Consider the following 57,476-nt stretch of genomic DNA (forward strand, 5'->3'; position numbering starts at 1 on the left):
CCCACTCGGTCGGCCAGCTCGCGCACCAGGCCAGCGCCTGGGCCAGGGGCGGGGCGAACGGCGCGGTGGCGAGCGCCGCGAACCCCAGGATCGTGGCCGGGGCGACCGCCAGCTCGGCCAGCAGGTTGCAGGGAACGGCGACAAGACCGACGCGGGCGGCGAGCACCACGATGACGGGCGCGCAGACCGCCTGCGCCGCGGCCGCGGCGGCGAGCACCTCGGCCAGGCGGGGCGGTACCCGGCGGCGTTGCAGGGCCGCGCTCCAGCGGGGCGAGAGGGTGAGCAGGGCGCCGGTGGCCAGTACGGACAGCAGGAAGCCGTAACTGCGGGCCAGCCAGGGGTCGTAGAGCACGAGTACCAGGACGGCGGCGGCGAGCGCGGGGACCAGGGAGCGTCGGCGTCCCGTCCCGATGGCGAGCAGGGTGATCAGGCCGCAGGCGGCGGCGCGCAGCACGCTGGGGTCGGGGCGGCAGACGATGACGAAGGCGAGGGCGATGGTGCCGCCGACGAGGGCGGTGGTGCGCAGCGAAAGGCCCAGCAGCGGTGCCAGGCCGCGGCGTTCGGCCCGTACGGCCAGGTGGGGCGGGCCGATGAGCAGGACGAGCAGGATGGTCAGGTTGCTGCCGGAGACGGCGAGCAGGTGGGTCAGGTCGGTGGTGCGGAAGGCGTCGTCGAGGTCGGGCGGGAGGCGCGCGGTGTCACCGACCACCAGGCCCGGCAGGAGGGCGCGGGCGTCGGGGCTCAGGCCGTCACTGGCCTCCCGGAGCCCGGCCCGCAGCTCACCGGCGAGACGCTGCAAGGCGTCGGGGGCGCCGACCGCCTGGGGCGCGGCCGCCGTGGTGACCCGTAGGGCGGCCGCGGCCCGGTCGGACGGCTGGAGGGGCGGTGCCGCGCGGGCCGCGACGCGGATGCGGGTCGAGGGCAGGAGGCGCTGCCACTCGGCGAGGCGCTTCGTGCGGTGCACGACGACCAGAACGGGGGTGCGGGTGGCGGTGACCGCACCGTCGGGCGCGGTGACGCGGAGCGCTTCCGCGGTGAACACGACGGCGGGAGGCGCTTGTCGGGCGCCGTGCACCCGTGGGCGGGTCAGCCGTGGATCGCCGGTCAGTTCCACCTCGGCCGTGACCGTGGCGTGCCGGCGTGCCAGCTCCGGGAGCGGGCCGCGTCGTACGTCCGCCGCGTGCAGGGCGGCGGACGCGGCACCGGCGACCGCGCCCAGCAGCACGGCGGCGAGGGCGACCGAGGCCCCGGTGGCCCGCCGTTCCGGCCGGCGGACCGCGACGACCACCGCGATCGCCGCCAGTACCACGGCCACGGCACAGACCCCCGCCACCGAGCCGCCGGACCATCCCAGGGCCAACGCGGCCGCTCCCCACGCGGCCAACGCCGGGCCCGCCAGGCGGAGATCGATGATCGGGTCCGGTTGTCGGGGGTCGGCGGCGCCATAGGGGGAGCTTGCTGTCGCGTGGACGGCGGAACGGTCTGTGGTGGCGTCGGGGGCCGTGTGGGGCGGCGGGTGAGGGGTGCCGGCATCGGTGGGGTGGGACGGTGCGGGCGGGGTGGTGGGGGCCGGGGTCATGGCTGGACCAGGGGGCGCAGGTCGGCGAAGCGGCGGTCGCCGATGCCGTTGACTTCGCGGAGCTGTTCCACGGAGGTGAAGCCGCCGTGCGCGGTGCGGTACTCGATGATGTGCCGGGCCAGGACCGGGCCGACGCCGGGCAGGCTGTCGAGCTGTTCCGCGGTGGCGGAGTTCAGGCTGACGGGAGCGGCGCCGGCGCCCGTACCGCCGGGAGACCCGGTGCTCCCGGAGGCCGCGCCGCCGGTCCCCGCCCCGGAGGCCGCTCCCGACCCGGCTCCCGCGGCCGCTCCGGGGCCCGCGCCCGCCTGCTGCCCTGCCGCGCCCGGTGCCGGCCCGGGGACGTCCACGGCGATCTGTTCACCGTCGACCAGCAGCCGGGCCCGGTTCAGCCCCCGGGTGTTGGCGCCGTCCAGCACACCGCCCGCCGCTCGCAGCACGTCGGCGACCCGGGCCCCCTGCGGCAGCCGGTGGATGCCGGGATGGTGCACCTTCCCGACCACGTCGACCACGAGCACCCGTCCCGCGGCAGTCGGTGCCACCCCCACAGGTGGCGGCGCCGCCTGCTGCGGTGCCGGGGCCGGGGTCGGCAGCGCCGTGGCCCGGGCGGCGACCGGTGCGCGTACGGGTTCGGGCTGGGACATCCAGAAGTGGTGGACCGCGAAGGCCACCGCCACCAGGAACACCACGGCCAGGGCCGCCAGCGCCCTCGGATCGATCGCGCACCTCGACTGCACCCACAGCGGCAGCCGCTCCCGCACGGCGAGGCGTAAACGGGCGGCAGGGTCGGCGCGGGCGTCTTCGGTGGCCGGTGGGCTGCCTCCCGGTTCCGCCGGGCCCGCTCGCCGGTCCGGTTCGGGCGAGCCCCGGAACAGGCCCTCGGCCCGCGTACGGACCGCCGCGGCTGCCTCCGCCTGCCGGGCGGCCCGCCCCCGCACCGCGCCACGTACGGCGTTTTGGCGGGACGGAGGGTCGGAGGTGGACGGAGAGGGAGGGCCAGAGGTGCGGCCCGGGTCGAAGTCGGGGTCGAAGCCGGAGCCGGGGGCGAAGTCGGAGCCGGAGCTGGGGTCGGGGGCGGGGTCGAAGCCGGAGCGGAGATCGGGGTCGGGGGCGAGGTCGGTGCCAGGCCCCGGGCCGGTAGCGACCCCAGAAGGGATGGTTACGGAGAGTGATTGTCGCGTCATGTCCAACGACGTTAGACGCCTCGCGCCGATCCCGCTGCGAGCCGTCAAATGCCGTGGACAACCGGCCAGTTGTGGATAACCCCGTCACCTGAAGGAGGGCATCCGCGCTAACGCGGCGAGACCACGGCCCCCAGCAGCCCCGGCCCCGTATGCGCCCCGATCACCGCGCCCACTTCGCTCACGTGCAGCTCGGCCAGCCCCGGCACCCGCTCGCGCAGCCGTTCCGCCAGCGCTTCCGCCCGTTCGGCCGCCGCGAGGTGGTGCACGGCGATGTCCACCTGCGCCTCCCCGGCCCGCTCCACGGCGATCTCCTCCAGCCGGGCGATCGCCTTCGAAGCCGTACGGACCTTCTCCAGGAGGTCGATCCGGCCCTCGGCGAGCTGGAGCAGCGGCTTGACCGCGAGGGCGGAGCCGAGCAGCGCCTGCGCCGCCCCGATCCGGCCGCCCCGCCGCAGGTAGTCGAGGGTGTCGACGTAGAAGTAGGCGGATGTCTGCTCGGCACGCTTCTCGGCCGCGGCCACCGCCTCGTCCAGGCTGCCGCCGGACTCCGCCGCCTCGGCCGCCGCCAGGGCGCAGAAGCCGAGCGCCATGGCGACCATGCCGGTGTCCACGACCCGCACCGGTACGGGGGCCTCGCCGGCCGCCAGCACCGCCGCGTCGTAGGTGCCGGAGAACTCCGAGGACAGGTGCAGCGAAACGACGCTCTCGGCGCCTGCCTCGGCGATGTTCCGGTAGGTGGCCGCGAAGGTCTCGGGGCTCGGCCGCGAAGTCGTCACGTACTTGCGCTTCTGCAGGGCCTGGGCGACCGATCTCGCCGAGATCTCGGTGCCCTCCTCCAGTGCCTCGTCACCGAGGACGACGGTGAGCGGCACCGCCGTGATCCGGTGGCGCTGCAGTGCCGCCCGCGGCAGGTAGGCCGTTGAATCGGTGACGATCGCGACATGGCGGGACATGACTGGGAGGTTATCCGGGGATCCCGGCGCCCGACAGTGCGGGCCCTTTCATGATCCCTCAGGTTTGGCCAAGGGTTTGCCAAGAGACACCGGGCCGCGTGTCACGGGGCGATCACCACCGGCCCAACAGCGTGGGGACGCCCCGGAACGAGGCCCCCGGAATCAGGTCGTCCGCTCCGTTCGCGGTGCCTTCTGCCACGCGTACGAAGGCTGCGTACGCGGATCCCGGGCCGTGATGGCGGGCGTCTCGTCCTCGGCGGCGCCCCACGGCTTCCGCCCCGCACCCGCGGCGGAAGCCCCGGCCGCCCCGGCTCCCGGCCCACCGGCCTCGGACGCCTCGATGCGCTCCTCCAGCGGCTCCTTCGACCAGTGCCGCAGCGCCCCTGCCTCCATGTCGATCTGCTCACCGAGCGCGGCCAGGTCGTCGTCGGCGAACTGCCGGGCGCGGTCCCGGGCGGCCCACCGCAGCGACTCCGCGGAGTGGGTGATGCGCTCCAGGCGCTCGCGCAGCTCGGGCAGCCGGGCCGTGACGCTGGCCTTGTCGGGCTCCCGCTCCAGCCGCTTGAGCTCGTCGTCCAGTTCGTGGCCGTGGGCGCTGAGCCGCTCGAAGAGGCCCAGCGCCTCGGTCAGCGAGGCGTCCTGCTCGGCGCCGGTGTGCAGCGCCTCCTGGGTGGCCCGCATGGACGTACGCAGCGACAGCCGCAGCTGGGCCAGCTCGCCCGCCACGCCGGGCTGGGTGAGCTGACGGGCCCGGAGGGTGGTGTCCTCGACGGTCCTGCGCGCCTGGGCCACCCCGCGGTCCACCCCGCGCTTGGCCGCCTTGACGGCCTTGACCGTGACGAAGACGCCGGCCGCGACGAACAGCAGGAAGAGGAGCCCGACGATCGCGGCGACGGCTTCCATGGTTTCTCCTCGTCATGACAACGGCACGGTTGGCGGAGGCGCCGGTGGCCCGGCTCTTCCACCGTAAACGCCGCGGGCAGGTCGGGGGTTCCCTCCGAACCCCCAACCTGCCCGTAATGGTCATCCCTTAGCCGCGCCCGAAGGGGCCCGGCCACCGCCCGGAATCAGCCACGCCCCCGGAGGAGCCCGGCGACGGGATCAGCGCCTCACGCGGGAACGATGTTCACCAGCTTCGGCGCCCGCACGATCACCTTGCGGATGCCCGCGCCGCCCAGCGCCGCCACGACCGCCGGGTCGGCCAGCGCAGCCGCCTCCAGGTCCGCGTCCGAGACGGACGGCGAGACCTCCAGGCGCGCCTTGACCTTGCCCTTGATCTGCACGACGCAGGTCACGGTCTCGTCCACCACGTAGGCCGGGTCGGCGACGGGGAAGTCCTGGTGGACCACCGAGTCGGTGTGGCCCAGCTTGCGCCACAGCTCCTCGGCGATGTGCGGGGCCAGCGGCGCAACCAGCAGCACCAGGCGCTCGGCCACCGAGCGCGCGACCGGGCCGCCCGCCTTGGTCAGGTGGTTGTTCAGCTCCGTCACCTTGGCGATGGCGGTGTTGAAACGCAGATTGGCCAGATCCTGGCCGACGCCGTCGATGGCCTTGTGCAGCGCGCGCAGCGTGTCCTCGTCCGGCTCGGCGTCGACGACGGTGGCCTCGCCGGTCGCCTCGTCCACGACGTTGCGCCACAGCCGCTGCAGCAGGCGGTACTGGCCGACCACGGCGCGGGTGTCCCATGGCCGCGAGACGTCCAGCGGGCCCATCGCCATCTCGTACAGGCGCAGGGTGTCCGCGCCGTACTCCGCGCAGATCTCGTCCGGCGTGACGGCGTTCTTCAGGGACTTGCCCATCTTGCCCAGGACGCGGCTGACCTTCTCGCCCTGGTAGTAGTACGCGCCGTCGCGCTCCTCCACCTCGGCGGCCGGTACGGCGATGCCGCGGCTGTCCCGGTAGACGAACGCCTGGATCATGCCCTGGTTGTACAGCTTGTGGAACGGCTCCGAGGAGGCGATGTGCCCCAGGTCGTGCAGCACCTTGGACCAGAACCGCGCGTACAGCAGGTGCAGGACGGCGTGCTCCTGGCCGCCCACGTACAGGTCGACGCCGCCGTGTGGCTGCCCGTCGCGCGGGCCCATCCAGTACTGCTCGACCTCCGGGTCGACCAGCGCGGAGCGGTTGCCCGGGTCGGTGTAGCGCAGCTCGTACCAGCAGGAACCCGCCCAGTTGGGCATGGTGTTGGTCTCGCGGCGGTACTTCTTCGGGCCGTCGCCCAGGTCCAGCTCGACGTTGACCCAGTCCTCGTTACGGGACAGCGGGGTCTCGGGCTGGGTGTCGGCGTCGTCCGGGTCGAAGGTGCGCGGCGAGTAGTCGTCGACCTCGGGCAGCTCCAGCGGCAGCATCGACTCGGGCAGCGCGTGCGCGACGCCGTCCTCGTCGTAGACGATCGGGAAGGGCTCGCCCCAGTAGCGCTGGCGGCTGAAGAGCCAGTCGCGCAGCCGGAAGTTGACGGTGCCCTCGCCGATGCCGGCGGCCGCCAGCCACTCGGTGATCTTGATCTTGGCGTCCGGGACGGTCAGGCCATCCAGCGCGATGTCGGCGCCCGAGGAGTTGACGATCTTGGCCTCGTACGAGTCGAAGGCGTCCTCCCAGGTGGCCGGGTCCTGGCCACGGTCGTCCGACGGCTCGACCACGCAGCGCATGGGCAGCTCGAAGGCTCGCGCGAAGGCGAAGTCGCGGCTGTCGTGCGCCGGCACCGCCATGATCGCGCCGGTGCCGTAGCCCATCAGCACGTAGTCGGCGATGAAGACCGGGACGCGCTCGCCGCTGACCGGGTTGGTCGCGTACGCGCCGGTGAAGACGCCGGTCTTGTCCTTGGCCTCGGCCTGCCGTTCGACGTCCGACTTGGCCGCGGCCTGCTTGCGGTAGGCGGCGACCGCCTCGGCCGGGGTGCCGTACCCGCCGGTCCAGACGTCGTGGGTGCCCTCGGGCCAGGCGTCCGGGACGATCGAACGGTCGCCGGAGACCAGCTCGTGCTCGGGCGCCAGCACCATGTAGGTGGCGCCGAACAGGGTGTCCTGGCGGGTGGTGAAGACGGTGATCTTCTTGTCGCCGACGGGGAAGTCGACGCGCGCGCCCTCGGAGCGGCCGATCCAGTTGCGCTGCTGCAGCTTGATGGCGTCCGGCCAGTCCAGCCCGTCCAGGTCCTCCAGCAGGCGGTCCGCGTAGGCGGTGATGCGCATGTTCCACTGGCGCAGCTTGGCCTTGAAGACCGGGTAGTTCCCGCGCTCGGACCGGCCCTCGGAGGTGACCTCCTCGTTGGCCAGCACGGTGCCCAGACCGGGGCACCAGTTGACCGGCGCGTCCGAGGCGTACGCCAGGCGGTATTCGCCCAGGATCTCGGCGCGCTCGGCGGCGCTCAGCGCGCTCCAGGGGCGCCCGTCCGGCGTCGCACGCTCTCCGGCCTCGAACTGCGCCACCAGGTCACCGATGGGGCGCGCCTTCTCCACGTCGGCGTCGTACCAGGAGTTGAAGACCTGGGTGAAGATCCACTGGGTCCACTTGTAGTAGGCCGGGTCGATCGTCTCGATCGAGCGGCGCGGGTCGTGGCCCAGGCCCAGCCGGCGCAGCTGGCGCCGCATGTTGACGATGTTGGCCTCGGTGGAGACCCGCGGGTGCGTGCCGGTCTGCACGGCGTACTGCTCGGCGGGCAGGCCGAAGGCGTCGAAGCCCAGGGTGTGCAGCACGTTGTGGCCGGTCATCCGCAGGTGGCGGGCGTATACGTCGGTCGCGATGAAGCCCAGCGGGTGGCCCACGTGCAGTCCCGCACCCGAGGGGTACGGAAACATGTCCATGACGAACTTCTTGGGCTTGGCCACCAGCTCCGGGTCGCCCGCCAGGTCGCCCTTCGGGTTCGGGGCCTCGTACGTCCCCTCCGCCTCCCAGAAGTCCTGCCAGCGCGCCTCGATGTCGGCGGCCAGCGCTGCCGTGTAACGGTGCGGCGCTGCCACCTCGGCAGCCGAAGTCGTCTCGCTCATCGTCCTCAAAGCTCCATCGGTCGTCTCTGCCTGCGGCTACTGCGAAAAGTGCGATCTGTGCGGAAACAAAAAGACCCCTCGCACAGGAGGGGACGCCGCGCCGATGCCGACCGGAAGCTCACCGGTCGGTACTGATCAGCGCGGCCCGCTAAGCAGAAGGCGTACGGCACGCATGGCGCCAGGGTACCGCAGGGGCCGCTGGGCCCGCTGCGAGCCGTCCAACTGTGCGAGGGGCGGCGCCCCGGCGGGCGGGGGCTTCCGGGGGCGGACGGGGACGGGTGGGGGCGGCCGGAAGGCGGTCCGAGCGGGCCTGCGACAGCGCCGACCGGCACGCGTCGAGGCAGCCTCGCACGAGCCCGACGGCCGACGGCAGCGGCAGCGGCAGCGGCAGCGGCAGCCTCGAACAATCCGACAGCCGACGGTGGCCACACCCCCGACCAACCCGACGACCGACAGCATCGGCTCTCGAGCAAGTCCGACGGCCGACCGTAGCAGCGCACCGCCCCGCTCCACGCCGCTTACGGAAAGCCCGCCGCCCCGATGCCGCGCCCCCCTACTTTTCCCCCATGCGCCCCCACCGCAAGAGCCGCGCCGCCCCCGGCCCGCGGCCCCCCGGCTTACCCGGCCTCCCTGTCCGGATCCCTGCCCGCCTCCCTGGTCTGTCCCGCCCGGGCCCCGGCCGGCGCCGCTCCGGCCTACGGGACGGGCCGCGCCACACAGCCCCTACGGGTCCGGCGGCATCCCTTGCCCCGCGCCGCCCCCGCCTGCGCCGCCGTCCCGTACTCGCCGCCGGAGCCGTCGCCGCCCTCACCCTCCTCCTGCTCTCCGGCACCGACCCGCTGCGCGGCTTCCTCGACTTCACGGGCGGCGTGCTGACGCTCGTCTCCCTCACGGCCGCCGTCGTCTGGGGGCTGGTCGCCGCGGGCCGTACGGTCCTGCTGCCCCGCAGCCGGCTGCTCGCCCAGGGCGTCCACCGGGCCCTGGGCACCGCCTCGCTCGGGTTCCTGGCCCTGCACATCGCGGTCAAGGTCGCCGAGGGGCACGCACACGTCCTGAACGCGCTGCTGCCGTTCACCGGGACGCCCGGCGGCGCGTCCACGCTGATCGGCTTCGGGGCGGTGGCCGGCTACCTGATGGTGCTGGCCGCCGCGACCGGCGCGCTCCGCAGCGCCTTCGCCGGCCGCGGCCGTGCCTCGGAACGCTGGCGCGCCCTGCACGCCTGCGCCTACCCGGCCTGGTGCCTGGCGCTCGTACACGGCCTCAAATCCGGGCGCGCCCCCTCGGGCTGGGTCACCACCGGGTACGTACTGTGCCTGGCGGCCGTCGCCGCCGCCCTCCTGGCGCGCGCCTTCCTCCCGCACGTCCTACGGGTCCGGCTGCGCGCCCGTACGGCCGCCACCCCACCCGCCCCACCGCTCCCTCCGTACCCGGAGACCTCGCCCCCCTCCCCGTACCCGGCCCCCGGACCACCCCCTCCGTACCCGGCCCCCGCACCGCCTCCGTACGGACGGCACGCCCTCCACCCCGAACCCGCCCAGCCCGCCTCCCACGGCAGGAGCCGACCGTGACCGGCCCGCTGCCCGACGTCCCGCCCGTCCAGGTCATCGGCCTGCCCCGGCTGACCGCGGGCTTCGACGAGGCCGAGCGCCTCGACCGCCGGGCCCACCTGCTCACCCACGGCTCACCGCCGTCCCTGTCCGCCGGCCGGCTGGCCGAGCTGGCCGGTGCCATCGCGCTGCGCGGCCGTGGCGGAGCGGGCTTTCCCCTCGTACGGAAGCTGGAGGCGGTGGCCCACCACGCGCGACGCTCCGGCACCCGGCCCGCGGTCGTCGTCAACGGCTGCGAGGGCGAGCCCGCCTGCCGCAAGGACACCGTCCTGCTGTGCCGCGCGCCGCACCTCGTCCTGGACGGCGCGCTGCTCGCCGCCGACGCCCTGGGCGCCCGCACGCTGGTGGTCGGGGTGACCAAGGACACGGCCGAGCGATCGGTACGGGACGCGCTGGCCGAACGTGGCCTGAGCGACCGACGCCGCGGGCGGTCGCTGCGCGCCCGGCTCGTCCGCGTACCGGAACGGCTCGTCTCCGGCGAGGCGTCCGCGCTGATCCGGGCCGCGGAGGGCGGACCGGCGCTGCCGCCGGGGCGGCGTGTGCGGGCCGCCGAGTCCGGGCTCGGGGGCGCGCCCACGCTCTTCGCCAACGCCGAGACGTTCGCGCAACTCGCCGTCGCAGCCCGGATGGGCGCCCACCGGTACGCCGCGGCCGGGGCACCCCGCGAGCCCGGCACCCTGCTCCTGACCGTGTCCGGCGCGGTGCCCTCCCCCACCGTCGTCGAGGCGCCGAGCGGGGTGCCGCTTCCGTACGTCCTCCAGATGTGCGCCGCCGACCCGGTCCCCGGCGGCGTCCTGGTGGGCGGCTACCACGGCGCCTGGCTGGACGCCGCGACAGCGTACGCAACGGTGGTCACCCGCGAATCGCTCGCGGCCGGCGGCGGAGCGCTGGGCGCTGGCGCGGTGTTGCCGGTGCCCGCCGGTACTTGCCCGCTCGGCGAGACCCTGCTCGTAGCGCGCTGGCTCGCGGCCGAATCGTCCGGCCAGTGCGGACCCTGCCGCCTGGGCCTGCCTTCCGTGGCCCACGCGCTGGCGGACATCCTGGCGGGCGGCGGCCAGGAGGCACTGGAAGGCGTACGGCATACCGCGCAGACCGTGAGCGGGCGCGGCGCCTGCAGGCACCCCGACGGCGCCGTACGGTTCGTGCTCTCCGCGCTGGACGCCTTCGCGGACGACCTCGCCGCGCACACGCTGGGCAGCGGATGTGGCCGGGAGACCGCCGGTGTGCTCCCCCTCCCCGCACCGGAAACGGCCGACGCGGCCGACGGCACGGGCACAGGGACCGCGGGACCGACAGCTGCCGCGGGGCGGCTGGCGGTGGACTGGACCCTGTGCGAGGGGCACGGCCTGTGCGCGCGGCTCCTCCCGGAAGCCGTGAACCTCGACCCGGACGGCTACCCGCTGATCACGGACACCGCCCTCCCGGCCCGCCTCCACCAACGCGCCCAGCGCGCGGTCAGCCGCTGCCCCGCCCTCGCCCTACGCCTGGAGAAGCCGTGACGGCGGCCCCACCCGGCAGCCACCACACCCGCCCCCTCGGCAATCCGGCCATAACCATGCCGACATCGGCCGGGGAGGGTGCCGGGACCGCCGAGAAGACGCCGGCGGCCAGCAGCAGTGCGCCGTCGCCCCGGCGGCGCACGCCGGGCAAGACGTGCTGGACCGCAACCACGACGCCCGGCACATGCCGTTCCAACTGTGCCGAGAAGCCCGCGACCGAGGTCTGCGCGGCGTGCGTGATCGCCCCGGTCGGGGTTCGGGCCGTTCGGCCAACTCCGTAACCGCACCCTGCCCTTCGGAAGAAGCTGCATCGCGCCCTCACCAGCATCTCCCGGCAGACGCTCACGCTGACGCCGCGACAGCTGAAGCGCGACGCCCTCGTGCCCCGTACTGTCCGTGCCCGCGTCCCGCCCCGCGCGGACTACACGTTGACGGAGCTCGACGCGCCACTGCCGGCTTCCGCCGTCGCGTTCGGGAAATGGGCAACCCCCCACCGGAAGGAGATCGCCGACAACCGGCGCCGCTACGAAGCGCGCGGCCCGTCCGTCACGGAAGCAGCCCTGACGCCGGCGGGGCCCAGGGACCGACTCCAACGCCGCCCGGCGCCGGAGACCCGGGAAGCGAAGATCTGGGGAGCGAGTTCCGGGACAACGAAAGATCCCGTCCGATCAATCAGATCGGACGGGATCCTGTGAACCTCTGTGAGTCACCTCACCGTCGGCCCTTCTGTGGAGCTAAGGAGAATTGAACTCCTGACCTCCTGCATGCCATGCAGGCGCTCTACCAACTGAGCTATAGCCCCTTGCTGTGGTCCGCCGCGGTTCTTTTCCTTGCGGCTCCCCGCTGCGGCATCGCCTACATTACACGGCTCTCCCCGCCTTCTGCCAAATCGGTTGTCCGAGGCCCCCTGGGGAGGGCTCGATGTACTGTCGGCGGGCCGTGTCCGATTCGTCCTGGGGAGCTGTACGCCGTGTCCGCGCTGGAGCTGGAACAGTCCGCTGCACCCGGCGGTCCCGCCCCGCTGAGGAGCTTCGTCCGCCGCCGTCCGCTGCTGGTGGCGGCGGTCGGCTGTGTGCTGTCCTTCGTCGCCTTCTGGGTCGCGCAGCGGCTGGCGCACGTGACGATGGTCGATCTGATGGTCTACCGCGCCGAGGGCTGGACGGCCCGCAACGGCGAGGACCTGTACGACATGGTCGCGACCTCCGCGAACCTGCCCAACACCTATCCGCCCTTCGCGGCGCTGCTGTTCACCCCGCTGACGCTGGTCGGCGTGCCGGAGATGCGTACGCTCGCCACCCTCGGCAACCTCCTGCTGCTGGTCGCCGTCGCGCATCTGGGGCTGCGGCTCGCCGGGCGGCCGAAGCGGGTGCCGCCGCTCGCCGCGGCGCTCGGAGTGGCCGCGCTGCTGGTCTGGTGCGAGCCGGTGTGGACGACGCTGCGCTACGGGCAGATCAACCTGCTGCTCGCCGTGCTGGTCCTGTGGGACCTGACCCGTAAGGACACCAACCGGTGGGCCGGTGTCGGCATCGGGCTGGCGGCCGGCATCAAGCTCACCCCGGCCCTCTTCGCCGTCTTCCTCGCGCTGGCCGGGCTCGTACGGGCCTGGCAGCGGCTGCGGGCGGGCGCGGGACCGCGGGGCGCGTGGAACCCCTGGCTGCGGCAGGCCGCCGTGGCCTGCCTCACCTTCCTGGGCACCGCGCTGCTGTCCGCGTTCGTCCTGCCGCACGATTCCCGGCGGTTCTGGACGGAGATCATTTTTGCCGCCGACCGGGTCGGCGAGGTGGAGATCACCGCCAACCAGTCGCTGCGCGGCGCGCTGGCCCGGCTGCTGCACACCCACGACCCGGGTCTGTGGTGGCTGGTGGCCGCGGCCGTCGTGGCCGTCTTCGGGCTGGCCGTGGCGGTCGGCGCACTGCTGCGCGGCCGCCGGGCCTGGGCGGGCGTCGCCTGTGCCGTGACCGCGCTGCTGGTCAGCCCGATCTCCTGGTCGCACCACTGGGTGTGGGGCGTACCGATGCTGATCCTGCTCGGCTCGGAGGCGATCGGCCACGGCGGCTTCGGCAGCCGGGCCGGCCGGCGCTGGTGGGCGGGGACGCTCGCGATGGGCCTCCTCTTCTGTTCGTTCGCGCTGTGGTTCGTGCCGCACCGCTACCACCACCATGAGGAACTGCACCAGAACGGCGGCCAGATGCTGCTGTCCGGGATCTATCCGATCGCCGGGCTGGTCTTCCTGGCCCTGACCGCCGTACTGGTGCGGCGGGATGGTGCGGGTGGGGGCGGTGCGCTGCCGGACGCGGGGCCCGGTACGGCTGCGTCCGACAGCGGCCGGGGGACGGTCACGCCGGGGCGCTGAGCCGGGGCGCAACCGGGCGCTGAGCCACCGTCGGGGCACAACCGGGCGCTGAGCCGCCGCCGAGGCGCTGAAGCCGCCGCCCGGCTGCACACCCGCTGCACGCCGGCCGAGCACCCGCTGCGCCACGGTCGCCCGGCGCGCCCGGCCCGTACCGCCCTGCCTCAGCGTGTGCCGTGGTCGTGTCCGCCCGGCTGGTGGTGGTGGAACTTCAGCACCTCGCGCGGCATGACGACGAACGGCCGCATCATCCCCATGTCCTCGTGCTCCAGCAGGTGGCAGTGGTACATGAACCGCCCCTTCGCTCCCTGGAAGCGGGCGAGTACGTTCACCATCTGGCCCGGCGGGACCTGTATGACGTCCTTCCAGCCCTGATCGCCCGGGGATGTCGGGGCCGTACCGCCGTATTGGAGCGGGGCGCGGGTGCCGCCGATCTCGTTGTCGTACGGACTGTCCGGGTCCGCCGGGTAGCGGTCCCGGCTCAGGACCTGGAAGTCGACGAGGTGGATGTGCATCGGGTGGATGCCGGCGCCGCCCAGATTCAAAAAGCTCCACTGCTCCCAGTCGCCGTGCCGGACCGTGTGGCCCAGCGTGTCGTCGAACATCCGGGCCGTACGGCGGTAGGTGCGGTCCTTCCCGTCCGCGCCGCGTATCTGGATGATCCCTTCGGTGGGCTCCTGCACGGGCGGGGTGGGGATCTCGCGCATCTCCCACATCTCCGGGTGGAAGTTGCCGACCGGCCCGGGCGGGGTGAGGACGACGAGCCGGTGCTCGTGCCCGGGCGCCGTGCCGTGGGTGAGCCGTTCGAAGGACGGGGAGATGACCTGCGGGAGCACGAACGGGTCGCGCACCTGTGTGGCGCCCACCCGGAACTGCATCACGTCCGGATACATGACCCCGGCCGCGGCGTTGACGAGCCGGAGCGTACGGCCGCGCAGCCGCCCGAAGTCGATGAGCAGGTCCATCCGCTCGGCGGACGCCATCGGCAGCGGGCCGTCCACCGGGACCGGCCGCGGCAGCAGGCCGCCGTCCGAGCCGATCTGCCACACCGCGCCCGTCACCGGCGCGCCGGTCGCATCGTCCACCAGCCGCAGCTGGAAGGTGCGGCTGTTGGCCGCGTTCAGCACGCGGAAGCGGTACCAGCAGGCCGCGACGTCGGCACGGGGCCAGATGACCCCGTTGACGAGGGTGTACGGGCCGGTGAAGGGCAGGGAGACGTTCTTGCCCTGCTTGTCCTGGGCCACGATCTGCGTCTTGTGCAGCAGACGGCCCGTCAGGCGGCCGTCCTCGTCGGTGTCGAGGTTGCGGTCCTGGATGACGAGCGGTATCTCCCGGTTGCCGGAGGGCAGTTGCAGCATGTCCTCCTCGTCGTCGCGGACCAGGTACATTCCGGCGAGGCCCGCGAAGACGTTCCACCGGGTGATGTCCATGGCGTGGTCGTGGTACCACCAGCACGTCGCGCGGTGGTCGTTGGGATACTCCGCGAGCTGGGTGTCGCCGGGCGAGACGGCGTTCTCCGACCAGCCGTCGTTGCCGCCGCCGGTGACCGCGCCGTGCAGGTGGGTGACCGTCCAGGGCGGGAGATCGGCGACGCCCTCCACGAGGGTGCTGTTCACCCGGCCCGGTTCGTCGGTGGGTAAGGGCGCGCCCGGTAAGGGCTTCGCCTCGGCGGCGGTGACCGGGTAGGCGCCGGTGAGGCGGTTGTTCCAGTTGACGCGCAGCCGCCGGCCGCGGCGCACCTCGATGGTCGGGCCCGGGTAATGGCCCTCGTACGCCCACACCTTCGTCGGCGGGAGTTCGGAGTGCAGCCGGACCCAGGTGGTGGTCTGGTCGATGCCGATGCCGCGCAGGGCCTCCTTGCGGCTGGGCCGCAGGACGGGCGGGATGCGCAGCTCGTCGACGAAGGGCGTCAGTCCGGCGGCGGCTGCCCGCTTGTGCGGCGCACCGGACGGCCGGTCCGCCGACGCCTCCCGGACAGGCTGGATGGTCATGTCGCTCACGATGCGACCCCCGTATCGCTTCCCCCGTGCCGCCGGCCGTCTCCGGCGGCAGCTTTCACGCGGACAACGCCCCGCCCTTCGCACGGAGTTCCGCCTTCAACGGGAAATTTCGCACTGATGCTCGCAACACCGGCTCATCCGGTAGGTACGCCGTCATCCTTGGCCAAAGCTGGGGGCCCGTCAGGAACCGTCACACGACCCACTGCTGGGCGCCGCCGGACGCCCCGCCGGCCACCGCTGCCGTACGCGCCACCGGACGCCCCGCCGCGCCCCTCAGGCGGTCGCGAAGGAATAGAAACGCTTCAGCGTGCAGTGCTCGTCGAGCAGACGCCCGTAGATCGGCTCCCCGTCGAGTTCGCGGTACGTCTCGATCGGGTCGCCTTTTATGACCAGGGCCCGCGCGCACTCCTCGCACCAGTACTGGTAGTCGGGGTTGACCGGCTCCATGTCCCGGACGATCGGCGTCCCGCTGCCGCACCAGTCGCATTTCCTGCTGTGAGCGCCCATCAGTCAGCTCCAGCTGTGGCCGCAGGCCGTACACACGAACGAGATGCCGCCGTTGTCGCCCAGCACCTGCGCCACGTGGGCCGAACCGCAGGACGGGCACTGGAGTACGGCGCCGTACGTACCGTCGGCAGGGCGGGCGGAGCGGCCGGGGAAGTCGGCACGGGGCAGGGAAGCGTCCTCGGGCGGCAGGCCGGCGCTCCGCGCGGGAGCGGCCGCGTCGAGCAGGTCGTCGACCTCCTCCATGATGCTCGTGGGCATCGCGTTCTCTCCTCCCCTGCCGGCGCCGTCCGAATTCTGCCACGGACCGCCGACCGGGTCAGTCCCGCCGCCGTACCCGTTGTGCCAGCACACCGCCGTACGACGACCGGAGCGCCGGGGGCGCCGGGCTCGAACGCGGACCGGCCGCGCGCTCCCGCACCGCGGGCTTCCGGCGAGGTCTACCCCGGTACGCGCCGGTTCGTGCGCCCGCCGGTGCACGAAATGATCCCGCCTCCCAGAGTGGGAGACGGGATCATCCGAGGTGTGGAGCTAAGGAGAATTGAACTCCTGACCTCCTGCATGCCATGCAGGCGCTCTACCAACTGAGCTATAGCCCCGGGTCTTGTTCCGCTCCTCCGGGGTTTTCCCCGGCGGCGCCGCGAACAAGAAGAACTCTAGCCTGCGACCAGCCCAAATGTGAAATCCGGTCGCTCCGGGCCTCCGGAGTGACGGTCCACCGGGCCGCAGGGTCCGGCCGCGGGGCCGCTCAGTCGTCGTCGCCGAGCACCGGCTCCGGCAGGGTGCCGGCGTTGTGCTCCATCAGGCGCCAGCCGCGGGCGCCCTCCCCCAGCACGGACCAGCAGCAGTTCGACAGGCCGCCCAGCCCCTCCCAGTGGTGGGACTCCAGGCCCAGCAGCCGCCCGATGGTCGTACGGATCGTGCCGCCGTGGCTGACGACCACCAGGGTGCCGCCGTCCGGCAGCTTGTCGGCGTTGCGCTCCACGACGGGGGCCGCACGGTCGGCGACCTCGGTCTCCAGTTCGCCGCCGCCGCGCCGTACGGGCTCGCCGCGCTTCCACGCCGCGTACTGCTCGCCGTACTGCGCCACGATCTCCTCGTGGGTCAGGCCCTGCCAGGCGCCCGCGTACGTCTCGCGCAGCCCCTCGTCGTACGTGATCTCCAGGCCGGTGACGGCCGCCAGCTCACGGGCCGTGGTCATGGCCCGGCTGAGGTCGGAGGCGATGATCGCGTCCGGTTCCAGGGCCGCGAGCAGCCGGGCGGCGCGCCGCGCCTGCGCCACGCCTTCCTCGGTCAGCCCGATGTCCGTGGAGCCCTGGAAGCGGCGCTCCAGGTTCCACGCCGTCTGGCCGTGCCGCCACAGGACTATCCGGCGGCCACGGCCGCCCTTGGTGCCGTTCAGCTCAGGTCTCCGTCCTGCTCGGCGGCGGTGGCCTCGGCGTGCGCGGCGGCCTTGCCGCGGGTGGCCTCGGCCTCCTCGGGGAGGTCCAGCTCGGGGCAGTCCTTCCAGAGGCGTTCGAGGGCGTAGAAGACGCGCTCTTCGCTGTGCTGGACGTGGACGACGATGTCCACGTAGTCGAGCAGGACCCAGCGGGCCTCGCGGTCGCCCTCGCGGCGCACCGGCTTGGCGCCCAGGTCCTTGTTCAGCCGCTCCTCGATCTCGTCGACGATCGACTTGACCTGGCGGTCGTTGGGGGCCGAGGCCAGCAGGAACGCGTCGGTGATCGAGAGCACGTCGCTGACGTCGTACGCGATGATGTCGTGCGCGAGCTTGTCGGCGGCCGCCAGCGAGGCGGCCTTGATCAGCTCGATGGAGCGGTCGGTGGCGGTCACAATCCAGCTTTCGGGATCGGTGGTCAGAGCCCGTGTCGTGACTCCGGTCGGATCAGCGCATGTCGTCTGGTGCGTGCGATCGCAAGGCGACATGCGCCCGACCGGCGTCATGACACAGGCTCTCTGGTACCCACCAAGGGTCTCACGGACCGCCGACACTCCCACCAGGCTTTACGGACAGTCCCGGGCGGCCGTCCCGTACACCGCCCGGGGGCGGTACGGGCCCCGCGGCCCCGTACCGCCCCCGGCGGTCCTCAGCCCTTGTAGTCCTGCCCCAGCACCACGCCCACGTCGGCGTTCGAGGCGACCTTGCCCTGCTTGACCGCGCCCGCCGGCAGCCCCAGCGTCTTGGCGGCCTCCTCGGCCTTCGCCTTCTGGGCGGCGTCCGCGTACGTCACCTCGGAGGCGGGCCTGGCCGCGGCGGTGCCGCCGTCGACGAACGAGTAACCGCCGTTGACCAGCGAGATCCGCGCCTTGTCGGTCGCTTCCTTCTTGCCGGTGGCGTTCTGGACGCTGATCCGCGGGGTCGAGCTGGGGTCGGCCTTCTCGACCGTGCCGCCGAGCACCTCCTTGACCACGCCGTCCGCCGCCTGCCGGCTGAGCGTGCCGTCCTGCTGCACCGGCAGCAGGGTCGTCCCGTAGGCGCCCGCCTTCGCCAGCTCGGCGCGCTGCGCGAGCGAGCTGCCCAGTTCCGCCTCGGTGAGCGGCGGGTCCAGGACCTGGAGCAGCGATTTCACGGTGGCCGTGGCGCCGTCCGCGTCGCTGGAGACCTTCTTCAGGGTGGCCTGCATCACCTGGCCGAAGCGCTCCAGCTGCTTGGTCTGCGGTTCGCCGGCCGCCTGGTAGGTGGCGTACGCCACGGCCGCCTGGCCGTTCAGCTCCTGGGCCTTGCCCTGCTTGACGAGCGGTCCGTCGCCCTTCTTGGCGCCGGGGACGGTGGCGTCGGTGTCCAGGGTGATGCCGCCGGTGGTCTCGACCAGGTTCTCCAGGTACGGGGTGTCCAGCCGCCAGCTGGCCTTGATGTCGGCGCCGAAGAGGGTGTTCAGGGCTTCCCTGGTGGGGTCGATGCCCTGGTCCTTGACCGACTTGGCCAGCGTCGTGGACCCGCCGTCCTCGGTGGAGACCACCAGGCTGTTGGGGAGCAGGACGGTGGTGCCCTTGTGGGCGCTCTCGTTGTCCACCAGGAGCGCGGTGGAGCTGTTGCCCTTGGGGTCCTTCAGGTGCACGACGAGCACGTCGCGCTTCTCGCCGGCGCCCCCGGCCTCCTTGCCCGCCTCGGCACCCGAGAGGCCGGGCAGCTTGCCCGCCCACCACAGGTAGCCGAAGCCGCCGAGGAGCAGCAGGACCAGCAGCACGATCAGCATGACCTTGCGGCTGCGGCCGCGCCGCTTGGCCTCCTCACGCCGCTCGGTACGGCTCTCGGTGAACTTGAGCCAGTCGATGACGTCCTCGGAGTCCTCGGTCGGCTCCTCGATGAACGAGAACTGCTCGGTGCGGTAGTCCGTGTCCGCGGCGCTCCCGGAGCCCGGTGCGGCGCCCTGGCCCGGCATCCGATCCGTGGGGCCCGGCGCCCCGGCGCGCGGGGTCCGCGCGGCGGTCTCCTGGGCGGGCTGCCCGTACGGCTGCTGCTCCGGCTCCTGGTAGGAGACCTGCTCGTACGAGGGCTGTGCCGACTGCTGCGGGATCCAGCCCTGCTGCTGGGTCTGCTGCGGCACAACGTGCTGCTGGGGCTGGTGAGGTTGCTGGGGCTGCCCGTACGGGTCGTACTGCTGAGGGTGCTGCGTCTGCTGGGGATACTGCGCCTGCTGAGCCGCCTGCTGATGGCCGTACGGGTCGTAGCCGTACCCCTGGTGCCCCGCGTCGGCCTGCACCGCTCCCTGCCCCGGGACCTGCGGCCCGGCGCCCGCCTGCCCGCCGTACTGCTGCCCGCCCTGCTGCTGCGATCCGTACGGGTCGTACGGATCGGGCTGGGCCGGTGCGCCGTACGGGTCGTAGCCCACCGGCTGCCCGTACTGGTCGTACGCGGCCTGCTGCGGCGCCTCCCGGTACACCGGCTGCCCGTAGGCGTCGTAGGTGTACCCCGGCTGCCCCTGCTGGTCCTGGGCATACGGGTCCTGCGGCACGTACGGGTCGTGTCGGTCGTTCACCGGTGCCCCTTTCCGTGAGCCCCGTGGGCGGTCGTCGTCGGCGGCCGTCGGCAACAGATGTCAACGGCCGTCGTGGCCGGTCAGGTCCTCGCGGTACAGCTCGCGCTTGTCGATGTAGCGCACGACACCGTCCGGCACCAGGTACCAGACCGGGTCCCCCTGGGCGACGCGCGCCCGGCAGTCGGTCGAGGAGATGGCCAGGGCCGGCACCTCGACCAGGGACACCGCCCCTTCGGGCAGCCCGGGGTCGGCGAGCAGGTGCCCGGGCCTGGTCACCCCGATGAAGTGGGCGAGCGAGAACAGCTCCGGCGCGTCGTGCCAGGTCAGGATCTGGCCGAGCGCGTCGGCGCCGGTGATGAAGAAGAGGTCCGCGTCACGGTGCAGGTCGTGCAGTTCCCGCAGCGTGTCGATGGTGTACGTCTTGCCGCCGCGGTCGATGTCGATCCGGCTGACGGAGAACTGCGGATTGGACGCGGTCGCGATGACCGTCATCAGATAGCGGTCCTCGGCCGGCGACACCGTCTTGTGGCTCTTCTGCCACGGCTGCCCCGTCGGGACGAATATGACCTCGTCGAGGTGGAACTGGCTGGCCACCTCGCTGGCGGCGACCAGGTGTCCGTGATGGATCGGGTCGAACGTCCCGCCCATCACTCCGAGCCGCCGCTTCACGGGCCCTGTCTGCTCTCCCATGCGTGCAGACCCTACTGGGCGCTGCGCGGTGCCGGGGTCCCGGTGCCCGCCCTCAGCGGTCCCGGTTGAAACGGGTGGTGATCCAGAGCAGCAGGAGCAGGGCGATCAGCGCGCCGCCGCCCGTGACGAACGGGTTCAGGCTCTCGTGCGCGCCGCCCTCCTGACCGCCTTCGGCGAGGGTGACCAGGTGCTGTGCGGTGGTGTGCAGGCTCATCGTCGGCAGAACCAATCCGGGGTGGGGTCGGACAGAGACTTCCGCCACATCGTATGCGCGAGCTCACCCGCGTCTCACGCCGACTCCGCCGGGAGGGCGTTCGTACGCCCGTCCGCGGGGCCGCCGCGGGCCCGTGGGCGGGCGGTCGGACCGGGCAGGGGCGGGGTCAGCCCCGGTCGTCGTCGCTGTTGTCCTTCCCGTAATTGCGCAGCAGGACCCATGCGAGGAGCACGGCCCCGAGGATGCCGACGATCAGGACGGTGCGCAGGATCCATCCCGGGCCGTCGTTCTTCGAGGTCTCCGCCGCGGCGGCGAGCAGCACGCTCGGGTTCGGCATGACTGAAGCGCTCCCTTTGTACGGGCATGTGGGCATCTGCGGGCCCTGGTGCGCTCGCCAGCGTACGCCTGGGCATCCAAATGGCTGTCAGTGGCGTCCTCTAGTCTGAATCACACGCAGTCGAACAGGGGGAGGCCCCAATGACGGAGAGCCCAGGCGGCAGCGAGCGCGTACCGAGCCGGGACCGCAGGCGGTTCCCGGGGATCTCGTCCCGCGCCTACGAGCACCCGGCAGACCGTTCCGCGCTCGTGGCCCTGCGCAAGCTGAGCGGGTTCGACACCGTCTTCAAGACGCTCAGCGGCCTGTTGCCGGAGCGCAGCCTGCGGCTGCTGTTCCTGTCGGACTCGGTGCGGGTCGGCGACCAGCAGTTCGCGCACCTCAACGACATGCTGCGGGACGCCTGTTACATCCTGGACCTGGAGAAGGTCCCGCCGATGTACGTGAACCAGGACCCGGTGCCGAACGCCATGTGCATCGGCCTGGACGAGCCCATCATCGTGCTGACCACGGGCCTGGTCGAGCTGCTCGACGAGGAGGAGATGCGCGCGGTCATCGGCCACGAGGTCGGCCACGCGCTGTCCGGCCACGCGGTGTACCGCACGATCCTGCTGTTCCTGACGAACCTCGCGCTGAAGATCGCCTGGATCCCGCTGGGCAACGTCGCGATCATGGCGATCGTGACGGCGCTACGCGAGTGGTTCCGCAAGTCGGAGCTGTCGGCGGACCGGGCCGGTCTGCTGGTCGGGCAGGACCTGCAGGCGTCCATGCGCGGCCTGATGAAGCTGGCCGGCGGCAACCACCTGCACGAGATGAACGTGGACGCGTTCCTGAAGCAGGCCGAGGAGTACGAGGCAGGCGGCGACCTGCGCGACTCCGTGCTGAAGGTGCTCAACATGCTGCCGCGCAGCCACCCGTTCACCACCGTGCGGGCGGCCGAGCTGAAGAAGTGGGCGGCCAGCCGCGACTACCAGCGCATCATGGACGGCCACTACCCGCGCAGGGACGAGGACAAGGACACCTCGGTCTCCGACTCCTTCCGCGAGTCCGCCGCGCATTACGCCGAGTCGGTGCGCACCAGCAAGGACCCGCTGATGGGCCTGGTGCGCGACATAGCCGGCGGCGCCGGTGACCTGGGCGGCAAGCTGCGGGACACGGTCTTCCGCGGCGGCTCCCGGCCGGGCGGCTCCGGCGGCACGGGCGGCTCCGGCGGTGCGAACGGCTCGGACGGTACGAACGGCTCGGACGGCGCTAACGGGCCGGACGGTCCGGGCCCGGCCGGTAAGTAGCCGCCAGCTTCCCGCACAGCCCGGTGTTCGAACGGCCGCGGGCGTACGGGTCGGTGGCCGCCGGCCCGGCGTCCCGGGCCCGCTCCCCCGCGAGCAGCGGACGCAGCGTGCCCGACACGTCGGCGGAGCAGGACATCGGACCCGCCTGGAGGTTGCTCTGCAGCACCTCCAGGCGGTGGTCGCCCAGGTCGTCGCGGCTGATCCGGAAGCGCAGTTCACGGCGGACGGTGAACAGCGAGGCAGCGGCGGCCTGTTGACCCGCCGCGGCCTCGGCGCCGGCCGGACGTAGCGCATAGGCGAAGGTGAAGTCGGCGCTGACCTCCAGTGTGTCCGCGCTGACCTCGGTGGCCGAAAGCGTGCCGCTGACCCGTACGCCGGGGTCGGCCAGCTCCACCTGGTCCGGGTCGAAGCGGGTCAGCCAGCCGGTGGCCGCGTGCCGCCCGTCGTCGGCCGGGTGGGCCAGACTCCGGTCGAACTGGTCGAGTTGGCCGGGATCGAGCAGCAACCCCACCGGCCGTACGGACCCGCCCGTCAGGGTGGCGGGGTCGATCGAGGAGCGCACGATGTAGTCCTTGGCCAGCGTCAGGGCGGAGACGATCTGGCCGTCGGAGAAGTGCGCGGTCCGCTCGACGGCGGGCAGGTTCACGCCCGCCGCGCCGATGCGGTACTGCGCCGCGGGGCTGCGCGCGAAGAGGTCGGCCGGTTTCCCGCCCGGCACGGCGCCGTCCGGCGCCAGCGGCACGACCATGGACCGCAGCGGCTCCGCCGCCATCGGTTCGGGAGGCCGGTAGGGGTGGCGGACGCCCATGTAGATCGCGGTGCCGAAGGCGATGACGATCAGCAGGGCGAGGAGTACGGCCTGCCGGGCGCCGCCGAGCCGCGCCCAGGCGTGCCGGGTGCGTACGGCCCGGGCGTGGTCCTCCATGCGCTCCCTCGCCGAGTACTCCTGAAGGCGTGCAGCTCGTACGAACGACTCGTCGAAGACGACGGATCGGTATTCGTCCTCTCCGCCTCCCGCGGCGCCCTCGGGGGTCCCTTCGGGAGGGTCACCAGCACCGGCCATACCACAAGGGTAGGTCTGTGGAGGCGCCGATAAACGCCCTGGTACGGGACAAGTTCGGCGGGTTCTTCCGGAGCTGTGCCTCCCGCTTGCGGCGGCCGGACCCGCTCAGCGGGCCCGTGCGGCACCCCCGGGAGCGGTCAGCCCGTACGCGGGGTGGCCGGCGCGGGCGGCGGCGTCGACTCGGCCGAGGCGGACGCCGACGGCAGGAGGCTGGAGCGGACGGGCGGCACGCCGTCCACGCCGCTGGTCGCGGGAGGGGGCGTCGGATTCTGCGTACGCCCGCCGGACGCGCCGCGGTAGACCGCGGAGAAGGCCAGCGCGACCAGGCCGATGCCCATGAGGACGGCGAGCACCCAGGCCACCGGGCGGTGCCAGCGGACACTGCCGCGGTACGGGCGCAGCGCGCCGCCGTACGGCCCGTACGGTCCGTGGGGGCCGTACGCGTCCGGGTCGGCGCCCCGCTCGCGGGCGTCGTCGCCGCCGCGGCCGTAGCGGCGGCCCGTGGTGCGGGGCCGCCCGCCCGGAGTGTCGTCGGCGTCCGGGTCGGTGCCGACGCCCGGGCGGGCGCGGGCGGCGTCGGCCTCGGCGCGCGCCTGGGCGGCGGCCAGCATCCGTTCCACCGCGGTGGGTTCGTGAAAGCGCGCGGACCGCACGAAGTCCTCGTCGAGGACCACGGAGGCGAAGTCCTCGTCCGCTTCCCCGTGGCTCGGCTGACTGTGCTCGTCGGGCTCCTCGCCGTCCGGGAACGGCTTGCCCCCCACGTCGTCCGGCACCCGTCCAGACTAGCCCGGGCCGGTCGGCCGTGGGCGGGGAGCACGGGAATTCGGCCGCGGACCGGCGCGCTCACGCGCCCGAACCGTCAGCGTGCGACGTGCTACCCGCCCGTACCGTCACCGCCTGATGCGGTCCCCGCCCCTGCCGTCAGCGCGTGTGGCCGTCGCCGGTGACGATGTACTTCGTCGAGGTCAGCTCCGGCAGCCCCATCGGGCCGCGGGCGTGCAGCTTCTGCGTCGAGATGCCGATCTCGGCGCCGAACCCGAACTGGCTGCCGTCGGTGAAGCGGGTGGACGCGTTGACCGCGACCGTCGTGGAGTCCACGAGCTGGGTGAAGCGGCGGGCCGCGGCCTGTGAGGTGGTGACGATCGCCTCGGTGTGGCCGGAGGACCAGCGGCGGATGTGCGCGACCGCCGCGTCCAGGTCCTGCACGACGGCCGCCGCGATGTCGTACGAGAGGTACTCCGCCGCCCAGTCCTCGTCCGTGGCAGGCGCCACCAGGCCGGGACCGGCCTGCTGCCACGCCGTGTCACCGTGCACGATCACACCGGCCCCGGTGAGCGCCTCCAGGGCCCGCGGCAGGAACGTATCGGCGATGCCCGCGTGCACCAGGACCGTCTCGGCGGCGTTGCAGACGCTGGGCCGCTGCGCCTTGGAGTTGATCAGGATGTCCAGCGCCATGTCGATGTCGGCGTGCTCGTCCACGTACACGTGGCAGTTGCCGGTGCCGGTCTCGATCACCGGGACCGTGGACTCCTCGACGACCGTACGGATCAGCGAGGCGCCGCCGCGCGGGATCAGCACGTCGACCAGGCCGCGCGCCCGCATCAGCTCGCGCACCGAATCGCGGCTCTCCCCCGGCACCAGCTGGACGACGTCTGCGGGCAGCCCGACGCTCGCCACCGCTTCCCGCAGTACCTCCACCAGCATGCTGTTCGAGGCGTACGCGGAGGAGGAGCCGCGCAGCAGCACCGCGTTGCCCGCCTTCAGGCACAGCGCGGCGGCGTCCACGGTCACGTTCGGCCGCGCCTCGTAGATGATCCCGACGACGCCCAGCGGGACGCGGACCTGCCGCAGGTCGAGGCCGTTGGGCAGGGTCGAGCCGCGCAGCACCTCGCCCACCGGGTCCGGCAGGGCCACCACGTCGCGGACGTCGGCGGCCATCGCCGTGACCCGCTCGGGCGTGAGGGTGAGCCGGTCCACCAGGGACTCGCCGGTGCCCGCGGCGCGGGCCTTGGCGACGTCCCCGGCATTGGCGCCGACGATCTCTTCGGTACGGGCCACCAGGGCGTCGGCGATGGCGAGCAGCGCGCCGTCGCGCGCGGTGCGCGGCTGCGGTGCCAGGACGGCCGCCGCCTCCTTGGCGCGCCGGGCGGTCTCGATGACGGGTGAGGAGTGCGCTGATTCGCTGGTCATGGCTCAAAGCGTAGCCGGGCGGCGGAGCACGGCCCGGCCGCGTCTTGCCTGGCGGGACGCGGCCGAGCCGGTCCGGTGGCCGGTACCGGGATCGGCACAGGTGTCAGTACGGGTGCACGCCCAGCCGGGAAGCGGGCGGCGGCCCGTACCCCTCGGCGACGCGCTGGTGGTACGTCTCCCGGTCGATGACCTCCAGGCCCACGATCTCCCACGGCGGCAGCCCGGCCGAGGAGCGGTGCTCGCCCCACAGCCGCAGCGCGACGGCCGCCGCGTCGTGCAGGTCGCGGGCCTCTTCCCAGTAGCGGATCTCGGCGTGGTCGTTGGCGTAGCGGCTGGTCAGCAGAAAGGGGTGGTCGTGGGCGAGCTGTTCGAGTGCCCGCCGGACCTCCTGGACGGGGGCCTCGGCCCCCGAGACGCTGAGGGTTACGTGCCACAGCCGGGACGCCTCGCGCCGCCCCGCCGCCGGCCGCTCGGACGTCGCCCGGCCCGGCCCGTCGCGGTCCCCGGACGCGGAACCGCCGGCCGTTCCGGCCGTTCCCACGCTGGTCAGTGTGCGCTCCGCCGTCCCTCGGGGCAGCGCCCCTGAGCGCCCTCGTCTCACCGGCGGCCTCCTGTTATGCGTATCGCTCCGCTCGTAGGTACGGGGGCGGAGCCGATCGGTGCTGTCGTCCTTCACCGGCACCGGACCGCCGCCGGATGCGCCACCGCGTGCGGACCGCTCGGGTCACCGCGGATCGCGCTGCTCCGGGGCCCGGTCGCGGGCGGTTCCTCGGCAGTGGTCCGGCACTGCTGTCTCGCGGCGCGCGCTCGCGCGCGGCGGACGGCACTCCCCTGACGCCGTCCCCGCAACAAAGTTGACCAGCCCGCGGGCCGCCGCGGGGGCATTTTCGAGAAGGTCTCCGTGGAAAGGCTGGTCTTTGGACCTTTCCTGCCACTTGTTTCCCTGTCGTGACGACCGTCAGTGGCGCAGTACGACCAGATCGTCACGGTGCACGACCTCACGTTCGTACGCGGGCCCCAGCTCACGGGCGAGATCGCGGGTGGAGCGGCCGATCAGCCGTGGGATCTCCCGCGCGTCGAAGTTGACCAGGCCGCGGGCGACGGCGCGGCCCGCGGTGTCCCGCAGTTCGACCGGGTCGCCCGCGCTGAACTCCCCCTCGACGGCGGCGATGCCGGCCGGCAGCAGCGAGGAGTGCCGTTCGACCACGGCCTCGACGGCGCCGTCGTCGAGCACCAGCGCGCCGCGCGGGGTGGAGGCGTGCGCGAGCCACAGCAGCCGGTCGGCGGAGCGGCGTCCGGTGCGCAGGAAGTGGGTGCCGGTGGGGCCGCCGGCCAGGGCGTCGGCGGCGTGCACGGCGGAGGTCAGGACGACCGGGATGCCGGCCGCGGCGGCGATCCGGGCCGCCTCGACCTTGGTGACCATGCCGCCGGTGCCGACGCCGGCCCGGCCCGCGCTGCCGATCGAGACGCCCTCCAGGTCGGCCGGGCCGCGTACCTCGGCTATCCGGGAGGTGCCGGGGGTGCTCGGGTCGCCGTCGTAGAGCCCGTCCACATCCGAGAGCAGCACGAGCAGGTCGGCCCGGACGAGGTGGGCGACCAGGGCGGCCAGCCGGTCGTTGTCGCCGAAGCGGATCTCGTCGGTGGCGACGGTGTCGTTCTCGTTGACGATCGGTACGGCGCCCATGGCCAGCAGCTGGTCCAGGGTCCGGAAGGCGTTGCGGTAGTGGGCGCGGCGGCTGGTGTCGTCCGAGGTCAGCAGGACCTGGCCGACGCGGCGGCCGTAGCGCGCGAAGGAGGCGGTGTAGCGGGCGACCAGCAGGCCCTGGCCGACACTGGCGGCGGCCTGCTGCCGGGCCAGGTCGCGGGGCCGCCTGTCCAGGCCCAGCGGCGCCAGGCCGGCCGCGATGGCACCGGAGGAGACCAGCACGATCTCCTTGTCCTGGTGCTTGGCCAGCACGTCCACCAGCGCGTCCACCCGGTCCGCGTCCAGGCCGCCGCTCGCCGTGGTCAGCGAGGACGAACCGACCTTGACCACGATCCTGCGGGCGTCCGTCACGTCCTGCCTTGCGCCTGCCACTGCCTACCCCTGTGCTCGCCTGTGCACCGCCGCGTACGGGACGGTCCCGTCTGCGGGAGGTTCCCGTACGGGTGTTTCCGTACCACCGCAATCTACGGCAGGGGGACCGGCGAGCGCCCGTCGGATTCCCACGGCCCGCCTCGCCGGCCGCTGTGGGAATCTCCCTTGAGGCGGCACGGCACGGCGTACGGCACGGGAAAGGCCCCCGTGGCACCGGGGGCCTTTCTCACCTGCGTACGTCCGCGGGACCGGGCGTCAGCACGGGCATCAGAACGGACGGAAGTCCTGGAACTCGCCCTCCGCCTCGTCCCGCGCCGCCTCGCGGTCGCGGCGGCGCTGCGCGGCCGGCCGCGGCGCCTCCATGCGGTGGTCCTCGCCGCGGCGGCCGAGCATCTCGGCGCCCGCCGCCATCATCGGCTCCCAGTCGAAGACGACCGCGTTGTCCTCGGGGCCGATCGCGATGCCGTCGCCGGCGTGCGCGCCGACCTTGCGCAGCTCGTCCTCGACGCCGAGGCGGTTGAGGCGGTCGGCGAGGTAGCCGACGGCCTCGTCGTTGTTGAAGTCGGTCTGGCGCACCCAGCGCTCCGGCTTCTCGCCGCGGACGCGGAAGAAGCCCTCGCCCTCCGGCGTGACCGTGAAGCCCGCGTCGTCGACGGCCTTCGGGCGGATGACGATACGGGTGGCTTCCTGTACGGGCTTGGCGGCGCGGGCCTCGGCGACGATGCCGGCCAGCGCGTACGACAGCTCCTTGAGGCCGGTGCGCGCGACGGCCGAGACCTCGAAGACGCGGTAGCCGCGCTCCTCCAGGTCGGGGCGGATCATGTCGGCGAGGTCCTGACCGTCCGGGATGTCGATCTTGTTGAGGACGACGACCCGCGGCCGGTCGTCCAGGCCGCCGTACTGCGCCAGCTCGGCCTCGATGATGTCGAGGTCGGAGACCGGGTCGCGGTCGGACTCCAGGGTCGCGGTGTCCAGGACGTGTACGAGCACCTCGCAGCGCTCGACGTGCCGCAGGAACTCCAGGCCCAGGCCCTTGCCCTGGCTGGCGCCGGGGATGAGCCCCGGCACGTCCGCGATGGTGTAGACGGTCGAGCCGGCCGTCACCACGCCGAGGTTGGGCACCAGGGTGGTGAACGGGTAGTCCGCGATCTTCGGCTTGGCGGCCGAGAGCACCGAGATGAGCGAGGACTTGCCGGCGCTCGGGTAACCGACCAGCGCGACGTCCGCGACGGTCTTGAGCTCCAGCACGATGTCGCGGGCCTCGCCGGGCTCGCCGAGCAGCGCGAAGCCGGGGGCCTTGCGGCGGGCGGAGGCCAGCGCGGCGTTGCCGAGGCCGCCGCGGCCGCCCTGCCCGGCGATGAAGGTGGTGCCCTGGCCGACCATGTCGGCGAGCACGTTGCCCGCGCGGTCCAGGACGACGGTGCCGTCCGGGACGGGCAGGACCAGGTCCTGGCCGTTCTTGCCGGCGCGGTGGTCGCCGGCGCCCGGCTGGCCGTTGGTGGCCTTGCGGTGCGGGTGGTGGTGGTAGTCCAGGAGCGTGGTGACGTCCTGGTCGACGACCAGGATCACGTCGCCGCCGCGGCCGCCGTTGCCGCCGTCCGGGCCGCCGAGCGGCTTGAACTTCTCGCGCATCACGGAGGCCACGCCGTGGCCTCCGTTACCCGCGGCGACATGCAGCTCGACGCGGTCCACGAAGGTGGTCATGGTGGGGATGCCTCCAGATACGACGGAATTGTCTCTGTACTAACACGCCAAGGGCGGACCGGCCTTCCCGCGTACTGCGGGGAGAGGCGGTCCGCCCTCGGAGTGGTGCTGCTGAGCTATCGCCCGGTGCCGAAGTGGTGGGTCACTCGGCGATCGGGACGATGTTCACGACCTTGCGGCCACGGTGGGTGCCGAACTGCACCGCACCGGAGGCCAGGGCGAACAGGGTGTCGTCGCCGCCGCGGCCGACGCCCGTGCCCGGGTGGAAGTGGGTGCCGCGCTGGCGGACCAGGATCTCACCGGCGAGGACGGCCTGACCGCCGAAGCGCTTCACACCGAGCCGCTGAGCGTTGGAATCGCGACCGTTCCGAGTGGACGATGCGCCCTTCTTGTGTGCCATGTCTCCTCAGTCCCTTACTTCGCCGGCGAGTCGATGCCGGTGATCTTGATCGCCGTGTACTGCTGGCGGTGACCGATCCGCTTGCGGTAGCCGGTCTTGTTCTTGTACTTCAGGATGTCGATCTTGGCGCCCTTGTGGTGGTCCACAATCTCCGCCTGGACCTTCACCCCGGCCAGCACCCACGGGTCGCTGGTAACCGACTCGCCGTCGACGACGAGCAGCGTCGAGAGCTCGACCGCGTCGCCAACCTTGCCGGCAGAAATCTTGTCAACCTCGACGATGTCGCCCACAGCAACCTTGTGCTGGCGACCACCGCTACGCACGATTGCGTACACGCGGATCTCACTCTCTCGCTAGATACGGGACCACTGATGCCAGCCGCCCACACGGGTTCGAGACGATCCCGTGAAATCCGAATGGACGAGCGGCCTCCCCCGGCGGACCGGGAGGTGTTTGCTCAGGGGTTTGGCGTGCTACAGACGCCGACGGTCAAGGTTACGGAACCTCGACCGGGGGGTCAAACCGGCCCCGGGCCACGTACGGCCCGGGGGCGCGGTCCGGCCCCGCTCAGTCCTCCGTCGAAGCCGACACCGACGCGGCCGGGGCCTGCTCGGCGGCAGCGGTCTTCTTGGCCGCCGCCTTCTTCGTCGTGGTCTTCTTCGCGGTGGTCTTCTTGGTGGTGGCGGCCTTCTTGGCAGGAGCCTTCTCCGCCGTGGCCTTCTTGGCGGCGGTGGTCTTCTTCGCCGCCGTCTTCTTGGCCGTGGCCGTCTTCTTGGCCGTGGCCGTCTTCTTGGCCGTGGCCGTCTTCTTGGCCGCCGCCTTCTTCGCGGGCGCCTTCTTGGCCGCCTTCTTCGCCGCGGTCTTCTTGGCGGGCGCCTCCTCGGCGGCCTCCTCGGTGACCTCGGCAGCCGCGGCGTCGCCCGTGCTCACGGCGTCGTCAGCGGGGACAGCGTCCGTGGGAGCCTCCGCGGCCGGTTCGGCGACCGGCTCGGAGACCGTTTCAGCAGCCGGCTCGGCGGACGGCTCCGGTGCGGCCTGTGCCGCCGCCGGGGCCTCCTCGGCGACCTTGGGCGAACCCGCGGGCGCCGACGCCTTACGGGTCGCACGGCGGCGCGGACGGGCCGGCGCGGGCTCGGCGGCCGGTTCCGGCGCCGCTGCGGGCTCCGGCTCGGCGGCCGGTGCCGGCTTGGGCTCGGCGGCCTCCACCACGATCGCGGCGGCCTCGGACGCCTTGGGCGCACCCGCCGGGGCGGACACCTTGCGGCTGGCGCGACGGCGGCCACGGCCGCGTACGCCACCGGCTGCCGCCTCGGCCTCCGCCGGGCTGCCGAACCACTCCTCGGTGTCGGCCACCGCGGGCTGCAGCTCGGCCTCGGTCACCGCGACCGGCTCCAGCTCCGGGTGCTCACCGGCCCGCGCGCTCTCCGCGTCCTGGTGCTCGTCGTGGTGCTGGTGGTCATGGTGCTGGTGGTCCTGGCCGGACGCGCCGCCCTTGCCGCCCTTCTTCTTGCGCTTGCCGCCGCCACCGCCGCCGGCCGAGGACGGCTGGTCCATGTGGACGATGACGCCGCGGCCGTTGCAGTGCACGCACGGCTCGGAGAAGGACTCCAGCAGGCCCTGGCCGACCCGCTTACGGGTCATCTGGACCAGGCCCAGCGAGGTGACCTCGGCGACCTGGTGCTTCGTACGGTCGCGGCCCAGGCACTCCAGCATCCGCCGCAGCACCAGGTCCCGGTTGGACTCCAGCACCATGTCGATGAAGTCGATGACGACGATGCCGCCCAGGTCGCGCAGCCGCAGCTGGCGCACGATCTCCTCGGCCGCCTCCAGGTTGTTCCTGGTCACGGTCTCTTCGAGGTTGCCGCCCTGGCCGGTGAACTTTCCGGTGTTCACGTCGATGACGACCATGGCCTCGGTCTTGTCGATCACCAGCGAGCCGCCGGAGGGCAGCCAGACCTTGCGGTCCAGCGCCTTCATCAGCTGCTCGTCGATGCGGTACGTCGCGAAGACGTCGACGTCCGAGGTCCACTTCTGGAGGCGGTCGGCCAGGTCCGGCGCGACGTGCGCGACATAGCCGTGGATGGTCTCCCACGCCTCGTCACCGCTGACGATGACCTTCGAGAAGTCCTCGTTGAAGATGTCGCGCACGACCCGGACGGTCATGTCCGGCTCGCCGTACAGCAGGCTCGGCGAACTGGTGGAGCCCGCCTTGGCCTTCTTCTGGATCTCCTCCCACTGCGCCTGCAGGCGCTCCACGTCGCGGCGCAGCTCGTCCTCGCTGGCCCCCTCGGCGGCGGTACGGACGATGACGCCCGCGTCCTCGGGGACGATCTTCTTCAGGATCTGCTTCAGGCGCGACCGCTCGGTGTCCGGCAGCTTGCGGCTGATGCCGGTCATCGAGCCCTCGGGCACGTAGACCAGGTAGCGGCCGGGCAGCGAGACCTGGCTGGTCAGGCGGGCACCCTTGTGGCCGATCGGGTCCTTGGTGACCTGCACCAGCACGGACTGGCCGGACTTCAGCGCGGTCTCGATGCGGCGCGGCCCGTTGGCCATGCCGAGCGCCTCGAAGTTGACCTCGCCCGCGTACAGCACGGCGTTGCGGCCCTTGCCGATGTCGACGAAGGCGGCCTCCATCGACGGCAGGACGTTCTGCACCTTGCCGAGGTAGACGTTGCCGACGTACGACGTCGACTGCTCCTTGTTGACGAAGTGCTCGACGAGCACGTCGTCCTCAAGGACGCCGATCTGGGTGCGCTCGCCGCTCTGGCGGACGACCATCACGCGCTCGACGGCCTCGCGGCGCGCCAGGAACTCCGCCTCGGTGATGATCGGCACCCGGCGGCGGCCCTGCTCACGGCCCTCGCGGCGGCGCTGCTTCTTGGCCTCCAGACGCGTCGAGCCCTTGATGGACTGGACCTCGTCGGACGGCTCGTCCTTCTTGCGGGGCTCGCGGACCTTGACGACCGTACGCTCCGGGTCGTCGCCACCCTGCGGGGCGTCCCCGTCACCGAGGTCACCGCTGCGACGGCGGCGGCGACGGCGCCGGCGGCTGCTGCTGGAGCCGCCGCCCTGCTGCTCGTCCTCCGCGGCCTGCTCGTCCTGCTCCTCCTCGGCGGCGGGCTGCCCGGCGTCGGACTGCGGCGCCTCGTCCGGCTGCTCGTCGCTGCCGTCGGCGGCCTCACCGCGACGGCGGCGGCGGCCTCCGCGACGGCGGCGGCGCGAGGGGCGGTCGCCCGACTCGTCGTCACCCTGCGCGGCGTCGCCGCGCTCGTCGTCGGTGTCGTCGGCGTCGTCGTCGGCGTCGTCCTGGAGGTCCTGCGCGTCCTGGACGGGCTGGGCGTTCGTGTCGTTCTGAGCGGGTGCCTGCTCGGCCGCGGGCTGCTGCTCGGACTCGGCGGCGGCGCCCCGGCGGCGACGGCGGCGGCCACCGGACGCGGGCTGCTCGTCCTGCTCGGCGGCGGGCTCCTCGGCGGCCTGCTCGGCCGCGGCGGCGGCCGCTGCCGCGGCGGTCTCCGGGGTCTGGAACATCGGCTCGGTGAAGACCGGCGCCTGGAAGACGGCCGTCGGCGGGCGACGGTCGCGGCGGCGGGAGCCACGGGTGGGCTCCTCCGGCGCGGCCTCGGCCTCGGCGCGCGGCTGCTCGGCGGCGGGCTGCTCCTGCTGCGGGGCCTCGGCCTTACGGTCGGTGCGGCGGCGCGAGCGGCGGCGCGGCGCGTCGTCCGAGCCGGACGCGGCGGTGGGCTGCTCGCCGGCCTCGGGGGCGGCAGCGGCGGCCCGGCCGCTCTCCGCGGCGTCGCCCGCCTGCGGGGAGCCCGCGGGGGCGGTGGCCTTACGGGTGGCGCGGCGGCGCGTACGGGCGGGCTTGGTGTCCTCGACGGGCGCGGCCGGGGTCTCGGCGGCCTGGGCCGCGGCGGTCCCGTCGCTCTCCTCGGCCTCGGACTCTTCCTCGGCGTCGGCCTGCGCCTGTACGGCCGGCTGCTCGGCGACGGGCTGCGGCGAGCCGGCCGGAGCGGTGGCCTTACGGGTGGCACGGCGGCGCGTACGGGCCGGCTTGGCGTCGTCCGACGCGGCGGGCTGCTCCGGGGCCGCGGGCTGCTCGGCGGCGGGCGCGGCGCCCTCGTCGCCGGAGGCGGCCTGCGGCGCGGCGGCAGCGGGCGCCTCGGCGGACGGCGAGCCGGCCGGTGCGGAAGCACGGCGGGTGGCGCGGCGGCGCGGGCGGGGGCTCGGCGCCTCGTCCTCGGCGGCCGGCTGGGTCTCCTGCGGGGCCGGCGCCGCGGCCTCCACGGCCGGCTGCCCGGCGGCGGCCTGCGGCGCGCCGGCCGGAGCGGTGGCCTTACGGGTGGCACGGCGGCGGGTACGCGCCGGCTTGGCGTCGTCCCCGGAGACGACCGTGGAGGCGTCGCTCCGGTCGTCCTGCGCGGCACTCGCGGCCGCGCTGCCGTTGCTCCCGGCGCCGCTGTCCACGGTCACCGGACTCTCGACGGAGGCGCTCACCGCCCCCGAGGGCGGGCCGGCCGGCCGGGAGGCGGCGCGGCGCCGGCGGCGCGGCGGCAGCGTGTCGCTGGGGGTACTGCCCTCGGAGGAGTGCTCCGAGGGGCCGCTGGGTTCGTTGGGCTCAATGGGTTCGAGCATGCGGGCGGTTCTCCCGTCACGCTCCCGGGCGCCACGCCTTGTTCCGGACGCGGCCCGCATGAGATGCGCGGTGCCGCCCTCCGGGGCGCGGGCGCCGCACGGGAGCTGTCGTCTCGCTCGCCGGGCCCGTAGGTCGGGGACCGGCGAAAGTCTGCTGGTCAGTGCGTCTGCCGGACCGGGGTGGCTCCCTGGTTGATCGGCGACGCGACGACGGCGGTCCTTGTGCAGGACCGTCCGGCGCCTCGCGGCACTCAGCCGGCGGCCGTTGTCGTGCCGGCCTCGGCAGCGTCGCGGTCGGGCGCGAGCGGGTCGGTCACCGCGCCGGTCTCCTCATCGAGCAGCCCCTGCGCCAGCCTGGTCACCGCTGCGGGGACCGGCGGCGCCAGGTCGGCCGTAGCTCGGAGGCCGGACAGGACGTCGTCGGGTCGTACGGCAGGTGTCAAATGCCGAACAACCAGCCGCAGTATCGCACAGGCTTTGCCGTCCGGCCTATCGCCCTCGGGGGCGGCGGCTTCGAGGCGGGTGACCGCGGCCCGCGCGTCGAAGGTCCGCATGCCGTTCTTCGTACGGCGTTCGACCTGCACTTCCTCGGCGGCGAGGAACGTCTCGGCGGCCCGTGCCGCCTCGGCGGGCTCGACACCGTCGAGCCGCAGCTCCCACACCGATGCCTGTAGCCGGTCGGCGAGGCCGGAGGTGCGGGCCTCGACCGCGTCGGTGATGTCCAGACCGGCCGGCAGCGACTCGTTCAGCAGCTCCCGGAGCAGCGCCGGATCGCGGCGCTCGGCGAGCTGGATCTCCAGGTACTCGGCCTCGCTGCCGGTACCGGTCGGCGCGGCGTTGGCGTACGACACCTTGGGGTGCGGGGTGAAGCCCGCCGAATAGGCCATGGGGACCTCAGCGCGGCGCAGCGCCCGCTCGAAAGCGCGCTGGAAGTCGCGGTGGCTGGTGAACCGGAGGCGGCCGCGCTTGGTGTAGCGCAGTCGGATGCGCTGCACCGCCGGTGCGGGCGGCGGGCCTTCGGGCTGTCGCTTGCCCAGTGTTACTTCTCCTTGGTGTGAGGGCGCTACTGGACGTCACCCCCGCGTGGGGCGGGGACGGTCCCGGATGACGCCTACCCAGCGTCGCCCAGTCCGGGCCCCCGCGTGGGCGGGGACACGTCGCGCCCGGACGTCTTACCTAGAGTACGTGCCTGCGGTGCCGCCGGTTCCCGCCGGGGCTCCGGCACCCTGGCGCGCTCCGGCTGCTCCGGCGCCCCGAACAGGGCCCGCCGGAGGTCGGCGCGGGTCTGCCGTACGGACTGCCGGGCGGCGGCCAGCGCATGGCGCACGGACCGGCCCGCCTCGCCGGCGGCGCGCCGCACCGGGCGCCACAGGCCGTCCCGTAGGGCGTGGCCCACCGGAGTGAGGACCGTGCGGTACGCCCAGCGGAACGGCTCGACGAGGATCCACCGCAGGAGTGTCCCGAGGAAGCGGCCGACGGCCCGGGAAACGTACCCGGCCACCCGCCAGCAGTGCCCGAACGCGGCACCGGTCTCCCGCACCACGACGGTCACGGCGGCGCCGGCCGCCCGGCCCACCGGGGCGAGGACGTACCGCCACACCGCGACCGCCGGGACGACGACCGTCCACCGTACGAGCGCGGCGACGACGGCCCCGATGCCGCGTACCACCCAGGCGATACCGCGCCCCACGGGTGTCATCACGCACCGGTGGAACCACTGGGCAGGCACCACCACCAGATGCCGTCCGAGCCAGGCCAGTCCCGCCCCCAGCCCGCGGACCACCCACGCGGCCCCGCCGCCGAGCCACATCACGGCATGTCCGACCGGGGTGAGAATCCAGCGGTACACCCACACCGCCGGCACCACGACCAGCCAATGCGCCAGCCAGGCCACCGCCACGCCGATGCCCGCCCCGACCGGCACCACCAGATACCGCCACGCAGCGACCCAAGGCCAGTAGAAGACCGCCTTGGCCAGCCAGAGCAGCCCCGCGCCGAAAACCCGCCCGGCCCAGGCGACCCCGTGCCCGACCGGCGTGAGAACCCAGCGGTACGCCCAGGCCAGCGGCGCGACGACCAGCACCCGCCCCAGCCGTCCGAGTCCCCGCCCGACAGGCCGCAGCACCCCCCGGTGCAGCGCCCGCCCACAGACCGCGAGCCCGTCCCACACCATCCGCACCGGCACCACAAGCACCAGCACCACAATCCGCACCGGCAGCCGGACCACCCGCGTCAGACAGCCCTCCCCCGGTTCATGACGCTCGGGCACCCGGTGCCGTTCGTGCCCTTTGGACAGCAACGGCCCACCCGTGGGCTCCATACGGCTTCTTCCCCCTCGTGCCCGATATGAGCACTGTCGCGCACATGCCGCGGCCCGGCCGCCGCGGTACTGCGGGGGCCGGGCCGGGGCACGTACCTGGAACGCTTACTTGACGACGGACAACGGCAGCAGCTTCTTGCCCGTCGGGCCGATCTGGATGCTGGTGTCCATCTGAGGACACACCCCGCAATCGAAGCACGGCGTCCACCGGCAGTCCTCGACCTCGGTCTCGTCGAGGGCGTCCTGCCAGTCCTCCCAGAGCCAGTCCTTGTCGAGGCCGGAGTCGAGGTGGTCCCAGGGGAGGACCTCCTCGTAGGTGCGCTCGCGGGTGGTGTACCAGGCGACGTCGACGCCGTACTCGGGGAGCGTCTCCTCGGCGGCCTTCATCCAGCGGTCGTACGAGAAGTGCTCGCGCCAGCCGTCGAAGCGGCCGCCGCCCTCGTAGACGGCGCGGATGACGGCGCCGACGCGGCGGTCGCCGCGGGAGAGCAGGCCCTCGACGATGCCGGGCTTGCCGTCGTGGTAGCGGAAGCCGATGGAGCGGCCGTACTTCTTGTCGCCGCGGATCTTGTCGCGCAGTTTCTCCAGGCGGGCGTCGGTCTCCTCGGCGGAGAGCTGCGGCGCCCACTGGAACGGGGTGTGCGGCTTGGGTACGAAGCCGCCGATGGAGACCGTGCAGCGGATGTCGTTGGAGTTGGCGACCTGGCGGCCCTTGGCGATCACGTTGACCGCCATGTCGCCGATCTGGAGGACGTCCTCGTCGGTCTCGGTGGGCAGGCCGCACATGAAGTACAGCTTCACCTGCCGCCAGCCGTTGCCGTAGGCCGTGGCGACCGTACGGATCAGGTCCTCTTCAGAGACCATCTTGTTGATGACCTTGCGCATGCGTTCGCTGCCGCCCTCGGGCGCGAAGGTCAGTCCGGAGCGACGGCCGTTGCGCGTCAGCTCATTGGCAAGATCGACGTTGAAGGCGTCGACGCGGGTCGACGGCAGCGACAGGCCGATCTTGTCTTCCTCGTACCGGTCGGCGAGGCCCTTGGCGATGTCGCCGATCTCGGTGTGGTCCGCGGAGGACAGCGACAGCAGGCCGACCTCCTCGAATCCCGTGGCTTTGAGGCCCTTGTCCACCATCTCGCCGATGCCGGTGATGCTTCGCTCCCGCACGGGGCGCGTGATCATGCCGGCCTGGCAGAAACGGCAGCCGCGGGTGCAGCCACGGAAGATCTCGACCGACATCCGTTCGTGGACGGTCTCGGCCAGCGGGACGAGCGGCTGCTTCGGGTAGGGCCACTCGTCCAGGTCCATGACGGTGTGCTTGGACACCCGCCACGGGACGCCGGAGCGGTTCGGCACGACGCGCGAGATGCGCCCGTCGGCCAGGTACTCCACGTCGTAGAACTTGGGGACGTACACGCTGCCGGTCTTCGCGAGGCGGAACAGCAGCTCGTCGCGCCCGCCCGGACGGCCCTCGGCCTTCCAGGCGCGGATGATGTCGGTGATCTCCAGCACGGCCTGCTCGCCGTCACCGATCACCGCGCAGTCCAGGAAGTCGGCGATCGGCTCCGGGTTGAACGCCGCGTGGCCGCCCGCGAGGATCAGCGGGTGCTCGTCCGTGCGGTCCTTGGCTTCGATCGGGATGCCCGAGAGGTCCAGGGCGGTGAGCAGGTTGGTGTAGCCCAGCTCGGTGGAGAAGGAGACGCCGAGGACGTCGAAGGCGCTGACCGGGCGGTGCGCGTCGACCGTGAACTGCGGCACGTCGTGCTCGCGCATCAGCGCTTCGAGGTCCGGCCACACGCTGTACGTGCGCTCGGCGAGCACGCCCTCGCGCTCGTTGAGGACCTCGTACAGGATCATGACGCCCTGGTTGGGCAACCCGACCTCGTAGGCGTCCGGGTACATGAGCGACCAGCGCACATCGCAGGAATCCCAGTCTTTGACGGTGGAGTTGAGCTCTCCACCGACGTACTGGATGGGCTTCTGGACATGCGGGAGAAGCGCTTCCAGGCGCGGGAAGACCGTCTCGACAGGCATCGCGGCGTCTTTCATGAGCTGGCAGGGGTGACCATCCAGCGTACCCCGGGAACCGGGGTCCTGTTGACGGGCGCCGCCCTGGTGGGCGCCGGGTGACGGGTTGGGGACGGTGGGTCACGGGGAGCCGGGACGGGGGCCGGGCGGGGCGGTGGGTCCGCCGCCCCGCCCGGCGCGTCACCCGCGCAGTTTTCCGCGGTGCGCCGGTTTCGACGCCTTCCGCCACACCTCGGGCAGCTCCCGCTCCCGGGCGGCCGCCGCCGCTTCCTCCCGCCCGTACAGCAGTCCGAAGGTGAAGCCGCCCTCCCCCGCGCCGTGCGCCTGTACGGCGAGATCGCGCAGTGCCGCGCGGGCCACCACGCTGTCCTGGTGATCACCGAGGAGCTGCTGCACCCGCTTCATACGGGTGGCGAACTTCTCCGCCGGGCGGCCCAGCGCCGGCCGCGCCGCCTCCGCCGCGTACCGGACGCGCTTGGCCGCCTTGCGGGCGGCGTGCAGTGCCTCGTCGCGCTCCGGCCCGGGCGGCGCCGTCAGCGCGGCCGTCATCCGCCTGTCGAGCCGCCGGTAGTCCTTCAGCACGGCCTTCGCCATCGTCCGCGCCGGCGGGCGCGCCGCAGCCGGGCGCAGTGGCGGTTCCGCGAGGAGGGCGTGCAGGGTCTCCAGCAGCGCGAGGTGCCGCGCTCCGTCCAGGACCGCGAGCAGCGACTGCCGGGAGCCGAGGCGGCGGCGCTGCGACCACAGGCGCAGGCGCGCGGACACCGGCCCCAGCCGCAGTGTCCGCGGCAGGTCCGCCAGCCCCTCACGCAGCCGTTCCGCAAGCACCTCGCGGTCCCGGTCCACGCCCAACTCGCCTGCCAGCCACTTGAGTTCGGCACCGATCGGACCGGTCGCCGTCCGGTCCAGGACCGCGCCGTACGAACGGAAGGCGCTGCGCAGACGGCGGGTGGCGACGCGCATCTGGTGAACCGAGTCGGGCACGTCGCGGCGGACGGCCGGGTCCAGCTCGACGAGGGTGCGGATCTGCTCGTGGACGTAGGCGAGGACGACGTCGCCGGCGGTGCGGGGGGCGGCGTCCGTACCGGTTGCTTTCCCGGCCTTCCCACCCTTGCGGGTCTTCCCGGCCGCCTTGGCGGCCTTGCCCCCACGAGGCTGCCCGGCCGTCTCCGCCAGCGCGCGGGCCAGCTTGGACCCCGAGGTCGCGGGCCGCACTCCTGAGGCCACCAGGACCGCCTCCACGGCGTCCAGGAACGCGGGAGTTCCGTCCCCCACCAGTTCCACCTCGATCTCGCGCCAGCGGACCCCGACCGCCACCCGGCCCGGCGGCGGCGCCTGCTCCCGGTCCTGATCCCGGTCCCGGCCGCGCCCCGCGCCGTCCCCCCGGTGCGCGCCCTCCCCCGGCTCCGCACCGTCCACACGGTGTGCCACCACCTCGTCGACCGCCACCTCGGCCAGCGGCTCGCCCCGCGCGTCCTCCAGCACCCGCAGCGTGCGCCGGGTCCGCAGGTGGGCCACGGGCGCCAGGCGCGTGCCGCGCACCCGGGAGCGCACCAGTGCCGCGAGCTTCGGCGGCAGCCGGTCGGCCAGGGGCGTCCGCACCTCGTCCCGTACGCCGGGGGCGACCGGGAGTTTCAGGTGCCAGCCCGCGTCGCCGCCGCCGGTGCGCCGCCGCAGCGTGATGCCGTCGGCGGCGAGCCGCTGATCAGGGGTGTCGTAGTAGGTGGCGGACAGGACGACGGTGCCCTGGTCCGCGATGGCCGCGACCCCGGCGACGCCGGTCAGGTCGGGCAGTTCGGTGCTGTCGTCGGCCTCGTACTTCCGCTCGATTTCCCGCACGGTGTCCGCCATGGATCGAATCTAGCCGCGTGTGAGCCGTCGAGGCAGTCCCCGACCGGACGTTCGCGCGGGAGCGCGTCGCGCGCCGGACGGGTTCCGGGCTGGCCACGCGGCACCCGGCCCGAAAACAGTTCATCCCCGCACGAACACCTGCGAATGCCGGACAGCTCCTTTCCGGCCGGTTGCGGAAATACGCCGTCTTGCCGTCGGCAGTTGCCGCTCGGACGATCGGTCCCTCATCCCGTGCGGACCGCGGCGGCCACGAGAGCCGCGGTACGTCCGTGCGCCCTTTCACGAGGAGGACCCGATGACCACCAACGGCCGCCAGAGCCTCAGTCCCGATGCGGCACGGCAACTCGCCACCGCCACCAAGACCACCCCGCAGATGCGCGGCATCACCCCGCGCTACCTGCTGCGCGCCCTGCCGTGGGTGGACGTCGAAGCCGGCGTCTACCGCGTCAACCGCCGCCGTACGTTCATCCTCGGCGACGACCGGATCAGCACGTTCTCCGAGGGCGACAGCCACCGCATCGTCCCCGAGGACCTGCGGGAACTGCCGTTCCTGCGGCAGGCCGACGAGAGCCAGCTGCGTGAACTCGCCGAGACGTGCGACGAGGTGACCTTCGAGGCCGGGCAGATGCTGTGCTCGGAGCACGACAGCGCCGACCGGCTCTGGGTGCTCGTACGGGGCCGCGCCGAGAAGCGGGTGACCGGCCGCTACGGCGAGGACGCGCTGCTGGAGATCGTCGGTGACGGCCAGTTCTTCGATCTGGAGGCCTGGGCCAAGGGCGAGTCGCTGCCGTACCGGGTGCGTACGCTCACCCCGGGTGTCGCCTTGTGCATCCACCGTTCCAAGCTGGCCGAACTGGCCGAACGCGACGAGACGTTACGCACCTCGATGGAGACCTACTGCTCCGGCGAGGGGCCGACGCCGGGCGCCGAGGCGCCGGTGGACCTGGCCTCCGGGCACGTCGGCGAACCGGTGCTGCCGGGTACGTACGTGGAGTACGAGGACACGCCGCGCGAGTACCACATGAGCCTCGCCCAGACCGTGCTGCGCGTGCACACCCGCGTCGCCGACCTGTACAACCAGCCCATCGACCAGACACGTGCGCAGAGCAACCTGACCGTGCACGCCCTGCGCGAGCGGCAGGAGTCGATGATGCTCAACCACCCGGAATTCGGCCTGTTCAACCAGGTCGCGCCGGGTATGCGGGTACAGCCGCGCACCGGCGCGCCGACGCCCGACGACCTGGACGAGCTGCTGGCCAAGGTGTGGAAGCAGCCCGCGTACTTCGTCGCGCACCCCCGCGCCATCGCCGCGTTCGGCCGGGAATGTACCCGCCGGGGTGTGCCCCCGGTGACCGACACCCGGTTCGGCAGTCCGCTGCTGACCTGGCGTGGCGTGCCGCTGCTGCCGTCCGACAAGGTGGCGGTCAACGGTGCGGGGACGACGGAGATCCTGCTGATGCGGGTGGGCGAGGCCGAGCAGGGCGTGGTGGGCCTGCGTCCCAGTTCGGTGCCCGACGAGGCGGAACCGGGCCTGTCCATCCGGAACATGGGCGTCGACCAGAAGGCCATCACCTCGTACCTGGTCACGGCGTACTTCAACACCGCCGTCCTGGTCGAGGACGCCCTCGCCGTCCTCCAGAACGTCGAGGTGTCGAAGTACCATGACTACTCCTGAGGTCACGGCGCTCACGGCACCGCTTAGCGCGCTCCTCGGCAAGGGCTCCAAGACGGTCACCGCGGCTCCTGCCTCCGGCACGGATCCGGCCGCGCGTACGGGCACGGCCGCGGACGCGGTCACCGCCCCGGGCATGGGCGCTGTACCGGGCGCGGGGGCGACCGTCGTACCGGCCGCGGCCATGGCGGGCCTGCCGGGGATGCAGCAGGTCCCGAGCGCGGACTCCGCCACGGGCGGCGCGACGTCAAGTGCCGTACCGGGTACGGCTTCCGTGGTACCCGGAGCCGAGCAGTACCCAGGCTTCGGCAGCGTCCCGGGCATGGGCGCGGTCCCGGGCATGGGCGCGGTCCCGGGCATGGGCGCGGTCCCGGGCGCGGACGCCGTTCCGGCCACCACCGGAGCGATCCCCACCACCACCGCATTCCCCACCACCGACACCGTTCCCACCACCCCCGCAGCCCCAGCCCCCGGCGCGGCTCCCACCACCGTCCCCACCGCCTCCGCTCCCCAGCAGGTCCCGGGGTCGCAACGCGGCGCCTTCTCCCCCGAGATGGCGCGTCGCGACGTGCCGATCCTGCACCGGCTGGTCAACGGCCATCCGCTCGTCTGGCTCGACAACGGCGCCACCACGCAGAAACCGCGCCAGGTGATCGAGGCGCTGGCCGCTTTCTACGGTTCGGCCAACTCCAACATCCACCGCGGTGCCCACACCATGGCCCGCGACGCTACCGCCCTGTACGAAGCGGGCCGGGCCGCCGTCGCGGACTTCCTGGGCGCCCCGTCCCCCGAGGAGATCGTCTTCGTCCGGGGCACCACCGAGGCGATCAACCTGGTCGCGCAGACCTGGGGGCGGGCCAACGTCGGTCCGGGCGACGACATCCTCGTGCCCGTGCTGGAGCACCACTCCGACATCGTGCCGTGGCAGCAGCTCGCCGCCGAGACGCATGCCCGGGTGGTGCCGGTGCCGCTTCTGCCGGACGGGCAGATCGACCAGTTCGCCTACGCCGACCTGCTGTCCTCCCGTACCCGGCTGGTGGCCGTCAGCCATGCCTCCAACGTGCTGGGCACCGTCCCGCCGGTGGCGGAGATGACGGCGCTGGCGCACCGTTACGGCGCCAAGGTGCTGGTGGACGGCGCGCAGGCGGTGGCGCACTTCCCGGTCGACGTGCAGGCTCTGGACGCTGACTTCTACGCCTTCTCCGGTCACAAGCTGTTCGCGCCCACGGGCATCGGCGCGCTGTACGCCAAGCCCGAGCTGCTGGCGTCGATGGTGCCGTGGCAGGGCGGCGGGAACATGATCGAGTCCGTTTCCTTCGACCGCACGACGTTCGCGCCCGCGCCGCACCTCTTCGAGGCCGGTACTGGTCACATCTCGGGTGTGGTGGGGCTGCTCGCGGCCCTCGACTGGCTGTCGTCCTTCGATCACGAGGCCATCGCCACGTACGAGACCCAGCTGCTGGCCTACGCGCAGCAGGCGCTGGCGGCCGTGCCCGGCCTGCGGGTACTGGGCGAGGCCCCGGACCGTATCGGTGTGCTGGCCTTCACCCTCGCGGGTCACGACTCGACGGCGGTGGCGCAGGCCCTGGACATGGAGGGCATCGCCGTCCGCTCCGGCCACCACTGCGCGCAGCCGGCCCTGGCCCACTACGGCCTGGACAGCGCCGTACGCGCCTCCCTGGCCCTCTACAACACCCCTGAGGAGGTGGACCGGCTGGCGGCCTCCTTGCTGCGCCTCCAGCAGTCGTCGTGAGCGTCACCGTGAGCTGACCGGGAGCGCCCGCCCCGCCTCCGGGGCGGGCGCCGCCCCGTTCCGGCCGCCGCCCGCCCGCCCGGTACAGTGCGCTTGACTCGCGCACATCACGGCAGGGGGGAACGATGCTCGCGCATCTGACGGACACCGCACGCCAGTTGGCCGGCATTCTGTGGCAGCAGCACACGGTCTACCGGGACCGGACGGGTGGGGTGGTCATACGGGGCGAGCACGTCCAGCGGTGGATCAGCCTGTCCGTCACCGGGACCCGTGGCGAGGTGCTGATACGGGCGGGGCGTATCCTGGACGGCGGTACGAGCGCGCCCGCGCGGGCGGAAACGGTCCTGCGGCTGGACAGCGGTACGGGCGAACTGGCCGCCGCCTGCCGCCGGTTACTGGCCGACATCGCGATCAACGCCGCTCCGGAGGCGGCCCGCGCACCCCGGCCCGACGGGCCGCGGCCACGGGCCCGCAGGCGGACGGGGAAGGCGCGGATCGCCCTGTGGGTCCTCCTCACCACGGTGACCAGCGCCTCCGTGCTCGCCGCCCTCGTCGCCTACAGCTCCTACAGCGCCGCCCGCTGACGTACGGGCGGCGCGGGTCAGGCCGACACCGGCCGCTGCACGTGGATGGACTGGAGCAGCCCTATGGCGATCCAGACCGCGAACATGGACGTACCGCCGTACGAGACGAACGGCAGCGGCAGCCCGGTGACGGGCATGATGCCGAGCGTCATGCCGATGTTCTCGAACGCCTGGAAGGAGAACCAGGACACGCAGCCGGCCGCCACGATCGTGCTGTACAGCTCGCTGGCCTCGCGGGCGATGCGGCAGGCGCGCCACAGCACGACGCCCAGCAGGACGATGATCAGGCCCGCGCCGAGGAAGCCCAGCTCCTCACCGGCGACGGTGAAGATGAAGTCGGTCTGCTGCTCCGGGACGAACTGGCCGGTGGTCTGGCTGCCCTGGAAGAGGCCGGAGCCGGTCAGCCCGCCGCCGCCGATCGCGATGCGCGCCTGGTTGGTGTTGTAGCCCACGCCCGCCGGGTCCAGGCTCGGGTTGGCGAAGGCGGCGAAGCGCGCGATCTGGTAATCGTCCAGCAGCCCGAGCTGCCAGACGGCCACACAGCCGATCACGCCGGTGCCCACCAGTCCGAGGATCCACCGGTTGGAGGCGCCGGAGGAGAGCAGCACGCCGAGGATGATCGCGCCGAGGACCATCACCGAGCCGAGGTCCGGCATCAGCATGATGATGGCGACCGGGACGGCGGCCAGGCCGAGGGCCTGCACGACGGTGCGGTGGTCGGGGTGCGGGCGGTCGCCCGCGTCGACCCGGCCCGCGAGGATCACCGCCATCCCCAGCGTGATCGTGATCTTGGCGAACTCGGCGGGCTGGAGGGAGAGCCCGCCGGGGATGGCCAGCCAGGAGCGGGAGCCGTTGATCGTGGCGCCCAGCGGCGTGAGGACCAGCAGCGACAGCAGCAGCGAGACGGCGTACAGGATCGGTACGGCGCCGCGCAGCGTGCGGTGGCCGAGCCAGATCGCGCCGGCCGCCAGGGCCAGGCCGATGCCGGTGTTCAGCAGGTGGCGCAGCAGGAAGCCGTACTCGTCGCCGTGGTTGAGCTCGGTGCGGTTGCGGGTCGCCGAGAAGACCAGCACCGCGCCGATCAGGGACAGCGCCAGGCAGCACAGCAGCATGACCCAGTCGAGGCGGCGGACGACGGAGTCGCGCGCGGTCAGCTTGCCCCATGCGCCGCGGTCGGGGGTGTAGCGGCGGACGGTGAAGCCGTTCGCCGTGTGCGAGCTGGTCACTGTTCCCGCCTTCCGGCCGCGGCGGGCGGCGGTGTGGCGGCGACGGGCTTGATGGGCTGTGCCTGGATCGTGCCGTCGCCCAGGATCTTGGGCAGGCCGGTCTGCGGCTTCGGCAGCAGCGCCGCCTTCTCGTCGATCTTGCCCTTGTCGTCCACCCCGTACAGCGCGTTGTAGATCTTGCGCACGGCGGGGCCGGCGGAGCCCGAGCCGGTGCCGCCCTGGGAGATGGTCATGACGATGGTGTAGTCCTTGGTGTACGTGGCGAACCAGCCCGTCGTCTGCTTGCCGTAGACCTCGGCCGTACCGGTCTTGGCGTGCATCGGGATCTTGTCCTGCGGCCAGCCCTGGAAGCGCCAGGCGGCGGTGCCGCGGGTGGCGACGCCGGCCAGCGCGCCGTCGATCTGGGACAGCGTCTTGGCGGTCACCGGCAGCTTGCCGTGCGCCTTGGGCTCGATGTTCTCGATGCGCTTGCCGTCGGGGCTGACGACGGCCTTGCCCACGGTCGGGTTGTACAGCGTGCCGCCGTTGGCGATCGCCGCGTAGATCGTCGCCATCTGGATCGGGGTGACCTGGGTGTCGCCCTGGCCGATGGAGTAGTTCACCGAGTCACCGGCGCGCATCTTCATGCCGGACTCGCAGTTCTCCTTGGCGATCTTCGACACGTAGTCGTCGCCGGTCTTGCCCTGCTTGCACCAGCTGTCCTTGTTGGCCTCCCAGTACCGCTTCTTCCACTGGCGGTCCGGGACGCGGCCGGTGACCTCGTTGGGCAGGTCGATGCCGGTCTCCTTGCCGAGGCCGAACTGGTGTGCCGTCTTGTAGAACCAGTCCGCCGGGTTCTTCGGCTTGTTGCCGCCGTCCTTCTGCCACTGCTGGTAGGCGAGGTTGTAGAAGACGGTGTCGCAGGAGACCTCCAGCGCGCGGCCGAGGTTGATCGGCCCGTAGCCCTTGGACTCGAAGTTCTTGAAGACCTGGCCGCCGATGTTGAAGGAGGCGGTGCAGGGGTAGTTGCTGTCGAAGTCGTATCCGGCGTTGACCGCGGCCGAGGTCGAGATGACCTTGAAGATCGAGCCGGGCGCGGCCTGCCCCTGGATCGCGCGGTTGAGCAGCGGGTAGTTGGAGTCCTTGCCGGTCAGCCGCGCGTAGTCCTTGCCGGAGATGCCGCCGACCCAGGCGTTCGGGTCGTAGGACGGGTTGGAGGCCATCGAGACGACCCGGCCGGTCTTGTTCTCCATGACGACGACGGCACCCGCGTCGGCCTTGTAGTTGGTGCCGGTGTTCTTGTCGTGCGTCTTGCGGGCGTCCTTCATCGCCTGGTCCAGTTCCTTCTCCGCTATGGCCTGGACGCGGGCGTCTATGCTCGTGACGACGTTGGAGCCGGGCACCGCCTTGTCGCTCTTGGCCTTGCCGATGACCCGGCCGAGGTTGTCGACCTCGTAGCGGGTCACGCCGGCCTTGCCGCGCAGGGCACTGTCGTAGGTGCGCTCCAGTCCGGACCGGCCGATCTGGTCGGAGCGCAGCAGCGGCGAGCGGGTGTCCTTGGCCTTCTGGATCTCCTCGTCGGTGACCGGCGAGAGGTAGCCGAGGACCTGGGCGGTCTCGGCCTTGCCGGGCGCGGCGTAGCGGCGTACGGCGGTGGGTTCGGCGGAGATGCCGGGGAAGTCCTCGGAGCGTTCGCGGATCTGGAGGGCCTGCTGGGTGGTGGCCTCGTCGGTGATGGGGATGGGCTGGAAGGGCGAGCCGTTCCAGCAGGGCTGCGGGGTCTTGGCGTCGCACAGCCGGACCTTGTTGCGGATCTCCGTCTCCGACATGCCCAGGACCTTGGCGAGCCGGCCGAGCACGGCCTTGCCGTCGTCCTTCATCTTCAGCAGGTCGGTGCGGCTGGCGGAGACGACCAGGCGGGTCTGGTTGTCGGCGAGCGGGATGCCGCGGGCGTCGAGGATGGAGCCGCGGGTGGCCGGTTCGACGACCTGCTGGACGTGGTTGTTGCGGGCCTCGTCGGCGTACTCCCGGCCGTTGCGGATCTGGAGGTACCACAGCCGGCCGCCGAGGGTCAGCAGCAGCGAGAAGACGAGGATTTGGATGGCGATCAGCCGGATCGTGACGCGCGAGGTACGGCCGGTCTCCGGAATGTTGGTCACAGTCGCTTGACCCCCTTGATGCGTCCTGCCTTGTTACGGGGCGGCCTGCCGAGCAGTCCGCCGCGCTGGCCGCCGATCCGGGCCTGCCTGGACGGAAGGCCGGTGCGCATCGAGCGGCTCGCCTTCAGGCCGGTGCCGGAGCCGATCCAGCCGTGGACCGCCTTACGGCCCTTGGCGGAACCGCCCTGTCCGCCGGCGGCGTCCGCCGCCAGCGGGTCGTTCTCGGTCCTGCGGGCCAGCGCCATGACCAGGGGTACGGCGAACGGGGCCAGCAGCAGGTCGTAGAGCGTGGCGGTGAACAGCAGCCAGCCCAGGCCCACGTGCCGGGCGGCGGAGTCGCCGACGAGCGAGCCGACGCCCGCGTACAGCAGCGTCGAGCCGAGGGCGGCGCCGACCACGACGACCAGCGGCATGGTCGCCGAGCGGTGCTGCCCGGTGTCCGGCTTGGTCAGCCCGGCCACGTACCCGATGACGCACAGCACCAGCGCGTACCGGCCGATGGCGTGGTCGGAGGGCGGCGCGAGGTCGGCGAGCAGGCCGGCGCCGAAGCCGACCAGGGCGCCGCCGGTGTGTCCGTAGACCAGCGCCAGGCCGAGGACGACCAGGAGCAGCAGGTCCGGGGTGGCGCCGGGCAGTTGGAGCCGCGCCAGCACACTGACCTGGACCAGCAGGGCCACGACCACCAGGACGGCCGAGAGCAGGGTCCTCTTGATGCGCATCGGTCAGCTCCTGGGGGAGGCGCTCGCGGTGGGGGTGGCCGTGACGGTGACCGTCGGGGTCGGCTTGGGTTTGGCGGGTTTCTGCGGCAGCACCGTGTCGCGCGGGTCCTCGCGGGGCGGCTGGACGACCACGCCGACGACGTCCAGCTGGGAGAAGCCGACGAACGGGCGGACCTGGAGGGAGCGGGTCAGATCGCCGTTGGACGGGTCGACCTTGACGACCCGTCCGACCGGGACGCCGGGCACGAACGGCTTGTCGGCGCTGGAGCCGAAGGTGACCAGCCGGTCGCCCTTCTTCACCTCGGCCTTGCCGTTCAGGAGCTGCACGCGCAGCGAGTCGCCGCCCTGGCCGGTGGCGAAGCCGATCTCGTTGGTCTTCTCCATGCGGGTGCCGACGGTGAAGTCGGGGTCGTTGGCGAGCAGGACGGTGGCGGTGGTGCGGCCCACGGTGGTGACCCGGCCGACCAGGCCGTCCCCGTTCAGGACGGTCATGTCGCGGGCGATGCCGTCCTGGGAGCCGGCGTCGATGGTGACGGTCCAGGAGAAGCCCTGCGCCGCGCCGATGGCGATGACCTGGGCGCCCTTGATGCCGTACTGGCCGGTGCCGGCGGTCTTGAGCATCTTGTCCAGCTCGGCGGCGCGGTTGCGGTTGCGGTCGGAGGAGCCCAGCTTCGCCTTGAGCGCGGCGTTCTCCCGCTCCAGGGCGCTGATACGGGTGTGCCGCTCGCCGGAGTCCCGTACCGCGCCGACCGCGTTGCCCACCGGGTCGACGACCGTGGCGATGCCGCTCTCGACCGGTCCGAAGGCCGCGGCGGCAGCCTGCCGGGCACCGGCGAGCGGGGACCGTTCGCCGCCGCGGATGTCCACCGTGATCAGCGCGAACGCGATCGCGACCAGCAGCACCAGTAGCAGCCGGCTCTCTCGTGTGTCCCTCACGTGCGGCGGCCGTGTCCTTCCTCGTAGGACCGGCCGGCTGCGGGCCCGCGCCGGTCGCGCTGGGGAGTGCGTTGTGCCTTTGTACGCAGTTGCTCGCCCGTGGGGGCGTGGTGCCTTTATACGCAGTGCCCGCCCGTCGGGGCGTGGTGCCTGTATATCAACGATCCGCCGTACGGACGATCAGCCGCCCGTACGACGGAATGTCGGGTTCCTCAGCGGCGCGGCTGGGAGTCCAGGACCTGCTGGAGCGCCTCGAACTCCTCGACGCACTTGCCGCTGCCGAGTGCGACGGAGTCCAGCGGGTCCTCGGCGATGTGGATCGGCATGCCGGTCTCGCGGCGCAGACGCTCGTCGAGGCCGCGGAGCAGGGCGCCGCCTCCGGTGAGCACGATGCCGCGGTCCATGACGTCACCGGACAGCTCCGGCGGGCACTTGTCGAGCGTCGTCTTGACCGCGTCGACGATGGAGTTGACCGGTTCCTCGATGGCCTTGCGGACCTCGGCCGCCGAGATGACCACGGTCTTGGGCAGGCCGGAGACCAGGTCCCGGCCGCGGATCTCGGTGTGCTCGTCCTGCTCCAGGTCGTACGCCGAACCGATGGTGATCTTGATGCTCTCGGCGGTGCGCTCGCCCAGCAGGAGGCTGTACTCCTTCTTGATGTGCTGGATGATCGCGTTGTCCAGCTCGTCGCCGGCCACCCGGATCGACTGGGCCGTGACGATGCCGCCGAGCGAGATCACCGCGACCTCGGTCGTGCCGCCGCCGATGTCCACGACCATGTTGCCGGTGGCCTCGTGGACCGGCAGGCCGGAGCCGATCGCGGCGGCCATCGGCTCCTCGATGATGTGCACCTGGCGGGCGCCGGCCTGGGTGGACGCCTCGATGACCGCGCGGCGCTCGACTCCGGTGATGCCGGAGGGGACACAGACGACCACGCGCGGGCGGGCCAGGTAACGGCGCTTGTGGATCTTGAGGATGAAGTAGCGGAGCATCCGCTCGGTGATCTCGAAGTCGGCGATCACGCCGTCCTTCAGGGGACGCACCGCGACGATGTTGCCGGGGGTGCGGCCGATCATCTTCTTCGCCTCGGCCCCGACGGCCAGGATGCCGCCGGTGTTGGTGTTGATGGCCACGACCGACGGCTCGTTGAGGACGATCCCGCGACCCCTGACGTACACCAGCGTGTTGGCGGTCCCGAGGTCGACAGCCATGTCACGGCCGATGAACGACATGTTGTTCCCCATGAGGATACGTCTGGCCTTCCCAACTGGAGCGAATGCTTACTTGAGGTCGGCAGGTGTGGTGCGCCGGGGCGCGGAAGCTCCATCGTAGTCACGAAGTCCCCACCGCTCGAACGCGGTGCGGGGTTCCTTCGCCATTGTCGGCGGAACACGGACCCGCCCCCCTCAATGGGGACGTCGTGTCGCGCCGAAGCGTTCCCCCGTTCGGAGCGCGGAAAACCGCGGGGCGACCGGCGGTCGGCCGGTCGCCCCAGGTCACCGGGGGTCCCGGGGGCCGGAGGTCAGGAAAGACCCGGGAAGAAAATCTTGATTTCACGCTCCGCCGACTCCGGCGAGTCCGAGGCGTGGACGAGGTTCTCCCGGGTGATGGTCCCGAAGTCGCCGCGGATCGAACCGGCGGGCGCCTTGATCGGGTCGGTGGGGCCGGCCAGCGTCCGTACGCCCTCGATGACCCGCTCGCCCTCGACGACCAGGCTGACCACCGGGCCCGACGACATGAACTGCACCAACGGCTCGTAGAAGTCCCGGCCGACGTGCTCGGCGTAGTGCTGCTCCAGAATCGCGCGGTCCAGGGTGCGCAGTTCCAGCGCGCTGATCGTCCAGCCCGCCTTGCGCTCGATACGGCCGAGAATCTCACCGACCAGGCCGCGGCGGACCGCGTCGGGCTTGAGGAGGACGAGCGTGCGCTGGCTCACGGGAGGGGCTCCTTGTGTGACGTGCGACAGACGGCAGGTGCCCTGAGGCTACATGGGTGACGGCGTTGGGCTGTACGCGGTACCGGGGCCGGTCAGGGGGCCGAACGGGTGGCGCGGCCACAGGTTTCGCACGGGTGTCCGATGCGGTCGGGGCGGAGCCCGGGGCGGGCCGCCGGTCCGGGCTGCCGCGCGGACGCCCCCGGAAGCACGGAGTCCGGCCCCGGGGCACGCGCCGCACATTCGTACTTTCGTACGACGCCTGTCCGGAACCGGACCGGAAACCGTGCAGCCGTGACTACGCCGTACCCGGCTGCGGCCCCTCCTCCGCCTGGGCCGCCCAGCGGGCCTTCGCCTCGTCGATCTTGCGGCCGAAGTGCACCGACGCCCACCACAGCGCGGCGAAGACCGCCCCGAGGAAGAACATCGTGGTCACCACGAAGCCGCTGGCGATCAGCGCGGCCTGCAGGACCCAGCCCAGCTGCACGCCGCCGGGGCGGGTGAGCACGCCGCACAGCAAAACGCACAGCAGCATCGCGACGCCGCTGACCGTCCAGACCGTGGCCGTGGAGTGGCCGGAGGTCTGCATCGCGACCAGACCGGCGAAACCGATCACGAAGAACTCGCCGATCAGCGTGCTCGCACACAGCGTGCGCATGCTCAGTTCCTCCCCAGGAGCAGCCGGGCCTCGCCGACCGTGATCACGGAGCCGGTGACCAGCACGCCCGCGCCGGAGTACTCGCCCTCCTCCTCCGCGAGGGTGATCGCCGCCTCCAGCGCGTCGTCGAGCCGCGGCTCGACCTGCACCCGCTCGGAGCCGAAGATCTCCACGGCGACGCCCGCCAGCTCGTCCGCGTCCATGGCGCGGTGGCTGGAGTTACGGGTCACCACGATCTCCGCGAAGATCGGCTCGAAGGCCTCCAGGACGCCTCGTACGTCCTTGCCCTCGCTGGCGCCGACCACCCCGACGAGTCGGCTGAAACCGAACGCCTCGCTGACGGCCTCGGCAGCGGCCCGCGCGCCCGCCGGGTTGTGCGCCGCGTCCAGGATGACGGTCGGGCTGTTGCGGACGACCTCCAGGCGGCCCGGCGAGGCCACCGCGGCGAATGCGGAGCGGATGGTGTCGATGTCGAGCGTGCGGGCGTGCTCGGAGCCGATGCCGAAGAACGCCTCGACGGCGGCGAGCGCCACCGCGGCGTTGTGCGCCTGGTGGGCGCCGTACAGCGGCAGGAAGATGTCCGGGTACTCGCCGCCCAGACCGCGCAGCGTCAACAGCTGGCCGCCGACCGCCACCTCGCGGCTGAGCACGCCGAACTCCATGCCCTCGCGGGCGACCGTGGCGTCCACCTCGACCGCGTGCTTGAGCATCACGGACGCCGCGTCCACCGGCTGCTGCGCCAGGACGACGGTCGCGTCCTTCTTGATGATCCCGGACTTCTCGCCGGCGATCTGCTCGGGTGTCTCGCCCAGGCGGTCGGTGTGGTCCAGCGAGATGGGCGTGACGACGGCGACGTCCCCGTCGATCACGTTGGTCGCGTCCCAGGTGCCGCCCATGCCGACCTCGACGACCGCGACGTCCACCGGGGCGTCCGCGAAGGCCGCGTACGCCATGGCGGTGAGCACCTCGAAGAAGGACAGGCGGTACTGCTCGCGCTCGTCGACCATCTCCACGTACGGCGCGATGTCCCGGTACGTCTCGATGAAACGCTCCGCCGAGATCGGGGCGCCGTCCAGGCTGATCCGCTCGGTCACCGACTGCACGTGCGGGCTGGTGTACCGGCCGGTACGCAGCTCGAAGCCGGACAGCAGCGCCTCGATCATGCGGGCGGTGCTGGTCTTGCCGTTGGTGCCGGTGATGTGGATGGACGGATACGCGCGCTGCGGCGAGCCCAGCACGTCCATCAGCGCCTCGATGCGCTGCACCGAGGGATCCAGCTTCGTCTCCCCCCAGCGGCCGGCCAGCTCGGCCTCCACCTCGCGCAGCGCGCGGTCCACCTCGGGGTCCTCGGGGCGGGCGGGAATGCCGTCCCCCTGAGGCGGGCCGGCCTGCGCGCGCAGGGTACGGCTGCCGGCCTCGATCACGGCGAGGTCGGGGTCCCGGCCTGTCTCGGCCTCCACCATCTCCTCGAAGGGGTCGGCCTGGCCGTCCGGGCCGGGAATCGGGTCGGGGTCGTCGTTTCGGGGGCGGTCGTCGCTCACGGCTCCAGTCTACGAGCCACCACCGACACCGGTGGGTGGCGGCCCGAGGCCGGGGGCGGGACGGCCCGCGGCCCCGGCCACGACGGGACGCCCGCCCCCGGCAGCTCCCGGCACTACGACAGCGCCGCCTTCATCATCGCCTTGGCCACCGGGCCCGCCAGGCCGCCGCCCGAGATCTCGCTGCGGGCCGCATCACTGTCCTCGACCATGACGGCGACGGCCACCTGGTGACCCTTGCCGTCCTTGGCGTAGGAGACGAACCAGGCGTACGGGGTGCCCTCGTTGTCCACGCCGTGCTGGGCGGTGCCGGTCTTGCCGCCGACCGTCAGACCGTCGATCTTGGCCTTGGAGCCGGTGCCCTCGTTCACGACGGTCTCCATCGACGACTGGAGCTGCTCGGCGGTGCGCTGCGACATCGCCTTGCCGTACTTCTCCGGCTCGTACCGCTGGAGCGTGTTGCCGCCGCTGTCGGTGAGCTTGTCGACCATCTGCGGCCTCTGGAGCTCCCCTCCGTTGGCGATGGCCGAGGAGACCATGGCCATCTGGAGCGGCGTCGCGGTGTCGTCGAACTGGCCGATGCCGGACAGCGCGGTCTGCGCCTTGTCCATGCCCTGCGGGTACAGGCTCTTGCCGGCCCGTACCGGAGTGTCCAGCTTGCCGTCGTTGAAGCCGAACTTCTCGGCCTGCGCGCGCACCTTGTCCTGGCCCAGGTCGGCGGCCAGCTTCGCGAAGACGGTGTTGCAGGAGTACTGGAGCGCGGTGCGGATGGTGGCGTTCTTGCAGGGGGCGGAGGCGCTCTCGTTCTTCAGCTGGGTGCGGGTGCCCGGCAGGGTGTACGGGTCGGGGCTGTCGGTGGCCTCGTCCACGGAGGAGTACAGGCCGTTCTCCAGCGCGGCGGCCGCGACGACCAGCTTGAAGGTGGAGCCGGGCGGCAGCGGCTGCCGCAGCGCCCGGTTGACCTCGGGGTGCTTCTCGTCCGCGGACAGGTCCTTCCACGCCTTCTGGTCGCCGCTGCCGGAGCCGGAGAACTCGCCCGGGTCGTACGAGGGCGTGCTGACCATGCCGAGGACCTTGCCGGTGGCCGGGTCGAGGGCGACCGCGGCGCCGGTCTTGCCGCCGAGCGCCTCGTAACCGGCCTTCTGCACCTTGGAGTCGATGGTGGTGGCCACGTCGCCGCCCTTGGGCCGCTGGCGGGTCAGCGCGTCGCCCGGGTTCTGCAGGCGGCTGTCGGAGCCGTCGAGGAGGTCGCCGTACAGGCTCTCCAGCTGGTTGCTGCCGAAGATCTGCGAGGTGAAGCCGGTGACGGGGGCGTAGAGCGGGCCGTTCTTGTACGTCCGCTTGTTCTTGAGGGTGCCGTCGGTGGCGGTGGACCCGGTCACCGGCTGCCCGTCGACGAGGATGTTGCCCAGCGGATTCGCGTACTTGGCTATGGAAACGCGCGGATTGTGCGGATCGTCCGAGAACGTGGACGCCTTGGCCCCCTGCAGCCAGGTGACCCACGCCAGCAGCGCGAGGATCAGCAGGATGCAGAAGACCGAGACGCGGCGCAGGGGTTTGTTCATGGGTGGCGCGGCTCCTCGTCGCTGGACGGTGCGTGCGGCCGACTACGTAGCTGTACGTTTCGCCGGAAAGTCCCGTTTGCGGGCCCCATGCTCCCCCGTCTCGATGAGAGGCGGATGAGAACGCGGCGGCCACCGCCCCACCGTGACGCACGCCTCTGACGGCCACCCCGGGGCAACGCACCACCCCCCTGCCCGCATCTTCCCCGGCGGGCTCTGTGAGCCTTGACCGACACGAAGATCCGGAGAACTCCGGCAGAGACGGGCCCCGGGGGCGGCGGCGTGCGGCCGCCGGGCTCCCCCGGGCAGGGCAGGAGCTGAAGAGCGTGCGGGTGCCGGCAATCAGTCAGCGGATGCACTTGGTGCTGCTCACCGCGTGGACCGTGCTGTGGTTCGTCGTGGTCGAGCCGAACGGGGGGTTCTCCTGGCACTATCTGCGCACCGGCGGCGAGCTGATCTACCAGGGCTCGTCCGGCGACGGCACCGGCGGCCTCAACCTCTACGCCCACCACCCCGAACTCCAGATGGGCCCGGTCAGCTTCCTGGTGGCCGGCCTGTTCAACCCGTTCCCCGAGCACACCGGCCAGTTCCTGGCCGCGGCCCTGATGTCGCTGCTCGGCCTGGTGATCGTGGTACTGGCCGGCCGCAGCGCCGCCTGGCACTTCCTGGGCACCGGCACCAACCACCAGCGGCTGCGGCAGCGCGTCCTCATAGCCGGCCTGGCCTTCATCCCCATGTGGATCGAGGTCTCGGTCCGCTTCGGGCACCTGGACGACGTCCTCGCGCTGTTCTTCACGGCGCTGGCCGTACGGTCGGTGACCCGCGGCAACGCCGCGCTGACCGGTGTCTTCCTGGCCCTCGCGATGGACTCCAAGCCGACCGCGCTGGCCTTCGTACCGCTGCTGCTCGCGCTCCCGAAGGAGAAGTGGCTGCGCGCGGGGCTGTGGATGGCGGGCCTGGTCGCGGTCGCCTGGCTGCCGTTCTTCATCGGTGACATCCATTCGTTCTCGGCGGCCAAGTTCGCCATCCCCAACCACCCGGCGTCCGCACTGCGCTGGCTGGGCGTGGCCGATCCGGAGACGCCCGGCTGGGACCGGCCCGCGCAGTTCGCGCTGGGCCTGCTGCTGGGCTGCCTGGCGGTGTGGCGGGGGCGCTGGGCCGCCGTCGTCCTGCTCGGCGCCAACGCCCGGATCGTCCTGGACCCCAGCGTCTACACGTACTACACCGCGTCCGTCCTGCTCGGCACGCTGCTGTGGGACGTCATCGGCCAGCGGCGGCTCGTGCCCTGGTGGAGCTGGCTGGCGCTGCTGATCCTGTACGGCAGCGTCTTCGTGGTGCCCGACGACTCGGCGCGCGGCCTGATCCGCCTGGCCTTCGTCGCGGTGTCGACGGCGTACGTCCTGCTCTGGCCGGTACGGGAACGCGGCGACCGGCGCGGCTCCGGACGGCGCAGGCCCCCCGCCCGTAAGGACGAGGGGCCTGCGGAGAGCTACGCGCCGGGGACCGCCCCGGCGCCCGGCGTCACGCCTTGGGCAGGGCCGCCAGCTGCGCGCTGATGCGCACGATGTCGGCCTCGGCCGTCTCCAGCCGCGTACGGATCTTGGCGACGACGTGTTCCGGAGCCTTGCCCAGGAACGCCTCGTTGCCCAGCTTCGCGTTGGCCTGGGCCTTCTCCTTCTCGGCCGCGGCCAGGTCCTTCGACAGCCGCTTGCGCTCGGCCTCGACGTCGATGGCGCCCGACAGATCCAGCGCCACCGTGGCACCCGCGACCGGCAGCGACGCGGTGGCGGTGAAGTCCTCGCCCGCGGGCTGGAGGCGCAGCAGCGAGCGCATCGCGGCCTCGTGCGCGGCGAGCTGGGTGCCCGCCAGCTCCAGCCGGGCCGGGACCTTCTGGCCGGGCTGGAGCCCCTGGTCCGACCGGAAGCGGCGGACCTCGGTGACGACCTGCTGGACCGTCTCGATCTCCCGCTCGGCGGCCGCGTCGCGGAAGCCGCTGTCGGCGGGCCACTCGGCGATCACCAGGGACTCACGGCCGGTCAGCGCCGTCCACAGGGTCTCCGTGACGAACGGGACGACCGGGTGCAGCAGGCGCAGCGTGACGTCCAGGACCTCGCCGAGGACCCGGCGCGAGACGTCGGCGGCCGGGCCGCCCGCCATGAACGTGGTCTTGGACAGCTCGACGTACCAGTCGAAGACCTCGTCCCAGGCGAAGTGGAAGAGGGAGTCCGACAGCTTGGCGAACTGGTAGTCGTCGTAGTACGCGTCCACCTCGGCGACGACCGTGTTGAGCCGGGACAGGATCCACCGGTCGGTCGCCGACAGCTGCTCGGCCGGG

46 protein-coding genes and 2 tRNA genes (2 of these 48 only partly in view) are annotated in these 57,476 nt (G+C 72.6%); 9 read left to right on the forward strand and 39 right to left on the reverse strand.

Annotated features, from left to right (window positions below; translation table 11 throughout):
* The 5 genes from ACZ4Z1_RS18040 to leuS form a co-directional block, all read right to left on the reverse strand.
* Nucleotides 1-1,579: the 5' portion of a ComEC/Rec2 family competence protein gene (locus ACZ4Z1_RS18040; protein WP_468487564.1), read on the reverse strand. 1,100 nt of this gene lie to the left of the window's left edge; 1,579 of the gene's 2,679 nt are visible here — the first part of the coding sequence; it begins with the start codon at nt 1,577-1,579; its stop codon lies off the left edge, out of view.
* Nucleotides 1,576-2,760, reverse strand: a complete 1,185-nt coding sequence (locus tag ACZ4Z1_RS18045) for a ComEA family DNA-binding protein (protein ID WP_468487565.1) — start codon at nt 2,758-2,760, stop codon at nt 1,576-1,578. The genes ACZ4Z1_RS18040 and ACZ4Z1_RS18045 overlap by 4 nt, the downstream gene beginning before the upstream one ends.
* Before the next feature lie 107 nt (nt 2,761-2,867).
* A complete protein-coding gene (locus ACZ4Z1_RS18050) occupies nt 2,868-3,713 on the reverse strand; it encodes a DegV family protein (protein WP_468487566.1) in 846 nt (281 codons plus the stop codon).
* A gap of 162 nt (nt 3,714-3,875) precedes the next feature.
* Complete coding sequence (locus ACZ4Z1_RS18055; RefSeq protein WP_468487567.1) at nt 3,876-4,616, reverse strand: hypothetical protein; 741 nt, start codon at nt 4,614-4,616, stop codon at nt 3,876-3,878.
* A 206-nt stretch (nt 4,617-4,822) separates the two neighbouring features.
* A complete protein-coding gene (leuS, locus tag ACZ4Z1_RS18060; protein ID WP_468487568.1) occupies nt 4,823-7,696 on the reverse strand; it encodes a leucine--tRNA ligase in 2,874 nt (957 codons plus the stop codon).
* Between the two features lie 566 nt (nt 7,697-8,262).
* Here leuS and ACZ4Z1_RS18065 point away from each other — a divergent pair.
* The 3 genes from ACZ4Z1_RS18065 to ACZ4Z1_RS18075 all read left to right on the forward strand — a co-directional run bounded on the left by ACZ4Z1_RS18065 (nt 8,263) and on the right by ACZ4Z1_RS18075 (nt 11,497).
* The gene (locus ACZ4Z1_RS18065; protein ID WP_468487569.1) at nt 8,263-9,264 is read left to right on the forward strand and encodes a hypothetical protein; all 1,002 of its coding nucleotides are present in this window, start codon (nt 8,263-8,265) and stop codon (nt 9,262-9,264) included.
* Nucleotides 9,261-10,802 carry an NADH-ubiquinone oxidoreductase-F iron-sulfur binding region domain-containing protein gene (locus tag ACZ4Z1_RS18070; RefSeq protein WP_468487570.1) on the forward strand — a complete coding sequence of 514 codons (1,542 nt, stop codon included), beginning with the start codon at nt 9,261-9,263 and terminating at the stop codon, nt 10,800-10,802. The genes ACZ4Z1_RS18065 and ACZ4Z1_RS18070 overlap by 4 nt, the downstream gene beginning before the upstream one ends.
* A gap of 305 nt (nt 10,803-11,107) precedes the next feature.
* Complete coding sequence (locus tag ACZ4Z1_RS18075; protein WP_468487623.1) at nt 11,108-11,497, forward strand: winged helix-turn-helix transcriptional regulator; 390 nt, start codon at nt 11,108-11,110, stop codon at nt 11,495-11,497.
* Between the two features lie 34 nt (nt 11,498-11,531).
* Here ACZ4Z1_RS18075 and ACZ4Z1_RS18080 read toward each other — a convergent pair.
* Nucleotides 11,532-11,604 (reverse strand) — tRNA-Ala (locus ACZ4Z1_RS18080).
* A gap of 168 nt (nt 11,605-11,772) precedes the next feature.
* On the opposite strand from ACZ4Z1_RS18080, the gene ACZ4Z1_RS18085 reads away from it, so the two are divergent.
* Nucleotides 11,773-13,155, forward strand: a complete 1,383-nt coding sequence (locus ACZ4Z1_RS18085; protein WP_468487571.1) for a glycosyltransferase 87 family protein — start codon at nt 11,773-11,775, stop codon at nt 13,153-13,155.
* Between the two features lie 161 nt (nt 13,156-13,316).
* On the opposite strand, the gene phsA is transcribed toward ACZ4Z1_RS18085, so the two are convergent.
* The 10 genes from phsA to ACZ4Z1_RS18135 all read right to left on the reverse strand — a co-directional run bounded on the left by phsA (nt 13,317) and on the right by ACZ4Z1_RS18135 (nt 20,877).
* A complete protein-coding gene (gene phsA, locus ACZ4Z1_RS18090) occupies nt 13,317-15,143 on the reverse strand; it encodes an O-aminophenol oxidase PhsA (protein ID WP_468487572.1) in 1,827 nt (608 codons plus the stop codon).
* A gap of 282 nt (nt 15,144-15,425) precedes the next feature.
* On the reverse strand, nt 15,426-15,659 hold the full coding sequence (locus tag ACZ4Z1_RS18095) for a hypothetical protein (protein ID WP_073761452.1): 234 nt from the start codon (nt 15,657-15,659) through the stop codon (nt 15,426-15,428).
* A 3-nt stretch (nt 15,660-15,662) separates the two neighbouring features.
* Nucleotides 15,663-15,917 carry a hypothetical protein gene (locus tag ACZ4Z1_RS18100; protein WP_468487626.1) on the reverse strand — a complete coding sequence of 85 codons (255 nt, stop codon included), beginning with the start codon at nt 15,915-15,917 and terminating at the stop codon, nt 15,663-15,665.
* A gap of 265 nt (nt 15,918-16,182) precedes the next feature.
* Nucleotides 16,183-16,255 (reverse strand) — tRNA-Ala (locus tag ACZ4Z1_RS18105).
* Between the two features lie 149 nt (nt 16,256-16,404).
* Nucleotides 16,405-17,058: a histidine phosphatase family protein gene (locus ACZ4Z1_RS18110; RefSeq protein ID WP_468487624.1), complete on the reverse strand. Its 654-nt coding sequence runs from the start codon at nt 17,056-17,058 to the stop codon at nt 16,405-16,407.
* A complete protein-coding gene (gene rsfS, locus ACZ4Z1_RS18115) occupies nt 17,055-17,489 on the reverse strand; it encodes a ribosome silencing factor (RefSeq protein WP_468487573.1) in 435 nt (144 codons plus the stop codon). Before rsfS ends, ACZ4Z1_RS18110 begins: the two co-directional genes overlap by 4 nt.
* A 254-nt stretch (nt 17,490-17,743) precedes the next feature.
* Nucleotides 17,744-19,636, reverse strand: a complete 1,893-nt coding sequence (locus ACZ4Z1_RS18120; RefSeq protein ID WP_468487574.1) for an LCP family protein — start codon at nt 19,634-19,636, stop codon at nt 17,744-17,746.
* A 60-nt stretch (nt 19,637-19,696) separates the two neighbouring features.
* Nucleotides 19,697-20,326, reverse strand: coding sequence for a nicotinate-nucleotide adenylyltransferase (gene nadD, locus ACZ4Z1_RS18125; protein ID WP_468487575.1), 630 nt, complete (start codon nt 20,324-20,326; stop codon nt 19,697-19,699).
* 52 nt (nt 20,327-20,378) lie between these two features.
* Nucleotides 20,379-20,540: a hypothetical protein gene (locus ACZ4Z1_RS18130; RefSeq protein WP_031001894.1), complete on the reverse strand. Its 162-nt coding sequence runs from the start codon at nt 20,538-20,540 to the stop codon at nt 20,379-20,381.
* Nucleotides 20,541-20,706: 166 nt separating this feature from the next.
* Nucleotides 20,707-20,877, reverse strand: coding sequence for a hypothetical protein (locus ACZ4Z1_RS18135; RefSeq protein WP_468487576.1), 171 nt, complete (start codon nt 20,875-20,877; stop codon nt 20,707-20,709).
* 140 nt (nt 20,878-21,017) lie between these two features.
* Here ACZ4Z1_RS18135 and ACZ4Z1_RS18140 point away from each other — a divergent pair, with 140 nt between their 5' ends.
* Nucleotides 21,018-22,163, forward strand: coding sequence for a M48 family metallopeptidase (locus ACZ4Z1_RS18140; protein WP_468487577.1), 1,146 nt, complete (start codon nt 21,018-21,020; stop codon nt 22,161-22,163).
* On the opposite strand, the gene ACZ4Z1_RS18145 is transcribed toward ACZ4Z1_RS18140, so the two are convergent.
* The 13 genes from ACZ4Z1_RS18145 to ACZ4Z1_RS18205 all read right to left on the reverse strand — a co-directional run bounded on the left by ACZ4Z1_RS18145 (nt 22,126) and on the right by ACZ4Z1_RS18205 (nt 40,422).
* On the reverse strand, nt 22,126-23,226 hold the full coding sequence (locus ACZ4Z1_RS18145) for an SCO2583 family membrane protein (RefSeq protein WP_468487578.1): 1,101 nt from the start codon (nt 23,224-23,226) through the stop codon (nt 22,126-22,128). The two genes, ACZ4Z1_RS18140 and ACZ4Z1_RS18145, sit on opposite strands and share 38 nt — an antisense overlap.
* 137 nt (nt 23,227-23,363) lie before the next feature.
* Entirely contained in the window at nt 23,364-23,999 is a 636-nt protein-coding gene (locus ACZ4Z1_RS18150) for an SCO2584 family spore wall biosynthesis protein (protein ID WP_468487579.1), read from the reverse strand.
* Between the two features lie 148 nt (nt 24,000-24,147).
* Nucleotides 24,148-25,416, reverse strand: a complete 1,269-nt coding sequence (locus ACZ4Z1_RS18155) for a glutamate-5-semialdehyde dehydrogenase (protein ID WP_468487580.1) — start codon at nt 25,414-25,416, stop codon at nt 24,148-24,150.
* A gap of 103 nt (nt 25,417-25,519) precedes the next feature.
* Complete coding sequence (locus ACZ4Z1_RS18160; RefSeq protein ID WP_468487581.1) at nt 25,520-26,017, reverse strand: hypothetical protein; 498 nt, start codon at nt 26,015-26,017, stop codon at nt 25,520-25,522.
* A gap of 357 nt (nt 26,018-26,374) precedes the next feature.
* The gene (proB, locus tag ACZ4Z1_RS18165; protein WP_468487582.1) at nt 26,375-27,493 is read right to left on the reverse strand and encodes a glutamate 5-kinase; all 1,119 of its coding nucleotides are present in this window, start codon (nt 27,491-27,493) and stop codon (nt 26,375-26,377) included.
* A gap of 267 nt (nt 27,494-27,760) precedes the next feature.
* Entirely contained in the window at nt 27,761-29,197 is a 1,437-nt protein-coding gene (obgE, locus tag ACZ4Z1_RS18170) for a GTPase ObgE (protein ID WP_468487583.1), read from the reverse strand.
* A 142-nt stretch (nt 29,198-29,339) separates the two neighbouring features.
* Nucleotides 29,340-29,597, reverse strand: coding sequence for a 50S ribosomal protein L27 (gene rpmA / locus ACZ4Z1_RS18175; RefSeq protein WP_003986728.1), 258 nt, complete (start codon nt 29,595-29,597; stop codon nt 29,340-29,342).
* Nucleotides 29,598-29,611: 14 nt separating this feature from the next.
* The gene (rplU, locus tag ACZ4Z1_RS18180) at nt 29,612-29,932 is read right to left on the reverse strand and encodes a 50S ribosomal protein L21 (protein WP_031001886.1); all 321 of its coding nucleotides are present in this window, start codon (nt 29,930-29,932) and stop codon (nt 29,612-29,614) included.
* Nucleotides 29,933-30,164: 232 nt separating this feature from the next.
* Nucleotides 30,165-34,229, reverse strand: a complete 4,065-nt coding sequence (locus ACZ4Z1_RS18185) for an Rne/Rng family ribonuclease (protein WP_468487584.1) — start codon at nt 34,227-34,229, stop codon at nt 30,165-30,167.
* Nucleotides 34,230-34,480: 251 nt separating this feature from the next.
* Entirely contained in the window at nt 34,481-35,224 is a 744-nt protein-coding gene (locus ACZ4Z1_RS18190; RefSeq protein WP_468487585.1) for a TIGR03936 family radical SAM-associated protein, read from the reverse strand.
* A gap of 116 nt (nt 35,225-35,340) precedes the next feature.
* A complete protein-coding gene (locus ACZ4Z1_RS18195) occupies nt 35,341-36,549 on the reverse strand; it encodes a hypothetical protein (protein WP_468487586.1) in 1,209 nt (402 codons plus the stop codon).
* Between the two features lie 105 nt (nt 36,550-36,654).
* Nucleotides 36,655-38,580, reverse strand: coding sequence for a TIGR03960 family B12-binding radical SAM protein (locus ACZ4Z1_RS18200; protein ID WP_468487587.1), 1,926 nt, complete (start codon nt 38,578-38,580; stop codon nt 36,655-36,657).
* Between the two features lie 174 nt (nt 38,581-38,754).
* Nucleotides 38,755-40,422: a CYTH and CHAD domain-containing protein gene (locus ACZ4Z1_RS18205; RefSeq protein WP_468487588.1), complete on the reverse strand. Its 1,668-nt coding sequence runs from the start codon at nt 40,420-40,422 to the stop codon at nt 38,755-38,757.
* A 295-nt stretch (nt 40,423-40,717) separates the two neighbouring features.
* On the opposite strand from ACZ4Z1_RS18205, the gene ACZ4Z1_RS18210 reads away from it, so the two are divergent.
* The 3 genes from ACZ4Z1_RS18210 to ACZ4Z1_RS18220 all read left to right on the forward strand — a co-directional run bounded on the left by ACZ4Z1_RS18210 (nt 40,718) and on the right by ACZ4Z1_RS18220 (nt 44,431).
* Entirely contained in the window at nt 40,718-42,097 is a 1,380-nt protein-coding gene (locus ACZ4Z1_RS18210) for a family 2B encapsulin nanocompartment shell protein (RefSeq protein ID WP_468487589.1), read from the forward strand.
* Nucleotides 42,084-43,847 (forward strand): SufS family cysteine desulfurase, encoded by a 1,764-nt coding sequence (locus ACZ4Z1_RS18215; RefSeq protein WP_468487590.1) that lies wholly within the window; start codon nt 42,084-42,086, stop codon nt 43,845-43,847. The genes ACZ4Z1_RS18210 and ACZ4Z1_RS18215 overlap by 14 nt, the downstream gene beginning before the upstream one ends.
* A gap of 125 nt (nt 43,848-43,972) precedes the next feature.
* Nucleotides 43,973-44,431 (forward strand): hypothetical protein, encoded by a 459-nt coding sequence (locus tag ACZ4Z1_RS18220; RefSeq protein ID WP_468487591.1) that lies wholly within the window; start codon nt 43,973-43,975, stop codon nt 44,429-44,431.
* A gap of 17 nt (nt 44,432-44,448) precedes the next feature.
* Here ACZ4Z1_RS18220 and rodA read toward each other — a convergent pair whose 3' ends face one another.
* The 9 genes from rodA to ACZ4Z1_RS18265 all read right to left on the reverse strand — a co-directional run bounded on the left by rodA (nt 44,449) and on the right by ACZ4Z1_RS18265 (nt 55,144).
* Nucleotides 44,449-45,657 carry a rod shape-determining protein RodA gene (gene rodA / locus ACZ4Z1_RS18225; RefSeq protein ID WP_468487592.1) on the reverse strand — a complete coding sequence of 403 codons (1,209 nt, stop codon included), beginning with the start codon at nt 45,655-45,657 and terminating at the stop codon, nt 44,449-44,451.
* Nucleotides 45,654-47,795: a penicillin-binding protein 2 gene (mrdA, locus tag ACZ4Z1_RS18230; RefSeq protein ID WP_468487593.1), complete on the reverse strand. Its 2,142-nt coding sequence runs from the start codon at nt 47,793-47,795 to the stop codon at nt 45,654-45,656. Before mrdA ends, rodA begins: the two co-directional genes overlap by 4 nt.
* Nucleotides 47,792-48,514, reverse strand: a complete 723-nt coding sequence (gene mreD, locus ACZ4Z1_RS18235) for a rod shape-determining protein MreD (protein WP_468487594.1) — start codon at nt 48,512-48,514, stop codon at nt 47,792-47,794. The genes mrdA and mreD overlap by 4 nt, the downstream gene beginning before the upstream one ends.
* A gap of 3 nt (nt 48,515-48,517) precedes the next feature.
* Complete coding sequence (gene mreC / locus ACZ4Z1_RS18240) at nt 48,518-49,450, reverse strand: rod shape-determining protein MreC (RefSeq protein WP_468487595.1); 933 nt, start codon at nt 49,448-49,450, stop codon at nt 48,518-48,520.
* A gap of 212 nt (nt 49,451-49,662) precedes the next feature.
* Entirely contained in the window at nt 49,663-50,682 is a 1,020-nt protein-coding gene (locus ACZ4Z1_RS18245; RefSeq protein ID WP_003985182.1) for a rod shape-determining protein, read from the reverse strand.
* Between the two features lie 290 nt (nt 50,683-50,972).
* Nucleotides 50,973-51,386 carry a nucleoside-diphosphate kinase gene (ndk, locus tag ACZ4Z1_RS18250; RefSeq protein ID WP_468487596.1) on the reverse strand — a complete coding sequence of 138 codons (414 nt, stop codon included), beginning with the start codon at nt 51,384-51,386 and terminating at the stop codon, nt 50,973-50,975.
* Between the two features lie 295 nt (nt 51,387-51,681).
* Complete coding sequence (locus ACZ4Z1_RS18255) at nt 51,682-52,041, reverse strand: DUF4233 domain-containing protein (protein WP_468487597.1); 360 nt, start codon at nt 52,039-52,041, stop codon at nt 51,682-51,684.
* 2 nt (nt 52,042-52,043) lie between these two features.
* Nucleotides 52,044-53,582, reverse strand: a complete 1,539-nt coding sequence (folC, locus tag ACZ4Z1_RS18260; protein WP_468487598.1) for a bifunctional tetrahydrofolate synthase/dihydrofolate synthase — start codon at nt 53,580-53,582, stop codon at nt 52,044-52,046.
* A gap of 113 nt (nt 53,583-53,695) precedes the next feature.
* Complete coding sequence (locus ACZ4Z1_RS18265) at nt 53,696-55,144, reverse strand: peptidoglycan D,D-transpeptidase FtsI family protein (protein ID WP_468487599.1); 1,449 nt, start codon at nt 55,142-55,144, stop codon at nt 53,696-53,698.
* 350 nt (nt 55,145-55,494) lie between these two features.
* Here ACZ4Z1_RS18265 and ACZ4Z1_RS18270 point away from each other — a divergent pair, with 350 nt between their 5' ends.
* Complete coding sequence (locus tag ACZ4Z1_RS18270; protein WP_468487625.1) at nt 55,495-56,697, forward strand: hypothetical protein; 1,203 nt, start codon at nt 55,495-55,497, stop codon at nt 56,695-56,697.
* Here the strand turns inward: ACZ4Z1_RS18270 and ACZ4Z1_RS18275 are convergent.
* Nucleotides 56,663-57,476, reverse strand: partial view of a valine--tRNA ligase gene (locus ACZ4Z1_RS18275; RefSeq protein WP_468487600.1) — the 3' end only. Its footprint extends 1,826 nt past the window's final position; only the last 814 of its 2,640 coding nucleotides appear in the window; its start codon lies off the right edge, out of view; its stop codon occupies nt 56,663-56,665. The two genes, ACZ4Z1_RS18270 and ACZ4Z1_RS18275, sit on opposite strands and share 35 nt — an antisense overlap.

This window comes from Streptomyces sp. NPDC030165, assembly GCF_055573595.1.

Bases quoted from the DNA above. Each gene is read 5' to 3' on its own strand.
- ACZ4Z1_RS18145 (WP_468487578.1), bottom strand. From the start codon at position 23,226: ATGGCCGGTGCTGGTGACCCTCCCGAAGGGACCCCCGAGGGCGCCGCG.
- ACZ4Z1_RS18140 (WP_468487577.1), top strand. From the start codon at position 21,018: ATGACGGAGAGCCCAGGCGGCAGCGAGCGCGTACCGAGCCGGGACCGC.
- ACZ4Z1_RS18270 (WP_468487625.1), top strand. From the start codon at position 55,495: ATGCACTTGGTGCTGCTCACCGCGTGGACCGTGCTGTGGTTCGTCGTG.
- ACZ4Z1_RS18220 (WP_468487591.1), top strand. From the start codon at position 43,973: ATGCTCGCGCATCTGACGGACACCGCACGCCAGTTGGCCGGCATTCTG.
- obgE (WP_468487583.1), bottom strand. From the start codon at position 29,197: ATGACCACCTTCGTGGACCGCGTCGAGCTGCATGTCGCCGCGGGTAAC.
- ACZ4Z1_RS18050 (WP_468487566.1), bottom strand. From the start codon at position 3,713: ATGTCCCGCCATGTCGCGATCGTCACCGATTCAACGGCCTACCTGCCG.
- ACZ4Z1_RS18155 (WP_468487580.1), bottom strand. From the start codon at position 25,416: ATGACCAGCGAATCAGCGCACTCCTCACCCGTCATCGAGACCGCCCGG.
- ACZ4Z1_RS18195 (WP_468487586.1), bottom strand. From the start codon at position 36,549: ATGGAGCCCACGGGTGGGCCGTTGCTGTCCAAAGGGCACGAACGGCAC.
- nadD (WP_468487575.1), bottom strand. From the start codon at position 20,326: ATGGGAGAGCAGACAGGGCCCGTGAAGCGGCGGCTCGGAGTGATGGGC.
- rpmA (WP_003986728.1), bottom strand. From the start codon at position 29,597: ATGGCACACAAGAAGGGCGCATCGTCCACTCGGAACGGTCGCGATTCC.
- ACZ4Z1_RS18065 (WP_468487569.1), top strand. From the start codon at position 8,263: ATGCGCCCCCACCGCAAGAGCCGCGCCGCCCCCGGCCCGCGGCCCCCC.
- ACZ4Z1_RS18130 (WP_031001894.1), bottom strand. From the start codon at position 20,540: ATGAGCCTGCACACCACCGCACAGCACCTGGTCACCCTCGCCGAAGGC.
- ACZ4Z1_RS18185 (WP_468487584.1), bottom strand. From the start codon at position 34,229: ATGCTCGAACCCATTGAGCCCAACGAACCCAGCGGCCCCTCGGAGCAC.
- ACZ4Z1_RS18200 (WP_468487587.1), bottom strand. From the start codon at position 38,580: ATGCCTGTCGAGACGGTCTTCCCGCGCCTGGAAGCGCTTCTCCCGCAT.
- phsA (WP_468487572.1), bottom strand. From the start codon at position 15,143: ATGACCATCCAGCCTGTCCGGGAGGCGTCGGCGGACCGGCCGTCCGGT.
- ACZ4Z1_RS18100 (WP_468487626.1), bottom strand. From the start codon at position 15,917: ATGCCCACGAGCATCATGGAGGAGGTCGACGACCTGCTCGACGCGGCC.
- ACZ4Z1_RS18095 (WP_073761452.1), bottom strand. From the start codon at position 15,659: ATGGGCGCTCACAGCAGGAAATGCGACTGGTGCGGCAGCGGGACGCCG.
- mreD (WP_468487594.1), bottom strand. From the start codon at position 48,514: ATGCGCATCAAGAGGACCCTGCTCTCGGCCGTCCTGGTGGTCGTGGCC.
- ACZ4Z1_RS18055 (WP_468487567.1), bottom strand. From the start codon at position 4,616: ATGGAAGCCGTCGCCGCGATCGTCGGGCTCCTCTTCCTGCTGTTCGTC.
- ACZ4Z1_RS18215 (WP_468487590.1), top strand. From the start codon at position 42,084: ATGACTACTCCTGAGGTCACGGCGCTCACGGCACCGCTTAGCGCGCTC.
- leuS (WP_468487568.1), bottom strand. From the start codon at position 7,696: ATGAGCGAGACGACTTCGGCTGCCGAGGTGGCAGCGCCGCACCGTTAC.
- ACZ4Z1_RS18135 (WP_468487576.1), bottom strand. From the start codon at position 20,877: ATGCCGAACCCGAGCGTGCTGCTCGCCGCCGCGGCGGAGACCTCGAAG.
- ACZ4Z1_RS18045 (WP_468487565.1), bottom strand. From the start codon at position 2,760: ATGACGCGACAATCACTCTCCGTAACCATCCCTTCTGGGGTCGCTACC.
- ACZ4Z1_RS18210 (WP_468487589.1), top strand. From the start codon at position 40,718: ATGACCACCAACGGCCGCCAGAGCCTCAGTCCCGATGCGGCACGGCAA.
- ACZ4Z1_RS18255 (WP_468487597.1), bottom strand. From the start codon at position 52,041: ATGCGCACGCTGTGTGCGAGCACGCTGATCGGCGAGTTCTTCGTGATC.
- ACZ4Z1_RS18205 (WP_468487588.1), bottom strand. From the start codon at position 40,422: ATGGCGGACACCGTGCGGGAAATCGAGCGGAAGTACGAGGCCGACGAC.
- ACZ4Z1_RS18265 (WP_468487599.1), bottom strand. From the start codon at position 55,144: ATGAACAAACCCCTGCGCCGCGTCTCGGTCTTCTGCATCCTGCTGATC.
- ACZ4Z1_RS18245 (WP_003985182.1), bottom strand. From the start codon at position 50,682: ATGTCGTTCATCGGCCGTGACATGGCTGTCGACCTCGGGACCGCCAAC.